Raw genomic sequence first — 57,671 nt, 5'->3', positions numbered from 1 at the left:
TTATTTTTCCGTTTTTCACCAAATCTGCCAGCGTCCTTTGTATGGTTGTATCACTTATGTCTGGATTCATTTCCATTAATTCGGCTTTTGTAATCGTACCTATATGCCCTTTTATCATTTCACAAATACGCTCTGCTTTTGATATACCCGGATCCGTCAATAATCTCACTCTGGACTCAAATTCCTTATAAGCTCTTATAATCACCCCAAGCATATAGTTTACAAAAGACCTGTAATCATTTTTATTCTCATGCCAGTTTGCAGAACTATCCATAAGAGCTTCATAGTATGTTTCCTTCGAGTCCTCTATTATTTTTTCTATGCTAATATATTTTCCCACGATAAAACCTGATTGATACAGCAGAAGCAATGTAAGCAATCGGCTCATTCTCCCATTTCCGTCATTAAATGGATGGATACACAGAAAATCCAAAATAAACATCATGTCTAGCAATAACGGATCCACTTCATCTTTTGCCTTATAAAACGCCTCACAAAGTTGGTCTATCGAAGCAGATGTTTCCCAGGCAGCTACCGGCCTGAACCGAACTCTCTCGTTTCCATCTCTATCCGTTTCCCGAATAATATTATCCGAAGTTTTAAATATACCGCCATTTATATTTCCAAGAAATTTATATAAATCTCTATGCAATTGTAAAATGAAACTTGCATTTATTGGAATATAATCATAATTCTCATGAATCGTATTCAATACATCTCTGTATCCGGCTATCTCCGACTCATCACGATTTCTCGGTGTTGTTTTCGCCTGTACCAGATTCTTCAGCCTGTCATCCGCTGTTGAAATGCCCTCAATCCGGTTTGAAGCCTCTGTACTTTGTATTTTTGCGATTTCCACCAACTGGCTCAGTTCATCTTTGTGGGCTTCAATAAATAGTCTTTGCTCACCCTTATATTCATTGATCAGAGTAAGTTTCTTCACTATTTCCGGAATCAACAGCTCATCCCATTTTTCCAAAAAATCATAAGTTCTCATTCAACACCCTCATCAATCACTTATTTTCTCTATTTGACCTTTATTGTTTAATTAACCATCTTTAGTCTACTATATTTTAATTTCGTCGTCAACCATTTTAATTTAGTCATTTGCTTTTCATTTGACTAAATTGAAATTACAAATGACATAATTGAATTTTCTTCACTTTATTTCACCGGGCGGAAACCTCGTCCATCTTTCCATTCAAGAATGCCTCGGCATTCTTGCTGCGAGGTGCGCGTCATGCAATTGCATGACATACTTCTCCTGCGCACCTCTGCAATCCTGCCGGAGGCTATATCAGCTGGGGGATTGACTCCCACCACTGATACCAGCTTGTTACTCACCACCTATAGAGGTGGGAGGCATCTCCCAGCTGATATAGCAAAAGTGCCATGCAGGTCGCCAACTTACCTGCATGACACTCGTCCTTTTAAAAAATTAAAACTATATTTGAGACTTTTTATTTGAGACAAAACTTATAACTTTTTATTTTTATGATTTTATCCTTTTATGCATAATTAAATCCGGGATATTTATTTCTTAGTGCTGCGGCTCTCGTACCAGGCCAGCCAGCCTCCTACGCCGATTGCCGCCACGATCATGATCCCTACAAAAACATCTACCATGGACGTATTCCTCCGTTTTTACTATGAAATAGGTGATGTACCAGTTGATGGCATGTTTTCGGGGAATCAGCCTTTGCTCCCATCCTGATGCTGTATGTATTGGATGATCACGCTGCGCCTGTCTGTGCAGTAACTGCGTTCCATCCTGCGAGCTTTGGAGCAATAACTAATATACACGGCTGCTAATACTGCCAGAAGCGCCGCTGCTATCAGACGAATGCTGTAACGCACACCCTGACGTACTGCTGACCCTATACGCATCATGTTCATCAAACGTACAGGAGCGCCTTCTTCAGTATAATACTCTTCTGGTGCTGTCTTTACCGGAGAAACAATTGTGCTGGACGGAGGATTGCCAGCCATGGATCGAGGACTCTTCTCATGCAGCCGTCTGATCTGAAAATTCGCATAAGAAAGTGCGGAATCTGTCTCATGTTTCTGAATACACATCCCTGATAATAATACGATCATGATCATGCAGATGCAGATAAAATGTCTTACGATCCTGTTTCTTTCCATAAAAAAACACCTCTGGCATCATAATACCAGAGGTATTCTGTTTTGTAAAGCAAGGAAACTTAGCGTTTGCCTTTAAAACTTATCTATAAAACTTAGCGTCTGCCTGTAAATCTTATCTGTAAATCTTATATAAAACTTAACGTTTACCTTTATCGTAGATCTCTCCAAGTGCCCGCGGAGCCTGATTATGCTTGGAAAACAGCATAAGCAGCAGCAAGGTTGCTACATAAGGAAGGATCATGATCAAATCTGAATAACTGCTGGGCAGTCCCAGGTTCTGCACGATCTGATATCCCCCAGACTTGGCAAAGCCAAACAAAAGGCAGGCTCCCAAAGTGGGAAGGATCTTCCAGTTACCGAAGATCAGCCCTGCAATGGCCAGATATCCATATCCTACATAAATGCTGGAAGAAAATTTAGCAGAAATGGAATAAGCAAAGGAAATACCCGCCAGCCCGGACAATGCCCCGGACATCATAACTGCTTTTACCCGCACTTTTGCCACATCAATACCAGCCGCATCCACAGCATGAGGGTTATCCCCACAGGCACGTACATGCAGGCCAAACCGGGTCTTATACAGCAGGTACCATGCCACAAAGGCAAGCACAAGGATCACAACCTCAAAGGGATAAATATTGGTAAAAACCGCTCCCAGAACCGGAATCTTTGAAAGCCCCGGAACCGTCCATCTGGCAGAAACACCCAGATCGAATTTGTCAGAAGGTGTCCCAAATACAGATCGGTTGATCACCTTTGTAAGGAATGCAGTAAGTGCCATGGCCAGAATATTGATCACAACACCGCTGATCACCTGATTTGCCTTGAAGCGTACACAAAGCAAGGCATGAAGCAAAGAAAAAATCATACCGCCGATCATGGCAAACAAAAGTGCCACATAATAAACAGCAGAAGAATCCACACTGGTAAACTGCATCAGCATATATGCCACCAGCGCGCCTGTAAAAGCCCCAAAGCCCTGCAGTCCCTCCAGTGCCAGGTTGGTCACACCGCTTCGCTCACTGTAAATACCGCCGATTGCCATAATAAACAGCGGAAGTGCAAAAGAAAGACCATCTATAATTACATTATTCATGAGACTCCCTCCTTTCGCTCTTCTTGTCAAGGTTCTCTTTGGCTTTATCCACTCTGTACCGGATATACATATCACAAGCTGCAAAAAGCAGGATCAGTCCGGTGATAACAGATGCGATCTCCGCATCTACCCCAAGAGAGGAACTCATATAGGTACTTCCTTTGCTGATAATATTGATCAGGAAGGAAGAGCCCAGGATCCCAACCGGGTTTGAATGTCCCAGGATCGCCACAGCAATGGCATCAAAGCCTGTGCTTGACAGCACCTTGGGCTGTATGGACGCATAATAGCCAAGGTAATAAGACGCTCCTGCAAGGCCTGCCAAAAGTCCGGAAATCATCATGGCAAGAATCATATTCTTGCCAACCGGAATACCTGCATATCTGGAAGCCTTCTGATTGGATCCAACTGCCTTCAGTTCATAACCAAGAACCGTTCTGTCAAAAATATATTTCACAATGATAACAACGATCACCGCCAGAATAATTCCCAGCGGAATGTCAAATTTCAGATCTCCGATCTTTGTACCGGAAAGTGTAAGCCTGGCTTCACTGCTCACGGTCTGAGACTGACGGGAAATAGGATTTACGTATCTTGTGTTAATAAAGAAACCTACCACATACTCAATAATATAATTCAGCATAATGGAGGAAACAACTTCATTAATGTTAAATCTATATTTGAGAAAGCCAATCAGGCCTCCTACCAACGCCCCCACAACAGCTGCCACCAGGATCACCAGAGGTTTGGCGATGGGTGCACTTAAGGTGCTGTATCCAACCGTGATCGTAGTGATAAAACCTGCTGCCAGCATCTGTCCGGACACACCAATATTAAAAAGCCCGGTTTTCAAGGCAACTGCCACAGACAATGATGCAAAGATCATAGGAGTCCAGCAGTCCATAAAGCTGAAAAAGTCTGTAAGCATACTCTTGCCGCCTGCATATTTGGCCTTCGGCAGGATCCCGGAGCCCTGGAGAAGGTTCACATATGCATCAAGAGGGTTCTTGCCAAGCAAAAGCAGTACCACTGCCCCCACCAGAAGACTGATCAGTATGGCAAATAACGGGATCGTAAGAAACTGATATTTTTCATTTCCCAGAAATCTTACCAATAGATTTCCCTTTTTCTTTTTTTCCTGCATCAGTCCTTCACCTCCCTGCCATCTTTATCATTCTCATTCTTTACACCCATCATAAACTGTCCAACCTCTTTGGTGGTCAGGGTGCTGGCATCTGCGATCTTCTGGATCTGTCCGTTGTAGATAACCCCGATGGTATCTGCCAGATTCATGATCTCGTCCAGTTCCAGGGAGATCAGAAGAATCGCCTTGCCTTTGTCACGCTCTGCCAGGATCTGCTTGTGGATATTCTCAATAGCTCCGATATCCAGTCCTCTGGTGGGCTGCACAAAGATCAGAAGCGGGGTATCCTGCTGGATCTCACGGGCAATAATGGCTTTCTGCTGATTACCACCGCTCATGGAGCGCACCTGTGTACGGTTCCCCTGTCCACTTCGCACATCATATGCCTGTATCAGCTTTTCCCCGTAAGTCTCAAATTCTTTTTTGTTCAGGATGCCTTTTCTGGAAAAAGGCTCTTTGAAATAGTTCTTCAGTGCCAGATTGTCCTCCAGGGTAAAATCCAGGATCAGCCCATAGGTCTGACGGTCTTCCGGGATATAGGCAATCCCTTCAAGAGTACGCTTCCGGATGGAATATTCTGTAATATCCTTCCCATTCAGCAGGATCTGCCCGCTGTGAGCTTTCATCAGCCCTGCAATGGCATCTGCGATCTCTACCTGTCCGTTGCCGGATACTCCTGCAATGGCAAAGATCTCTCCTCCATGAACAGAGAACGACACATTCTTTACTACCTGGAATTTGTCCTCATTTGTAACCGTAAGATTCTTAACATCAAGAACAACATCACGGAACTTTGCAGGAGTTTTGTCCAGGGTAAAGGACACCTCTCGTCCAACCATTTTGCTGGCCATCTCTTTCGTACTGGTAGACTGCACATCCAGAACATCGATCAACTCACCTCTGCGGAGAATGGCACATCTGTCAGCTACTTTCTTAATTTCCTCCAGCTTATGCGTGATCAGGATGATCGTCTTTCCTCCATCACGAAGACCTTTGATGATCTTCAGAAGGAACTCGATCTCCTGTGGGGTAAGCAATGCGGTAGGCTCATCGAAAATCAGGATTTCAGCTTCACGGTACAGCATCTTCAGGATCTCCACCCTTTGCTGAACAGAAACATTAATATCCGAGATCACTTTCTTTGGATCTACTTCAAGTCCGTACTGTCTGGAAAGGCGGGCAATCTTCTCATTTGCCCCTTTAATGTCAACATATGGAAAAATCCCCAATGCTTTTTTTACCGGCTCGATCCCCATGATAATATTCTCTGCAATCGTATAATTGGAAACCAGTTTAAAATGCTGATGTACCATCCCGATATTCAGCTGGGTAGCATATCTTGGGGAACTGATGATCTCTTTCTTTCCCCGGATATAGATCTCCCCTTCGTCTGGTTCATACATGCCGAAAAGCATGCTCATCAACGTAGACTTCCCTGCACCATTCTCACCAAGGATCGCATAGATCTCTCCCTTTTTGATCTGAATGGTCACATCCTTATTGGCAACGATCCCGGGAAAACGCTTGGTAATATGCCGCATTTCCACAATGTAATCTGCCATGCTTCTTCCTCCTTCTGAAAAAGGGGCGTTGTATAATACAACACCCCTCTTATTTCATGGAAACTCAGAAAGACCGGCATGCAGTCTCTCTTTCTTCCTTCAGATCTTATAATCCGGTAAAGTTGTCCGGAGTCATCTCGTTAAAGTTAGCTGCCGGTACGATCTCTCCACTCTTTACTTTTGCAAAAGCTTCATCGATCTTGGAAATTGTATCCTCGGAAAGCTGGCATCTCTCTGGATCGCTTACATATCCTGTAGAATCTGTATCTGCGCCAAGAAGGGCATTCTCACCCTTGAAGCTGCCGTCTTTTACGTTGTTCAGCTGAAGCTCTACGTTCTTGTCCATGATCTTCAGACCGGAAGTAAGGATGATATTGGAATCTCCGTTCACACCATCATTGTACTGGTCAACATCACAGCCGATCACATAAACGCCCTCTGCCTCTTTTGCTGCTGTGAATACACCGTTGCCGGATGCACCAGCTGCAACAAACATAATGTCTACACCCTCATCGATCAGGGCTTTTCCAACAACCTTACCAGTTGCCTCATCAGAGAAGGTACCGATATAGTTACCGCCTACGTTTGCGCCTGTTACATCTGTACCTGCGTAGGAAGGAAGCTCAACGATCTCAGCTTTGGCATCATAATTCTTCACAGCATAGTTCACACCGGACATAAATCCGTACTGATAGTTAACGTTGGAAGGATAAGCGATACCATTTACAACTGCAACCTTACCTGTCTTTGTTTCCAGGGCTGCTGCAATACCTGCACAGAAACCGCTCTCCTGCTCTTTGAACTGCATTGCATATACATTGTCGTAAGCAGTCTCTTCTCCATCCTCATTGGTAGGATAAGAATCAACAAGAACAAAATCCACCTCAGGATTCTCTTCTGCGATGGTGCCGATCCCTGCAAACTGGAATCCGCAGCATACGATCACATCATAATCTGCTACGATATCTGCCACTGCCTGTACAGCTGCTGCAGTATCACCTGTTTCTTCTTTGACAGGTGTTACCGTAGAATCCGGGTTCGCATCAATAAAGTCCAGAATCCCTTCGTAGTTGTTCTGGTTGAAAGATCCATCATCTACACCTGATGGAGAGCTGACAATGGCAATCTTCAGAGCAGCACTGGAATCCTCTGCAAAAACGGAAGTACCAAAACCGGTAAGCATTGTCACAGCTGTTGCCGCACTTAACAGAATACTTAATGCTTTTTTCATGAATATCCTCCTTATGCTTTGCGTATACGCCCTGTCTGGGCATCTGTATATTGATTACTCTATAAGTATAACGCATTTTCAGTTTCCCTGTCCAGTCAAATATATGTCTGGCCAGTCACTTTTACATTACTGTTCACTCCGTTCACAGTAACGTAGCCAAGTTAATTATTCGTGCCATTTTGCTCCGTATTTTTCTTCAATATCAGAGATCATCTGGACACGCACTGCATGGCGTCCTCCCTCAAACTTGGCGCCAAAGAACTCATCAACGATCATTTTAGCCAGCTCCGGTCCTACTACACGTGCACCCATAGCAATAATATTGGCATTATTGTGCTCTACTGTAAGCTTTGCGGAATATGGTTCGCTGCACACAGCTGCACGGATCCCGGGAACCTTGTTGGCAGCCAGGGAAATACCAATACCTGTACCACAGATCAATACACCTTTCTCTACTTCTCCACGCATAATTGCTTCTGCCACTTTCAGACCCGGCTCCGGATAATTCACCTTTACATTTGGATCGTATGCACCGTAATCCACGCATTCATATCCTTTTTCCTCCAAGTGCTCCTTCAGAATGTTTTTCAGTTCGATGGCAACATGGTCGCATCCAAATCCTACCTTCATATTTTCTCCTTTCGTCATCGGGAAGAAATACTTTTTCGCTTTTCCTGCTAAACTTCCCAAAATAATTGATTCAGCCTTATTATACTATACCATTTTCAAAAGTACAGATAATTTTATGATACCAGGTTCAAAACAAAATTCCCCCACCTATGTCTGCACAAGGGTGAGGGAATGATATCCAAATCTCTATTTTGTTTCTGCTTTCACAGTTGCCGCAATAGACAAAGAAGGAGTATGGATAGGAATCAGAGTTGCCTGCAAAGCATGGTAAATATCGGATTTTCCGGGCCATACAGTTTCCAGCAAATGATTTTCCCTGTCAAGCTGATGGAACCAGGAACCATTCACATGATCCAACACTTTCTCATCCAGATATCTCATAAATGCCTGATAGTCTGCAGCATATTTTTCTTTTCCGGTTACATGATAAAGAACCGAGGAAGTATTCAGCGCTTCTGCCAGAGTCCAGTGCATCCTGTCATGTACCACCGGATGTCCTTCCCAGTCTGTAGTATATACGATCCCCGGTGCACTATCGGCTGCCCATCCATCTGTCACTGCCTGATTGTACAGCTTCTCTGCTGCCAGGATATACGGCTCTGCTCCTGTCTTGTCCTCTTTGTATGTAGAAAGTGCCCACTGGGTAATCAGCCTTGCCCATTCGATCCCATGCCCTGGGGTGGCACCATAGGGCTTAAACTGATCATCCGGCCGTTCTTTATTGCATTCCAGATCCGGCTGCCAGTCACTGGTAAAATGCTCCGGGATCCGCCAACTGTTATTTTTTGCCCAGCCAACTACATGGTCGATAATACGGCCTGCCCGTGTACGGTATTTCTCATCTCCGATTGCATCTGCAACTGCCAGAAATGCCTCCACGGTATGCATATTTGCATTTATGCCTCTGTAAGGATCCAACTGTGTAAACTCTGTATTCCAGGTATCGCAGGAAAGACCCTGCTCCTCATTCCAGAAACGGAGGTCATATACAGCCAGTGCGTCTTCCAACAATTCCTGTGCGCCATTTCTTCCCGCCAGGATCCCAGATGTAGCTGCCAGAATCACAAATGCATGAGCATAGCACTGCTTAGACGGAACAATTTCACCGCAGCTTGTAAGTCCTGCATACCAGCCGCCATTTACATCATCATGAAGTTCTCCCTTAAGGCCTTTTAAGGCAGCATCTGCAAGAGCTTCACTTCCTTCATGTCCCAGCATGCTTCCAATGCTGTATACATGAGCCATACGTGCGGTGATCCAGGTTTCACGATTTCTGTCCTTCCAGGGCGTTCCATCATCTCCCAGATAATATGAACTTCCTCCCGGTGAAGGGAACTGATGTCCAAACTGCAACAGCCCTTCCCGCATTTCTTTCAGAAACTGTTTGTTTTCCTCTGTCCCAAGCATATATTTTCTGTTTTCCATATTTAACTCTCTATTCTCCTTATATCAAAATTATCAATTTCAAAGTACTTCGTAAATACGATCTGCTAGATTATGCAGCTGCTCAGTCACCTGTTCCCCTCCGGCTGCTTTCTTATCGCAGGATAAGAATGTGACCAGGGAAGCGGAGGCATAATTCCGGAAAACTCTTCTCTCTGAAGTTCTCCGCCTCTGCCGCCTTTATCCAGGATCAACAGCCGATCTGCCATTGCCAGAGAATCGGACAGATTCAAAGACAAGATCACAACAGAGATCCCTTTGTCCAGGAATTTCTCCAGCATACTCCAGATATACATACGGTGCACCAGATCTGCCCCCATAAAGGGCTGTATGCAAAAAAGAATCTCCGGCTTTTGTAAAAGTATTCTTGTGTATACCAGCTGATACTTCTGTTTTTCGCTTAAATTTTCCACAGGCATGTAAAAAACTTCTTCGCCCAAAACCGATGCATACTCCCTGAAAATGCTGTTTCTTAATCGGTGGTCATGCCAGATTGAGGGCACTTTCTCAGCCAGACAGATGCAAAGATTATTCATATAATCCAACTCCGGGAAGATCATGGTTTTCGTGGCACGCTCCTGTACCACTGCGATTCCCTGATTGCCACAGATCCGGCTTTTTTTCCCACGAAGACGGATCTGTCCTTTTTCCGGAAGCAAATCCCCGGTAAGAATCTGGCGCATCTCTTCCATAGCGCCTGCATCCAGGATCTGCACGGCAATGCATTCTCCTTTATGCACCTGAAAATGAAAGCTGTCTGCATGGCTTTCTCCATACCCATCCCATTGAAAAAGAATTTCTTTTTCCTCATGATCCGCTTCCCTTTTCTTGGCATGAAACCGCACCATATCATTGTATTCGGACATATAAGTCACCGGCGGATCATGCTGCATTTCCTCCAGTCCCATCACCTTCAGGATCCGGCCATTGGAAAACAAGGCACATCTGTCACAGATACTGACGATCTCCTCCAGATGAGAACATACATACAGGAAGGAAAATCCCTTGTCTGCATAATGACGTATAATGGCATGAAGCTTTTCCAGTTCATGGTTACTGACCAGTGCTCCCACCTCATCCAAAACGATCAGCCGATACCCCATAATCACGGCTCGCAGGATTTCCACTACAATCCTCTCAAATGCAGACAGCTCCGCCACTTCTTTATCGGTTGGTATGTCCAGTCCGATGTCTTTAAAAAAAGGCTCCAGCTGCCGGTTCAGGATCCGGGAATGTATCACCCACTGCCGGAACCCAGGTCTTAACACAAAAATATTATCTGCTATGTTCAGATTGTCTGCCAGGGAACTTTTCTCCTGTATAATACTAAGCCGGTTAGCTGTCCTGCGGCTATCTTTCCAGGTATTTACCTTTTCGCCCCCGTAATATACATATCCGTCATACAATGGCAAATTTCTTGCCAGAATCTTAAGGACTGAAGATTTTCCATGGCTAGTCACAGTAAGAAGTCCCATTACCTCTCCCTGATAGATTTGCAGATTGAAATCCTTCAGTTTCACCACTTCATCTTCAATATAAGTGACCCTTTCCATTCTGAGGATTTCATTTCTCATGCAAACACACTCCTGTTTTTGATCTGTCTGTCATCGTTTAAAATAGGAATAGTGATCTCCACATCTGTTCCTTCACCAGCCACAGAATATACATGCATTCCATATTCATCTCCAAAAAGCAGATGAATCCGGTTATTTACATTCACCAAAGCGATCCCCCCCTGCTTCTCTTCCTCATCATGAATGGTTTTTGTAGATTTTCCAAGCTTCTGATTCAGCCGTGCAAGAGTCATTTCATCCATACCGACCCCGTCATCGGAGATACGGATGATCAGACGATCCCCGGTGCACTGAAAACGAATGTACAAATTACCGCCTTCGATTTTCAATTCTATCCCGTGGATGATACTGTTTTCCAGGATAGGCTGCAGGGTAAGCTTTGGAATCCTGCAGTTCATGATCCGCTCATATTCTTCCACGTCATACTGGATATGCAGCTTCAGTCTGTCCCCAAAACGATATTTCTGAATCCCGAAATAAGTTTCGCAGTTATCCAGTTCTTCTTCTACAGATACCAGATTTTCGACCTTCGTGATCGTGTAACGAAAAAATCGTGCAAGAGCCTCCGTCATATCCGCAACTCCGTCAAGACCTGCAATAATGGCTTCCCCGCGAATACTCTCCAATGTATTATACAAAAAGTGGGGATTGATCTGATTCTGAAGAGCCAGGTACTGAGCCTGTCTTTTATTCAAATCCATATACTGCGGAGAACGCAAGATCTGATCTACCATCTGCATCTGCTGTCTGGTGGCAGGTGTCAGGTTCAGAAGCTCCATATCATCTTTTTCAGAAAAGAGATACCCCTCCAAAAAGCGATTCATCATCTGTTCGCACCGAAAATAAGGCCGTACCAGCCAGAACCAGCAGGTTACCGGAAACAGTACTGCCACAGCTGTAAGAAGGCCGGCACACCACCAAGGCACCTGCTCTTTATTTGCCAGTAAAATCAAAATACACGCAAACAATGTCAGCAGGGCAGATATGATGGTCCCGGCTGCCAGTGCCCGATTTGAAAGATATTTCAGTTTGTCCCGAAGCTTCATATTCGCATCCTGCCTTTATCCATAAAGTTTTCTATATGTAGATGGCTTTACCCCTGCCGCTTTTTCAAAGGTATGTGTAAAGTGCTTCAGATCATTATATCCTACCTTACGGCAGATCTCCGTTACCGGAAGATTGGTTTCACGCAGCAAAAGTTTTGCCTGTTCCATCCGGATATTGATCAGATATTTTGCAAAGCCTTCTCCCTCCGTTTTCTTAAACAAAACACTAAAATAAGCCGAACTCAGGCCTACCTGCTCACTTACTTCCTCAAGGGTGATGGGATCACTATAATGATTCTGTATATATTCCTTTGCCTTTCGTACAGGACGTATTGTGTCATTTTCATATCTTTCAGCCTGCTCCTTCAGGTATTTTTCCTGGAAATCCACAAGGCATCCGAAAATCTCTTCTGCTTTTCCACACTGTCCACACTGTTTCCGAAAATCGTCAAGCACTTCTGTCCGACTCTGGATCTGGATGCTGGCAGCAAAAATATCCGCAGCACCATATATAAGCTCCAGGATCTGCCATCCCTGCACACCAGGCTGATGATTCACAGCTTCCTGCAGCTCTCTTACTGCCTCGGTCCCATTGGGAATACTGAAAATCTCCACTGCATGGCTGATCTTCCTGAGATAATCGTTCAGGAGCTGGCTTTCCGGAAGATCTGACGGCTGTCCTAAATGCTCCAAAAGCCTTCCATTGCCTCTTACCAGCCGCTCCTGAATAAGCTTTCTTGTCTCCTGCATAGATTCACCCAGGCGGCAAGCCTCCTTATAAGCCGCTCCTGCCGCAATGGAAAAGCTGACCCTCTGGAACATATTTTTCTGAATATCCAGTTGTGTCAGACTGCTTTTCAGGCTTCTGCGAATCTGTTCCTTTTCTTTTTCAGGATAATTCAGAATCCCATAACAATAGTCTTCCCTGGTAAGAAGCACCAATTCCCGTCCCTGTGCTTTCAGATTCCTTTCCAGTACTTCCTCTACCTTCTCCATCAGCACATCCGTATGAGTTCCACGATTTTCCCGTCCGTAATCTGCTTTCACACAAAAGGCCTGGAAAACTCCGGGGCTGACCTGTAAGTGGTAGATCCCTGTAAGAGCTTCCTCCGACACAGCCTGTTCTGGCTGATCCAAAAGACGGTGGAGCAGGTTAGCTCTTAAGTGGTCATCATCCCTTCTGCTTCTGTTCACCAGTTCCTGATGAGACTGCCGGGATTCCTTACGCTCACGGATTCTCTTCTGAAGCTTCTGTAAAGTCTCTGTAAGTTCACCTTTATTCACAGGCTTTAAAAGATAGTATCCAACTCCATAGCTGATGGCCTGCTGGGCATATTCAAAATGTGCATATCCGCTGATGATCACCACTTCCAGATCCGGATCTGCATCCTTTACCCTCTGTACCAGCTCCAGACCGCTGCATCCAGGCATGCGGATATCTGTGATCAGAATATCCGGCTGACAATTCTGTACTGTCTCACAAGCTTCTTCCCCGTTGTGAGCCACTCCAACAACCTTCATCCCCAGTGAATCCCAATCCACCAGCGCCTGGATCAGCTGACAGATCCTTACCTCATCGTCAGCGATCACAACCTTTAAGATTTCCATAGTCTTCCCGTCCCCTTTAAAACTATATCTTTGATCTTTGTAACAGTACCGTACCTTACAGTTACTATTACTATTATTCTTATAATAATACCTTTTCTTTCAGCAGGCAAGAAGGGGATGTTGCCCTCTGGCAGCACCCCCGGTATTGGTCAGGATCATTTCTGTCCTTATTATTTATCAGAATCCTTTGTAAGTACAGATACGCCTGTGTCTGTAACTTCGCCACCAAGATCCTCGCCGCCGATTGCTCTTACAGCTGCTTTCACGCCTTCGGAACCCATAACATCCGGATTCTGTGCCATTGTGCAAAGAAGGTAGCCATCATCGATCAGATTCAGGATCGCATCAGATTTATCAAAACCAACGCCGATAATATCTGTATTTCCGGAAGCCTTGATTGCATTTCCGGCACCTGTGGTGGAGCCTTCGTTGCATCCGAAGATACCTACAACACCCTGTGTAATATAGTTCTCTGCAATACTCTGGGATTTTGCAGCATCACCTTCGCCATACTGTGTTTCCATGATCTCAAAGTCAGATCCATCAAATGCTTCTCTGAAGCCTTCTTCACGATTTACGCAGGAATCTGTTGCAGCATTTACATTGATCACACCAATCTTTCCGGAAGTTACGCCGGCTGCTTCCAGCGCTTTCTTCATTTCTTCACCGGCTGTTTTTCCTGCAGCCTTATTATCAGTTGAAAATGTTGCTTCCGCATCTACATTTGCAGGCGAATCCACATAAATGATCTTAACGTCCTGATCTTTTGCTTCCTGAAGTGCAGAGGAAATAGCATCTGGTCCGTTTGCTGCTACCATGATGGCATCATAGCCGCCTGCAACTGCATTGTTTACACACTCGATCTGCTGTGCATCATCCTTGGTATTTGGGGACATGAAATCAACCGTTACTCCCAATTCCTTTGCTTCTTCCTGAGCGCCTTCATTTAAGGTGATCCAATGCTGGTCAATTGAATCCATAGTGATCAGCGCGATCTTCTCATCGCCAGTTGCTTTTACATCATCTTCTGCATAAACAACTGCACCCATAGAAGTGATCATAGATACTGCACATACCATTGCCAAAAGTTTTCTTTTCATTGTAAAAACCCTCCTGTAATATTTTTATATAACTATCCGCCTTCTCATCTGCGGTTTAGTTCCTGTTATGAAATTCCTTTTTATTTTATTATTTTTTCTTATGTCTTCCGAACTGTCCGCTTCTTACCACTACATCCAGAAGAACAGCTGCTACAACGATCACACCGATCACTACCCTCTGGATACCTACCTGTGCGCCGATCATATTCAGTCCGTTTTCCAGTGTCTGCCATACCGCAGCTCCTGCAAAGGTTCCAAGAAGGATACCTGTACCTCCAAGTGGTGAAACACCGCCGATCACACCAGCTGCTACGCCGTACATCTCATACATGTTTCCGGCTTCCATATTTCCCATACCTGCCTGTGCACAAAGGATAAGACCTACAACACAGGAACACACAGAGCTTACCAGATATGTTTTCACTGTGGTGGAAACTACATTTACACCGGAAAGCTTTGCTGCATCCACGTTGGATCCGATGGCATAAATATGACGGCCTGTACGTGTTTTGGAAAGAATAAAGAAGAATACTACGAAAATGATCAGTGCGATCCAGAATGTGTTGTAGATTCCCAGGGTCTTTCCATAGTAGAAGCAGTTCTGGAATGTATCTGCTGTATCTTTTCCAACTCCTGTCGCAATGGCATCTGTGTTACGGTTGCCGTTTACCATGTAAGCAATACCTCTTGCCACAAACATGGTGCCAAGTGTTGCGATAAATGGCGGAAGCTTGAATTTTCCTACCAAATATCCGTTTACTACACCAACTGCCAGACATGCAACCAGTGCAATCACAATTGCAAGTATGGGATTCATTCCACCTGTCATCAGTGTTGCTGTGATCATAGCACTCATACCTACCATAGATCCAATGGATAGGTCAATGTTTCCTGTGATCAGTACATAACTCTGTGCAATACCGATCAGCAGGTATTTTGACATGGAGCGCAGCAGATTCAATATGTTCTGTCCGGAAAATACTGCCGGATTAATGATACCAAACGCAATATAGATAATGATCAGTCCCACAAATGCAGTGAGTGCTGCCCCCATTCCCCTGATTCCCACAAATTTCTTGAAGGGACTTTGTTGTTTATTGTTCATCTTTCTTTCCTCCCATCCATCGTCAGTTACTCTGGATTCCCTTATTTTCAAATGCTGTTGCCATTGTCAGGATCTCATCCTGGCTGGCCTCTTTTGCCATAACCTCTCCTGTGATCCTTCCATCGCACATAACAATGATCCTGTCTGCGATCCCCATAACCTCAGGCATTTCCGAGGATACAAACATAACTGCAATTCCCTGTTTTTTCAGGTCATTCATCAGATTATAGATCTCAACCTTTGCTCCTACATCAATTCCACGGGTGGGCTCGTCAAAAATCACAACTCTTGAATCTCTTGCCAGCCATTTTCCAACTACTACTTTCTGCTGGTTTCCTCCAGAAAGATTACCGGAATCAATTTCTACATTTGGTGTTTTGATCTGCAGATCCTTCACTGCTTTCTCACACAAGGCATTTTCCTTTGCAGAATTAACTACTCCCATTTTACTGCAGACCAGATCAAGATTGGGAAGTGCCAGATTCTGTCTGATACTCAGCTTTGTGCACAGGCCATCCTTTTTACGGTCTTCAGGTGCCAGCACCACGCCATTACGGATCGCATCCATAGGGCAACTGATCTGGATCTGTTTGCCGTCCACATAGATTTCTCCGCTATCCTTAGGATCTACCCCGAAGATAGCTCTGGTGGTCTCTGTTCTGCCGGCTCCCATCAGTCCGGCAAATCCTACGATCTCGCCTTCATACAGAGAGAAATTAATGTCTCTCACCATTTTTCCCGCATTCAGATTTTTTACCTCAAAGATCTTTTTCCCTTTCTCACACTCTACCCTTGGGAATTTTTCCTTAATCTCACGACCAACCATATTGCGGATGATCTCGTCCATGGTCATATCTTTGAAATTACCGCTGGTAATGTACTGACCATCTCTCATAATAGTAACTCTGTCCACGATATGGGACAGTTCTTCCAGCCTGTGGGAAATATAAACAATTCCTCTTCCTTCATCCCTCAGCTTCCGGATGATCCTGAAAAGATCATCGATCTCTTTAGCCGTAAGAGAAGACGTAGGCTCATCCATGATCAGAATCCTGGCATTTATGGAAAGAGCTTTTGCAATCTCCACCATCTGCTGTTTGGATACCGGAAGGTCTCCAACCACCTGATCCGGACTGATATCAATATGAAGATCATCCAGAATCTTTTTTGCTTCCTTCTGCATCTTGCTGTTGTTCAGTGAAATACCGCCCTTGATCTCCCTGCCAAGGAACATGTTCTCTGCTACCGTCAGATGACGGCACATATTCAGTTCCTGATGGATGATAGCTACTCCTGCTGCCTGCGCCTGCTTTGGTGTCAGATCCTCGTAGGATTTCCCGAAAATTTCCATTGTGCCCTCATCCCTGGTATATACACCACTGAGAATCTTCATCAGTGTGGATTTACCTGCACCATTTTCTCCCAGCAGTGCCATAACTTCTCCAGAACGCAGCTCAAATTTTACATGATCCAGGGCTTTTACACCTGGAAAACTTTTGCTGATATTGTCCATGGAGACAATGACCTTATTCATTCCATTCCCTCCCTCATCTGTTTTGCTTTCCTTTGTTGATATTATCTTAACCCAACCTGCCGAATCCGAAAAGAGGGGGGGACTTTTGCTTTAGGGGGGATTTTTTATGCAGTTATGTGAGAGTACCATTTCCAGAAGCATTTTCCTAAAAATAAGAAAAACCACCGTATTTTCGGTGGCCGTCTTATTATGCAATACAGGTCAGACAGTTTCGGTAGAATGCCTTCGCTCCAGGGCTACCGGAATCACTGTCATTTTTTCTTTTATCTTTTTGTGGTGGATCAGGTCCAACACAGACTTTCCTGCCGCAAGGGCAATAGATCTGGTGTCCTGGGTGATCGTAGTGATAGACGGATTGCAGAATTCTGTAAGGGAAACATTGTCAAAGCCTACCACCTTTACGTCTTCCGGCACACGGTAACCATGCTGCATCAGTACCTGGATACACGCCAGGGCGATCCGGTCATTGGTAGCAAAAATACCATCAAAATAACAGCCCATCACCTTAAGTACCCGCTCCATCATAATCCTGGCATCCTCGTAATCCGGAAAGATCCCGATCTCCAGCTTGCCATTATAAGGCACTCCTGCCTCTTCCAGTGCCCGCAGATATCCTGCTTTACGCTGCCGGATGGTAGACGCATAGCGCAGATCCCGCATCAGAAGAATATTCCTGCAGCCACTCTCCAGAAGCTCCCGAGTGGCCAGATATCCCCCTTCTTCATTATCCGACTGGATCAGCACCTTTGCATTCTTTGGACAACGGTCAATGTAAACAATAGGGATCGTCTCTACACTGCTGATATTCTTAATCTCGTCCTGCCCGGAAATATATATGATCCCATCCACATTCTTCTGGATCAGATTGTGGATATACATATCCTCCAGCTCATAATCTTCGTTGGAGTCGCAGATCAGCAGGGAGTAGTGATGTTCCAGGAAAAAAATATCCAGTTCGTGGATGATTTTTGCAAAAAATTCATTGGTAATATCCGGCACGATCACTCCGATACAATGGCTGCGGTTGGTACGCAGGCTGACTGCATTCCCGTTGGGTGTGAACCCGCATTCCTTAACTGTACGCAGTACCTTTTCTTCTGTTTTCTTGGAATAACCTCCGTTCCCATTCAGTACCCTGGAAACAGTGGCTGTAGATACTCCTGCCAGCTTTGCCACATCTATGATGGAAAGCTTCTTGTCTGGTGTTTCCTTCATATCTTTTATTGCCTCACATTATCATTCTTATTCCTATGATAAAGGATTTGCCATGTTTTGTCAAAAAGAAGAAATCCCGCAGACCAAACATTTGCCTGATCTGCGGGATCTGTCCATCCTGCATTACCTTTATCTATATTACTGCCGATTTCTGCTGTCATACACTGAATAAGTCTCGTCACAACCTGCATGTCAGGATCTTATTTATTCTGCAGTATCCTCTGCTGCTTCTGTATCAGCTGCTGCATCTGTGTCAGCATCTGCTGCTTCCTCAGTATCGGCTGCATCTGCAGTATCCTCTGCTGCTGCATCCTCTGTGCTGTCATCGAAAGGAATTACAGCGCCATCATATTTCTCATTGATAAAGTCTTTGATCTCATCGGATTTCAGAGCTGCTACCAGAGCTTTGATCTTGTCACTGTTCTCATTTCCTTCTTTTACTGCGATTACGTTAACATATGTTTTTGCTGCTTCGGAATCGGATTTTTCATATGCAAGAGCGTCTTTTGCTACAGAGTATCCGGCCTGAAGGGCATAGTTACCATTTAATACGATATATGCTGTCTCATCTGCCACACGTGCAACCTGCTCTGCTGCCAGCTCAACGATCTCAACATTGTGAGGATTCTCCTCAATATCATTTACAGTAGCTTCCAGTCCAACACCGTCTTTCAGAGTGATGATACCATTATCCTGAAGAAGAAGGAGTGCTCTTGCTTCATTTGTGGTGTCATTCGGTACTGCAATAGTATCTCCGTCTTCCAGATCATCCAGGCTGTCTTTTGTTCCCGGATAAATTCCAAATGGCTCGTAATGGATGCCGCCTGCATTTACCAGATGTGTGCCTTTCTCTTCGTTAAAGCTGTCAAGATATGGGATGTGCTGGAAGTAGTTCGCATCAAAATCACCGCTCTCTACAACTTCGTTTGGCTGTACATAATCATCAAATACAGTAACCTCCAGATCATAGCCTTCTTTTTCAAGGATTGGCTTTGCCTGCTCCAGGATCTCAGAATGAGGTGTCTCGGAAGCTGCCACTGTGATGGTCTTGTCATCATCATCTGCAAATACTACAGTTGTGCCTACGGTACCAAGTACAAGTGCTCCTGTAAGAGCTGCTGCGATTAATTTTTTCATAATATTTTCCTCCGTTAATCTTTTATTATTTATTTGTTATTTCTTTTATTATTTTGTTATTTTCTCTTATCAAGTCTGTTGGCGATCATCATACCAATGGTCTGGAACAGCTGAACCAGAAGCACCAGCAGAACAACGGTAACGATCATGATATCAGCCTGCCATCTGTGATATCCATATCGTATGGCAATGTCTCCAAGTCCGCCGCCGCCTACTGTACCGGCCATTGCGGAATATCCAAGGATCGTACCTGTTGCTATGGTAGCTCCTGAGATCAGTGAAGTACGTGCTTCCACAAGCATAACCTTGATCACGATCTGCCAGTTGCTTGCTCCCATGGATCTTGCTGCCTCGATCACTCCCGGGTCCACTTCATTTAGAGAAGACTCTACCATTCGTCCGATAAAAGGAATGGCTGCAATGGTCAGCGGCACGATGGTAGCCGTTGTACCATAGCTTTTCCCTACCAGGAATCTGGTAAGTGGGATCAGAAGGATCAGAAGGATCAGAAATGGGATACTTCTGAAAATATTGGCGATCACATCCAGAATCTTATATAAAAGTTTGTTTGGCTTCAGTCCTTCTTTGTCAGATACCTTTAAGAGCACACCAAGGGGCAGTCCGAAGGCATAACCCAGAAGGGTAGATACCAGTGTCATATACAGGGTTTCGCCAACTCCTGCTATGATCATATCTGTTACTTCTTTTGTCCACATATCAGTCCGCCTCCCCTATCTCAAGTCCATGCTCTTTCAGATACTCTTTCATTTCTGCAACATTACTGCTGTCTTTCATGAATTGAAGTATCATTTCTCCTTTGGCAACACCACCTACATTCTTGGTATCAGCCTTAAGGATATTTACCGGTTCATGGAATATAAGTACAAGATTGGCGATCACTGGCTCGAAAGCGGAATTTTCTGAAAAAACAATACGGATCTTCTCGCCGCTCTGGATCTCAGGCTTTGTGACTACATGCTCCACATCTGCGCCTGTATCCCGGCTGATCAGTTCCTTTGCCACCTGGGATTTAGGATGATTGAATATCTCAGCCACCAGTCCCTGCTCCTTCACTTCGCCGTCTTTCATGATCGCTACATGAGTACAGATCTCACGTACAACAGCCATCTGATGTGTGATGATAACAATAGTGATCTGGAATTTCTGGTTGATGTCCTTTAAAAGCTCCAGGATAGAGGATGTGGTCTGGGGATCCAGAGCACTTGTAGCCTCATCACAGAGAAGGATCTGCGGATCCGATGCCAGTGCTCTTGCAATAGCAACTCTCTGCTTCTGACCTCCTGAAAGCTGTGCCGGATAAGCATTTGCCTTATCTGCCAGCCCTACGATCTCCAGAAGCTCCAATGCTTTCTTTCTTGCTTCCGGTTTCTTTTTTCCCTGTATGTATAAGGGAAAGCATACATTTTCCAGAACATTTTTCTGCATCAGCAGATTAAAATGCTGGAAAATCATTCCGATTTTTTCACGCTCCTTCCGAAGCTCTTTCTCTGAAAAATCCCCAAGAGATTTCCCATCTATAAGAACCTGGCCTTCACTTGGTACCTCCAGGAAATTCATACAGCGTACCAGGGTGCTTTTCCCTGCGCCGGACATTCCAATGATACCGAAGATATCGCCGGATCCGATTGATAAGTTTACATTTTTCAGTGCCTGAACCTCTCCCTCTTTTGTGGAAAAAGTTTTGCACACATTTTGAATCAGGATATCGGACATGTCACTTGTTACCCTTTCTTTTTCTTTCATCGTCGATAGTGATACTATACCACCTCTCTATGAAAAGTGGTAGTTCTTAATTTTTAGCGCTAGTTATAGCTTGTTCCTATAGCCGTGTGGGACGTACAAAAGTCCGTCACTGGCATTTACCCCATAGCTTTTACTGACTCCTTATGGATAAATGCAGAGTGCACAAACGCAAATAATCTTTACCGCAGGGCCTTATCCTTATATCTGGAAATCTCCTCCAGGTACTTCTGCCCTAACGGACTTATGGTTACTCCACGGCGTACCAGATATCCGATGGTCATCACCTCATCGGACTTCAGTTTTACAGCACAGTAATCAGATCCATTCAATTCCTCACAGATGATGCCGGAACACAGGGTATAGCCATTCAATCCTACCATAAGGTTCAGAAGAGTAGCTCGGTCATCTGCCTTGATCAGCCTTTTGTATTCATAAGTGCTCAGCACTTCTTCTGCAAAATAAAAGGAATTATATCCTCCCTGTTCAAAAGACAGGCAGGGGTATTCCCTTAATTCTTCCAGGGTAATCTCTTCTTTGTCTGCCAGCGGATGTCCTTTCCACATATACACGTAAATACTACATTCCAGGATCTTATGGAATTCCAGGTTGGACTCATGGAACAGCTTGGTAAGCACTTTTCTGTTGAAATCATTCAGATATAAAATGCCGATCTCGCTTTTAAAATTCTTCACATCCTGGATCACGTCATAGGTTCTGGTTTCATGAACTGCAAATTCGTATTCATCCATACCAAACTGCTTGACCATCTGTACAAAAGCACTGACAGCAAAGGTATAATGCTGCATGGATACACTAAATTTTTTTCTTTCTTTTTCTTTGGATACGTACTTGGACTCTATCAATGCATACTGCTCTACCACCTGCCTTGCGTATCCCATAAATTCTTCTCCTTCCGGAGTAACGGATATGCCCCGGTTGGTTCTTCTGAAAAGCTCAACCCCTATCTCTTCTTCCAGCTCCTTGATGGCAGAAGACAGGCTAGGCTGGGAAATATACAGCTTTCTTGCCGCCTCATTCATAGAAGAAGAATTTGCAACCGTGATTGCATACCGCAACTGGGTTAATGTCATAATACTCCCCTCCTTTTCCCTGTTAAAACACAAGCTGTACAAGAAGCATATAAACCACAGTTCCTGTTCCTATGCTCAACAACACATTTTCCTTCCATTTATGCAAAGCAACGATCACCGCAATGGCAATCAGCTCCGGTATACCGTGAGGTGATCTTATCAGTGACACATTTCTCAGGCAATAAACCACAAGAAGTCCCATCATTGCCGGTGGCAGAACCCTTCCAAGATACAGCACGGTCTTCGGCGGTTCCTTGGAATCGGGGAACAACAGAAAAGGAGTAAATCTGGTGATCATCGTCCCCAGCGCCACTGCCACTGTAGCGGCTGACCAGTAAAAGTAATCCAGAAAAGTGATAAAAAAATAAAACAATCCCTTTTCCACATCTTCCGGCGGCTCCACACTGGATACTACGGAAAAAGTCTCATCGCACAATGCAAAAATAAGGAAAAACCTTTTCTTTCCAAGACCTTTATATTTACCCAGCATGGATAATCCGTAAAACAGATGTCTTGCATTGATCATAAAGCTGAGTAAAAACGCCTGGAGGGGATCAAATACAGTGGTCAGAAGCGGCACCATTGCGTACTGTACACTTCCTCCAAATCCGATGGCGCTCATAAGAAATGCCCACAATACTCCATAGCCATTGGATGCCATCAGAAGCCCATAGGCGATCCCAAGCGCCGCAAAGCCTGTGAGTACAGGAATCGTGTAAGGAAATGCGGCTTTAAAGGCCCGCAGGTATCTGCTCTTTGTTCTGTCTGTCTTTATCTGCTGCAATGTCTGTTCCATCCTGTCTTCTCCTGCGTTTATTATTCCTATGATAGTTTTATCCCCTGTATTTGTCAATAAGCAGGTTATGGCTTTCGCCGATAGGTAGCTCATATGGCTTTTCAGACTTTCTCTGATAGGTAACTCATATAGCCTTACAGGCTTTCTCTGATAGGTAACCCCACCTTGACAAAGGATTTCCGGACAAAGTAAAATGATCTTAAAATAGGCTCTGTGATAAAACAACAATATACAGATAAAGCTTTTATACAGATAAAACTATTGATCTTTCAAAAATGATCTTTTCGGAGGTACCATGAAGAAAATCTTACTAATCGCCACAGGCGGCACCATTGCATCCAAATATACCAAGGACGGCCTTTCTCCTCAGATCTCTGCAGAGAAACTTCTCTCCTATATCCCTGCAGCGTCCGCCTTCTGCACCATTGACACACTGCAGCCCTTTTCTCTGGACAGTACCAATATAAGCCCCCAGCACTGGATCCAGCTGGCGGCTCTCATTGAAAAAAAGTATGAATTTTATGATGGCTTCGTGATCTGTCATGGCACAGATACCATGGCTTACACTGCAGCTGCCCTTTCCTATCTGATCCAGAATAACCGGCGTCCTGTAGTGATCACAGGTGCACAAAAGCCTATCGACCTGGCTATTACCGATGCCCGTTCCAACCTGCTGGACAGCCTGCGTTTTGCTTCCCATGACCGTGCCCACGGCGTGTCTATTGTATTTGGCGGTAAAGTCATTGCCGGAACACGGGCAAAGAAAGAATTTTCCAAAAGCTATAATGCTTTTTCCAGTATTAATTATCCGGATATTGCTTCTATCCATGATGAACGGATCATCTTCTATATTGATGATAAAGACCAATCCACCAGACCTCTTCAGTTTTATCATGATATGAACCGAAAGATCTTTTTATTGAAGCTGGTTCCAGGCATTGACGGACGTATCCTGGATATGCTGGCGGATTCCTATGACGGATTGATCATAGAATCCTTTGGGGTAGGAGGGCTTCCGGACTATGGGGACTCCAGCTTCCAGGCCTCACTGGAAACATGGATATCCTCCGGCAAGATCGTCTGTATGGCTACCCAGGTCACACACGAGGGCAGTGACCTGGAAGTATATCAGGTAGGCAAAATGATCAAAGAGCGTTTTCCTATCCTGGAATCCTATGATATGACTCTGGAAGCGTCTGTAACAAAGCTGATGTGGGCACTGGCCCAGACCCAGGACTATGACGCCTGCCGTCAGCTTTTCTACACAACTGTAAATCATGACCTGCTGTTTGTTTAAGAATATCCTATTTCTTCATAAGAAGCATCTGGATCTCACCCTGGTTCTCCTGGGTGACGATCCTGAGTGACACAATAATTCATTTTAATCATCAAATTTCAAGCATAGATATTTGTCCAAACATGGTTCAAAAGGATGTTTATCTTCATATTCATATTCTCATTTTCCTTGTTCAACTCATTTTTTCTATACTATTTTTTATTTCATCAACGATTTCTTCTATATTCTTATTTTCTGTACTAACTCTAATCGCTTCCAAATAATTTTTATTCAAATATTCTACTTGCCATCCAACCTTCTCCATCTGTTGCCTTTGTATTTCTGGATTACGTATATCATCATTTTTTATACGCAACTTAATTGTATCTTTTGAAGCCTCAAGAATTACATGCATCATTGGAATTTGTCTTGCTTCAAAATAATCTAATAGCTCCGCCTTACATAATTTATCAACAAGAGACATTGATACTATTAGCATTTTTTCTAAATGAATTTGAACCTCTAAATCATTTCTAAATTCTTTTAAAAAATATTTATTATGATAAGGAAACATTCCTGCAAGAGTTTTTGCCGGATTTTCCCCCATCCATTTCATCCAATATAAGTCCGATTCTATGTATTCAGCATTCTCATTCTTAAAAACTTTTGCCAGTTCTTCTGCCACACATGATTTTCCGACTCCATTGGAGCCATCTATCCAAATGATCATCTATATAACCTTTCTGGAATAACCCGAACATTTTGCTTCTTTTCTTTTAATAAGAATTCGGAAATATGGAGTTTTTCCATTCACCCGTAGATCCTTATCGTCATCACCCTTTCTAAACTTAATAATCTCAAACTGATCTGGATCGTACTTGTTCAAAAAAGTGATCGGCACTCCCATCGCTCCCATATAATCGGCAGGTATATCTTGTGTTTTATTAACATTTATTCCACAGTAATTATCATAAAATGGATATGCCTCTTCATTACCTTCATATTTCTTTACAAGCTTGATTGGCTGATGTCTTTTTTCATTATCTAATGAAGTTAACCACATACAGTTATTGGGCGAAATAATTCTGTCACCATTTTCATGTACTCTAGCTTCTGTACCATACAATTCGTAACTTTCAGGAACAATAAAACCGGATATTCCTCGTCCAAAGCGAACCCCCAACCATGCTCTATTAGCCTGGATCAATGGAAAAACTTCTTTGTAAGTAATTGCATTAATGTTACTAATGATAAGAAAATCTTTATTATAACTGTCTAATTGCCTTATATATTCTCTAAATAACGAAAATGGGGGATTAGTCACAACTATATCACTCTGCTCTAAAATTTTTACGCATTCATCACTGCGAAAATCTCCATCTCCTTGCAATAAAGTAATCTCTACATTTTTTCCATCATAACTATAAAAGCTAGCTCTCTTTCCGTAATATGTTGCATATAGTCTTTTTAATTTTAACTCCACAAAATGATCGTGAAAGTATTTCCAAAAATTCGACATTTCAGGATTATCACAATTACAATATACTGTTTTATTTTTAAAATGTTTTGTATAATGAATCATTTCTTTTTCAATATCAATTAACTGAGTATAAAACTCATCCTTTTTATTAACTTTCGCTTTATCTAGAAGTGTATGATCAACCACTCTTTTTTTCATAAATCAAACCTTACTTCCTTGTAATCTGAATAAACAAATCCTTTCCAAGCATTTTTAATGACGTTCTTGCAATATCCAACATAACATTGATCATATCTTCATCATTCCAATGTCCTCCTTTTCCTTTTGTATAGATTGAAGCCGCCTGCAGCATAATAGTAACACCATTACACTTAACAAACTTGTTTTCACACAAATTTGTATTGATAGGCATTCCGTAATTTGAAGCAGTTAAACGATCAAGCCTATTCAAATCTCCCGCATTATATGTCAAAATCACTTCTCTTCCATCCGGTCTTGTTACGTTTACATTTTCAGTAAGAAAATTTGAGCCCTCAAGAAAAAGAATGTACGGAAAATAGTTTTCTCCCAACATAAAGTTTGCAATTTCACTAATATTTTTATGTGCTCTTTCAATTGCATTACCTGCAACCATTGTATCCTGATTTCTATTTTTTCCTACCAACACACCCCTTTGTATATTTTCAATATCTTTTCCTTGATGTTTCGCTTCTGAAACGACAACCACTCTCCAGTTTCCATTATCGTCCTTCACTTCAATTAATCCGCCATCCGGGATAATTTTTGCATTTTCAACAAACAATGTTTGTCCCAAATAGTTATCAATTTTCTTAAGAGCCTCATTAATCTCCTTTTTAGAAAGCTCCTTCCTATAACGAAAAGTCAACATAGGGAACTCCTCTGAAAGCCTATTCATTACAATCATTGATGTATTAGACACTTCTTTATCATGCACCTGTGCATCCTCATGAAAAATTGAAATTGGCCCTTGTCCTTCTATTTGCTGCTCTGATAGTCTATCAGACTGTTCTTTTTTCATTCGTTTATACTCCTTTTGTGCTTTATACAAAAAAATCATCAATATTTTCAATTGCTTTATATGATGTGCTTTGGCCTAACTCTTTCATCGCCAAAAGATGTTTATCAAAGTATTCAAGTGATTTTTTATCACTATCACACATTAAACAATGTCTCCCCTCATTTATACATACCCTTCCAACTGTTCCGCTACCAGCAAAAAAATCCAATACAACAGCACCAGGATAAGATAATGATTTTACCAACCGTGCAATGAGCTCAACGGGTTTTTGTGTCGGATGCCCAACGCGCTCTTTACTGTTTCCATTTAATCGTCCAACCTCCCAGACATTGGTAGGATTCTTCCCTTTTCTCGTATTTTCCGGGTTTAGTCTTTTGTCTTTTAATGCATTTTTCAAATCTTTCTCCGAATAAGGAACTCTAACTGAATCCAAGTCAAAATAATAATTTTCTGTTTTAGCTAACCAAATTATCTCTTCATGTCTATTGGCAAAAAAGCGCTGTGCAGATATACCATTTTTATAATGCCATATTATAGTATTTATCAGTTTAAACTTCGTATAGTGTCTTATATACTGTATAATATCAAACAAATCACCCGACTTTGTATCCCTAAATTGTATCCCACCAAAAACAATCATATTTCCATTTTGGGACAAAACTCGATAGGCTTCATCAATCCACTTTGATGCCCATCCAATATAATCCTTATATATATCCCATTCGGCAAGTTTTAGATTATATGGTGGATCAATGCAAATTAACTGGATCGAATTATCCGGCAATTGTTTTAGAAATTCAACACAATCTAATATTTTATGTAGAATTTTAATCTCTTTAGGGAATTCAAAATCTAAAGCTGATTTATGTTTTAAACTATCATTTTTCCGCATTTTATTCAACAATACCTTTGCACGATTATTATGAAATTTGCTATTTTCTTCTGATTACGTAACAAATTTACTAAAACATCCTCTCTCTTACATTTTGCTGCTTCCCTACTTCATAAGAAGCATCTGGATCTCACCCAGGTTCTCCTGGGTGACGATCCTGTAATGCATACGGATGTACTTTCCGTCCTGAAGCTCATACTCCTCCGGAAGTTTTGTCCCTGCCGTGATAGATCTTGCCAATTCCAGCATCCCATCTGCCTGTCCCGCTGCATCATTTAGCACAGTTCCCAGCATTTTCCCATCATTGACTGCGTTCAGTCCCACTGTTGTACCGTCGATCCCAAGTACCATGGGCCAGTCCTGGGAATCCGGATCATAACCTGCAGCTTCCAGCGCATCCACTGCGCCAAGTGCCATATCATCATTATTGGCAAGCACTACCTCAATCCTGTTTCCGAACCGCTCCAGGAACTGCTTCATCTTATTTGCAGCCTGATCCCTGTTCCAGTTAGCGATCTCATCGGAAAGCTTCTCTACCAGATAACCACTTCCAGTGATCTCATTGATAACAGACATGGTGCGTACCATAGAATCGTTATGACCGGCTTCTCCTTCCAGCATAATATACTGAAGTACTCCGTCACCATTCTTATCAATACGGTTAAAATCCTTTTTACATTTTTCTACCAGAATATCACCCTGCAGTTCTCCTGATTCAAAAGCATCTGCGCCTACATAATACAGCTTGTCCCACCGTTCCAGATCTTCCTGTACCAGTTCCCTGTTAAAAAAGATCACCGGCACATCACTAGCCTGGGCCTTTTCAATAATGGTGGACGCATCTGTCCGGTCCACCAGATTAATGCAGACCACGTCCATCCCATCTTTAATAAAATCATCCATCTGATCATTCTGGATCATCTGGCTTTTATTGGCATTTTCCACATCCATAGTGATGGAAATCCCCCAGTCTTTTTCCCTGGTCTTTGCATAGTCCTGAAAATTAGAAACCAACTCTGACACAAACGTATCATATTGATCATACACACTGATCCCGATCTTCAGATTTTTCCCATCCTGCTCCTTCCGGCTCTGACCTGTTCCGCATCCGGAAAACACAATAGCAGCAGTTGTAAAGACTCCTATGGTCCTGTATATTCTTTCTGTTTTTTTCTTCATCTAAGCCTCCGTCAGATGCTTGGGAAAAGCAGACGTTCATTGTCTGACTCATATAAAGTATCCTGTGTAACAAGCTTGTACTTTATATTGACCTGCTCCGTAAAATAACCCTTTTTTTCTTTATCCACCAATGTCTGTATTCCCTCATACCCCATGTTAAACTCATTCTGGTATACAAACCCCTGCAGCAGCCCATTATCCAGATCTGTAACCGTCTGCAGAGTATTCCCGATCCCGTAAATGCGGAAAGTTTTTCCTTCCTGTTCCCTGGAAGAAGCTTCTCCCTGCCATGCAGCTGCAGCTTCTTCTGTAGAAACTTTATCCAGAGCCGCAATATACTGTCCACATTTCTGGAAATTGGTTCCAATATACAATCGTAGGCTGAAATCCCCTTCCTTCCTGGAAAGATCCTGGATCTCCACCGGCGGCTCAGCTTTTTTCAGCTGATCCACAAGACCTTCATATCTCTGGCTTACACTGTCCCGTTCCATATATTCACGGATCACTGTCACTACACGCTGACTACCCTGTTCTTCCATATCCTTCAGGATCTTTTGCCCCAGTGCCTGGCCCATACCATAATCATCCCCGGTAATGCTGAAATAATTACTGCTGCTTATGCCTGAAGCCCCGGTTTCCAGTGCAACCAGGGGTATCTGGATATTATCATCTTTCAGTGCGTCTCCCAAAGCCTTGCTGTCCACCGCTGCAAATAATATCCCTGAAACTCCGGAATCAATCTCCCGGCGTATCAATTCTGCCTGCTCCTGTGCCGTATCTCCTGTGCTCATATTCACATAATTCACTTTCAGCCCGAAATCTTCCTCAGCCTGACGGATCCCCTCCAGAAGGGTAGTCCATTCATTGTCCGTATTCTGATATAAAATAACGGAATACACAGACGGACTGTCCGAAGTGCCGCGAATTGCCCCATAATAATAGGACACAGCAAGAAGCACCACCGCCGCAAAGATCACTGCCCAGATGGCAATATGGTTTCTTTTTTGCGTCATGCTTCCACCTCCCCTGGCGCCTTTACTTCTTCTGTCTTTGGCAGATGGATCCTTACTATGGTTCCCTGATCCGGCTCGCTGATGATCTTCAGTCCGTATGCTTTGCCGAAATAAAGCTGGATCCTCTGATGTACATTCCGAAGACCTATACCTGATCCTTTACTTCGTATTCGGGTATCATCTGTAAGAAGCCTTTCCACCTGCTCCTCTGGCATACCAAGGCCGTTATCTTCCACCTCGATAAACAGATCTGATCTTCTGGTGTAGGCACGAATGGTGATCTCTCCGTCACCATCCATATATTCCATGCCATAATAAATCGCATTTTCAATCAATGGCTGAATGATCAGCTTGATCGTCTTATACTTTTCAATTCCTTCCTCGATCTCAAAGCAGGAAACAAATTTATTCTTATATCGGTATTTCTGAATATCCAGATAGCTTCTGGCGTGCTGCAGTTCATCCCCTACCGTAATGATGTTTTTTCCTTTGGAAAGGCTGATCCTGAAAAGCCGTCCCAGTGCCTGTACCATAGATACTGCATCATCATACTGTTCTGCCTCGATCATCCACATAATGGAATCCAGTGTATTATAAAGAAAATGGGGATTGATCTGTGACTGTAAGGCATCCAGCTCACTTTTCCTTTTCTCTTCCTGCTCTTTTACAATGTCATCCGTCAGCTTGCGAAGCTGCTTCACCATACTTTTGATGGTTTCCCCAAGATGCTGGATCTCCGGCGGCCCGCCAATGTAGATCCCTTCCCCGGCTCCTTCTGCCAGTCGTTCCTGCTCCACACCTATACCGCGCAGAGAATCCTCCAGGCTCTTCAAAGGCATAGACACACGTACTGCCACAAACTGGTTGGCAAAGATCATAACAAGTATAGAAATAATGATTATGATCACCGCCATGATCCTGGTCTGACTGAAATTCTGATAAAAATTGGTCATAGGCGTAACACTAACGATCTTCCATCCGGTATAACCTACGGTTTTTACCATCACCATCCGGTCCTGTCCCTGGAAATTCTCTCTGTGAAGGCCATCACTATAGCTGACTGCCTGCTGGTTATTTTCTTTCAGCATATTGGAAAAAATCAGGTTCTGCCTTGGATGATATATGATCTTGCCATCCCCGTCCACAAGGTAGACATAACTTAATTCCTGGCTGTTGACCTTTGTAAAAAGCTGGCGGATACCACTGAAATCCATATCAACAAGCAGAATACCGCCGGACAGCTTACCATCACTGGTCAATTCCACACCGCGGCTTAAGGAAACTACCCAGTAATACCTGCCGCTGCTGTTTTCAAAAATATTCTGTACGTGCAGTTCGGAAAAATGCAGATTCTCCATTTTGTCCTTTGCGCTGGTAAACCAGGTCTGATCCTGGATATCTGCGTTATCTTTCATAGTACCCACAGGCGATGCCCCGATCAGCTCTCCCTCCTCTGTAAAGCAGGAAATACTCACCAGATTGTCTTTATTTACTTCATACAGAAGATTTAATTCCTGACTAATGTCATCCCTTGCAAAATCCACATTTTTGATCACATTGTAATACATCGCATCAGAAATACGCATCATATTCCGCAGGTAAGTATTTAAATTCATTTCCACCTGTCCCAGAAGCTGCTGGGTATCCTGGATCACTACATCTTCGGAAGCCCGTCCGTAGCTTTGATAAAGAAACACTCCGATAAATGCCATTCCCACAAGAGCAACAAAGGTAAATGAAAGAGAGATCAAAAACTGCATCCCCCGGTTATTTACAGCATTCGTCAGCTTCCTCCATAATTTCCTGATCTGTTTCATCCTGCTCTCCTGTTACTTATTGTTATAGACTTGCCCTGTATTTTGACGGTGAAATCCCGTATTCCTTCTTAAATACATAACTGAAGTAATTTGGTTCCGTGTAGCCTACTTCTTCTGCGATCACATATGTTTTGTCCTCTGTAGTACGAAGCAATTCCACTGCATGCTCCAGTCTTACTTTTGTCAGGTATGCCACAAAGCTTTGTCCCACTTCTTTCTTGAAAATGGTAGAAAAATATGCAGCACTTACATTCAGATAGCGGCACAGGGTATCCGCTGACAGATCGTTCTCCATGTAATGCTCATTAATATACGCCTTTGCCTGCTCCGTCAGCTTCATGGTGGAATCTGTCCTCTCATGACGGAGGGTATGCCGCAGATTGGTGCACACGTCCCGCAGCCAGTTCTCCAGTTCATCTATAGAAACGTGTTTATATAATTCCTGCCAGGGTACATCCATTTCCCCGAAAATCTGCCTTGTCTTAAGCTTGTAGGATCTTCCGATCTTCATAAGTTCCGTAATCAGCTCCATGAATATCAGCTGGTATTGATTTGGGGTAATGGAAAAACTGCGGATGCTGTCCATAAACTGCCGGATCGCCCCATCTGTCTCATCCCGGTTTCCCAGCTTTACTGCCCGCACCAGATTCTGAAAATCATATTCCAGAAATGATACCGCATCCTTGGGGCTTGGCTCTATATCATGAATGTACAGTACCCGGTTGCCTCCCATAATGGTCCTGTATTCCATAGCACTTCTGGCTTCCTGATAAGAAGTGGTCAGATAATCCACATGGTCGCAGATCTGTCCCACTGCTGCAGTTACCGGCACTTTCAGCACACGATCCCCCATCTTACAGATCTGATCCAAATGATACAGTGCTTTCTCCATTTCATTTTTATCTTTCAACATAAAAATAATAATGATTTCGTCCAGATAACTGATACTGTAAAAATGCATCCGCTCATTCAGATAATCCCTGGACATATCCTTCAGGGAAATACTTAGCAGCTGCTGGTTCTGCCCTGCCGTCTCTCCGGAGCCTGTATCTACATATAGCAGGGATACCACATAATAAGGTGCCCTGAAATCCATTTCATAGTTTTCCAGCATATTCTGCGCCCGCTCTCCGGTCACCTTTCCTTCCAGGATACCCATAACCAGCTGTTCCTGCATAGCTGGAAGGCTTTTCTGATAATATTCATATAGCCGGTTCATATTCCGATGTTCATTGATCTCATCATCCAGTTTCTGCCGAATCCTGGTCAGAACCTCTTCCATATCCTTTACACTGATGGGTTTCAGCAGATACTCCTCTGCCTCCAGATGCACAGCCTCTCTGGCAAATTCAAAATCATCAAATCCTGAATAAATGACCACCTTGATATTACGATAATTCTCTTTCAGTTTCCTGCAAAGAGTCAAGCCATCCATGTAAGGCATTTTGATATCTGTCATCACCACATCAATATGCAGCTGCTCTGCCATTTCCAACGCTTCCTGGCCGTTTTCCGCAGTCCCTGCCAGGCAGAATCCCATAGCCTCCCAGTCAATCTTTTTCTTCATGGCACGAAGCACATCCATCTCGTCATCTACCAGTAAAATCTTATATAAATCCATAATTTCTCATCCCATCCGTCTTTTTCGTTTATCTAATACAACACTTTCTATTGTATAAAAAATCCCCACTGAATACAAGGGTATCCAGTGGGGAAACGTAAGCTTCCAACCATTTTTTGGCTCTTACACTTATTATTTTTTAACAATGTATTTTCTGATATCCAGAGCGATTGCAACAACGATAACGATACCCTGTGCAATGTACTGCAGGTTCGGGTTCAGTCCCAGGAACTGCAGAGCAGATTTCAGAAGCTCGAATACTGCAACACCGATGATAACACCGGAGATCTTACCGATACCACCGTTTACAGAGACACCACCGATTGTACAAGCTGCAATAGCCTCCAGCTCATATCCGTTACCCATCTGAGTAGAAGCACCACCGGATTTACCACCAAGAAGGAATCCTGCGATTGCATACATACAAGCTGCTGTTATATAGATGATGATCTTTGTCTTCTTAACATTAACACCGGAAACCTCAGCTGCAACCTCATTACCACCAATTGCATACATGTATTTACCATGACGTGTATAGTTGAATACGAACCAGAAGATTACTGCTGCAATGATCAGGTACAGGAACAGAAGCGGGAATACACCGCCGATCTTTCCCTGTGTAACAGCTGTATAATCTGCACGGTATCCACCGATGGGCACGTTGTTTGTAACAACCTGCGCAATACCATAAACGATCATCTGCATACCCAAAGTACCGATGAATGCAGGTACACTTAAATAAGAAATAACAACACCATTGATCAGACCAAATACTGCACAGAGCGCCATACAGATCAGAAGAACTACCCATACATTCAGCTGTGGGAAATCAGGCCATACTTTACCAGGTGCATCTGCTTTCTGAAGCATGATACCGGAAAGGCAGGCAGAAAGACCAACCATACGTCCTGCAGAAAGGTCTGTTCCTTTCGTGATCAGACATGCGCTGACTCCAAGTGCAATGATAACACGAGGTGCTGCGTTGATAGCAAGGTTCATAATGTTTCTGAAGCTTCTGAAGTTAGGCTCTGTAATACTTACATAAATTACCAGCAGCATCAGAAGTACGATAATACCGTTATCCAACAAAACTTTTTTAAGATCAAACTTTTTTGTCTTATCCATTTTATTATCCTCCTTCGCTTAGAACTGTGTTGCGAAATACATGATGTTTTCCTGAGTTGCCTCATCACCGGAAACCTCTCCGGTAATCTTACCGTTACACATTACCATGATACGGTTGGATACACCGATCAGCTCAGGCATCTCAGAGGAGATCATAATAATTCCTTTTCCCTGCTTTGCAAGACTGATCATAATCTGATAGATCTCATATTTTGCTCCTACATCGATTCCTCGGGTAGGCTCATCCATAATCAGTACATCCGGGTTATTTGCCAGCCATCTGGAAATAATAACCTTCTGCTGATTACCACCTGACAGAGACTGGATCAATGTCTTGCTGCTTGGTGTTTTGATACTTAATTTTCCAATATTATCCTGAACCAGCTTTTCAATCTTTCCGTTGTTCAGCTTCACGCCGCCCTCTACATAATGGTCAAGGGATGCAATCGAAATATTATCTGCAATAGACAGGCATCCAAGAATACCACTTCCACGACGGTCCTCTGTGATCATGCCGATACCATTGCGGATAGCATCTTTCGGGCTCTTGATATTCAGTGGCTTTCCATTCAGCTTTACTTCGCCGCTGGTAGTATGGCGGATACCAAAAATGGCCTCCATCAGCTCTGTACGCTGTGCTCCAACCAGACCGCCGAATCCAAGGATCTCACCTCTTCTCAGCTTAAAGGAACAGTTCTTGAAAGAATTGCTGTGAATGCTGGTAAAATTGTCTACTTCAAGAAGTACATCTCCCGGTGTGTTATCAAGGGGAGGATAAATATTTGTAAGCTCACGGCCTACCATGTTTTTAACAATATCATCATCACTGATGTTTTTCATTTCCCATGTACCAACATAAGTACCGTCTCGCATGATGGTAATATCATCAGAGATCTTACGAAGCTCTGCCATCTTATGGGAAATAAATACAAAGGACACGCCTCTGTCACGTAAATCACGTACAATACGGAAAAGAGCTTCTACCTCATTATCTGTCAGAGATGAGGTGGGCTCATCAAGAATGATCAATTTTGCCTCCTGTGAAACTGCCTTGGCAATCTCAACAGACTGCATCTGTGAAATGGATAAATTCCCAAGTCTTTTCTTTGGGTCAAAAGGCATCTTAACATTATCAAGCCATTTCTTTGCCTCTTCATTCATTGTTTTGTGGTCGATCACCTGAAGTGGTCCCACTTTCTTAGTCGGAAAACGGCCAAGATACATATTCTCAGCGATCGTCCGCTCCGGAACAGGCTGCAGCTCCTGATGAACCATTGCCAGTCCGTTATGTAATGCTTCATCCGGATTGTTAATGTCGACCTTCTTACCGTCTACATAAACTTCTCCTTCATCCATATGGTAGATACCAAACAGGCATTTCATTAGTGTAGACTTACCTGCGCCGTTCTCTCCCATAAGGGCGTGGACGGTTCCCGGCCGAACCTTAAGATTTATCTTGTCCAGCGCTTTGACACCCGGGAAGCTTTTGCTTACACCGCGCATCTCCAATCTATATTCTGCCATCCCACTCTCTCCTTTCCTGGATATTGGCCGAACAGCCATTGTAATCGTAATCCCTGTTGTAACTGTTCAGTATTTCTGGCATATTACCTACTGAATCGTCACATCCTGTTCATAAAATCGGGTGTGTCCTTCAGACACACCCGAAATGTTCAGTCAACTGTCAATGCGAATCTGAATTATTTGATTTTGTCAAGAATTTCCTGTGCGTTGTCAGCTGTAACTTTTACATAGTCAACCATGTTTACAGGATCAACTTCCTCGCCTTTGAGGAATTTAACTGCAAGGTTAGCAGCACCCTGAGCCTGGCTGAAGTAATCGTTGAATACTGTACCTGTGAAGTTACCATCAACGATATTCTGAACAGCATCTGTAAGAGCATCAACACCTACAAGGTAGATATCCTTGCCAACTGTTCTGCCAGCTGCCTGGATAGCCTGAAGAGCACCAAGAGCCATAGCATCGTTGTTGCAGAATACAACTTCTACATCATCGCCGTACTGTGTAAGAGCATCCTGTACGATCTGCTGTCCTTTAGCCTGATCCCAGTCACCTCTCTGAAGAAGAAGCTCATCAACTTCTACACCAGCATCTGTAAGAGCTTTGATGGAGTACTCTGTTCTGTACTGAGCATCGATGTTCTCCGGATCACCCTGAACCATGATATAGGAAACTTTGCCGTCGCCATTGATATCACCTTTGTTCTCTGTCTCAAGGATCTCTTCGCCCTGGAATGTACCGGACTGTCTAGCATCTGCACCGATGTATGTAGCTTTCAGTCCATCAGAAGCCCATCTGTCAGACTCTGTCTCATCTGGCTGACGGTTGATATATACTACAGGAATACCTGCTTCGTTGCACATATCTGTTACCTGAGGAGCGGAAGAAGACTGAACAAGGTTCAGGATCATAACATCAACCTGATCTGTGATGAAGTTGTTGATCTGGTTGGTCTGCTCTGCCTGGTCATTCTTACCATCCTGTACGATTACATTGTCAGGATTAAATCCAAGATCCTCGGTAAGATAACGAACTAACTCTGTACGATACAGTGTCATGAAGTTATCTGTAAACTGATAAATACTGATACCGATCTTTGCGTTCTCTACATCAACGCCTTCCATATCTGGTTTTGCAAGAACATCACTTGCTGCCTCTGCTGTATCATCTGCTGCTTCTTCTGCATCAGCATCCTCAGCCTCTGCATTTTCCTCTGTTGCTGCCTCATCTGTAGTTTCCTCAGCTACGTCCTCTGCAAATACAGCTGTTGATCCGATCATTGTTACTCCCATTGCTACACAAAGTAAGCTGGCAAGTACTTTTCTCTTCATTGAAAACGTCCTCCTTTTATTGCGGTTCGTACCGCTCTTGATGTTTTATATTTTAGCAATCCTTGTTTAGGAAATAAATATAATATTTTTTTGTCTATCTATAAATTTCTTAACGTATTTAATCGTTTTTAACAGTTTTTGGTGTTCATTTTTATGCACTTTTACCATTACCCATTAGGTTTTTCTTATTTATCAAAAGAAATCTATAATTTTTTGTTTTCTTGCCCGTCAAAAGATTTTGCGATATAATGAGCAAACGAGGAGGATCAACCATGAACAAAAAAGAAATTTCCGAGATCAAAAAACAGTTTTCACCAGCCAATTGTTCCATTACAAGGATCTGCGGCTGTTATGTGGATGGTGACAAGAATAAGAAAACAGAATTAAAAGAAGCCTTCCTCTCCCTGTCTGAGGAAGAAATGTTCAAATATTTTGAGATTTTCAAGAAAACCCTGTCCGGTACCCTTGGTAAAAACCTGCTGAACATGGAATTTCCAACGAATCAGGAAGTAGATGGAGGAACCCAGGAATTTCTTATGCGTCTTAGAGCCAGCCGTCTCACCGACGATGAACTGATCCAACAGTTCTATGACCGGATCATTGAGAATTACGATTATCCAGAGAATTATTACATTATCCTTGTCCATGCAGTATATGATATTCCAGGCAAATCTTCTGACGGTCTTGACATGTTTGATGCATCTGACGAGATCTATGAGCATCTTCTTTGCAGCATCTGCCCGGTTAAGCTTTCTAAGGCAGGACTTTGTTATAATGCAGAGACAAATCTGATTGAAGACCGTATCCGCGACTGGATCGTGGAAATGCCGGAGTCCGGTTTTCTTTTCCCCGTATTTAATGACCGGAGCACAGACATCCACGGACTTTTATACTATTCCAAAAATGCAGAAGCACTTCATGATCTGTTTATTGATCAGGTTCTGGGCTGCACAGCTCCCATGTCTGCTGGTGGACAGCGGGATTCCTTTAACATGCTTGTAGAAGAAACCCTTGGAGATGACTGTGACTACAATACAGTGATCAGCATCCATGAGAAGCTGAACGAACTGATCGAAGCACAGAAAGATGAGCCTGAACCGGTAGTGCTCACAAAACCGGAAGTGAAGAGGCTTCTTGAGGACTGTGGCGTGGCAGAAGAAAAGCTGGATACCTTTGACCAGCAGTATGAACTTGTAGCAGGAGATCAGCCTTCCCTGATGGCCTCCAATATTGCCAGCCCCCGTAAATTTGAAGTCAAAACACCGGATGTAGTAGTGAAGATCGATCCTGAGCGTGCAGAATTGATCGAGACCAAAGTAATTGACGGTCGAAAATGTCTGGTGATCCCTATGGAAGGTGAGATCGAAGTTAATGGCATCTGCGTACACATGGGCAATCTTTCTGAAGACACAGAATATCCGGATAATGAGGTAGACGATGAATAGAAAAATCCTGTTTTTTGATATTGACGGCACTCTCGTCACAGCACCACCCTGTACCATTCCCGAAAGCACTGCCCAGGCCATTACCCAAGCCAGAAAGAATGGTCATCTGTGCTTTATCAATACTGGCCGCACCCGTGTGATCATCCCTAAAGATCTGCTGACTCTTGGCTTTGACGGTTATGTATGTGGCTGCGGCACTCAAATCTACATGAATGGCCAGCTGCTTTTCTCTAAATCCATCCCCCATGACCAATGCGTGGATATTGTAAAAAAGCTGCGTCAATTCCATATCCCCACGTATTTTGAGCGGTGTGATGCAATTTTATATGATGGTGAGCCACATCATCATCCTGTTTTCCCTATGATCCAGAAAATGGCACCTACGGAGAACATAGCTGAATACACCGGAGAAAAAGCTGCCACTTATACCTTCGACAAATATCTGGTATCCATTGGGCCAGACTCTGACCGGGCAGGCTTTGAAAAATATGTAAAAGAAAATGACATGATCTGTTTTGATCATGGGCATGATGTATGGGAAGTTACTCTTGCCAAATATACGAAAGCTACCGGCATCCAGTTCCTGCTGGATCATCTTGGCATGTCCCTGGAAGACAGCTTTGCTTTTGGTGACAGCACCAATGACCTGGCTATGTTGAAATATGCAGGCACCAGCATTGCCATGGGCAACTCCATGCCTGAGATCTTTCCTTTTTGTACTTACCGCACCACAGATATTACAGACAATGGGATCTGGAATGCAATGAAGCACTTCCAGCTGATTTGAAAATAAATTGCTCATATTAAAAAATGGGTACGCAGCACTGATCTGTGCCACGTACCCATTTTTTATGGATTGATATGTCTATCATTCTTCTGTATCGTCTGCAGCCTCTTCTGTAGGTGTTACCTCAGTCTCCTCTGCGGCCTCTTCTGTAGGTGTTACCTCGGTCTCCTCTGCGGCTTCTTCTGTAGGTGTTACCTCAGTCTCCTCTGCAGCTTCTTCTGTAGGTGTTACCTCGGTCTCATCTGCTGCCTCTTCTGTAGGTGTTACCTCGGCCTCCTCTGCTGTCTCTTCTGTGCTGTCACCTGCTGCATCTGATGTGGTAGCTTTGATGGTGAAAGTATGATTATCTGAGAATGTAAGAGTCTTAAGAACTTTCTCGTCCTCTGTGACTTTCGCATCATCCAGCCACTTCTCGGTTGTTTCGGAATAATATTTATTCTCTTTTGTAGTGGTTACGGATTTAACCTTGGAAGCAGTAGCATCCTCATCCTTCTCAGAATCCAGTCTGAGGATATAAGCAGCTGTATCTGTCTCTACAAGAGAGTCATAAACTTCACCCTCTTTCAGGGTACGAAGTGCAGTGAGCACTTCATCCGGATATGCAGTAGACTGGAAATCCTCATCATCAGATTCTTTGGTAGTAAATGTGCCATTTAATGCGGTATAGCTGTCATCTACCCCCTTAGCGATCTCTTTCATATCTGCTGTGGGATCCTCTTTCACCTTATCAAGGATCTCCTGAGCCTGCTCTTTCCTCTTGGCAATATCGTCATCTGTCAGATCATCTCCGGACAATGAAATATTAACATAGGTAAAGGCTGACTGCTGTGCATCATCCTCAGAAACCTCAATATTGCCTTCTTTCTTGATAGGATCCTGCATCTTCTTCTGATAAGTCTCAAGCTCAAGCAAAGTCTTCACCTGATCCTCTGTAACAGAAAGCTCCTTGATCGTATCCTCATCATTATCCTTCATAAAGGCTGCTGCTGCGTCTTCAATGCCTTTCTGCTCATCCTCTGTGATCTCCACATTGTAATCTGCAGCCTTCTCTTTCATTACGTACAGAATCTCTACCTGCTTCAGGGCACTCTTTACAGCGCTCTCTCCATAAGTCTCTCCTGTATCCTCATCTGCCACACCACTCCAGATATTGGAAGCACTGCCACCCATAAACTGCTGATACATAGCAATTGTCTGTGCCTGCTGCTCTCTTGCAAAAAGACTTAATACACCCATCGGCACGTCTGTACCATCTACAGTAGCAACTGTCTTTGTTCCATCTACTTTTTTCTCACCGCAGCCTGTAAACATCCCTGCTGCCAGCACTCCGGCCAGGGCTGCGATGGTTGTTCTTTTCAATAAATCCTTCATATCTTCCTCCAATCTGACGCACCTGTATCACAGGTTACACTTTTTATAGTATATCCTGTTTTTCCTCATCAGGCAACTATTTTTGTGTGAATTTTGATGATACCAGGGTTAAAAGGTCCAGGAACCGCCTGTGCTTGGTTGTTCCCCTTATTCCACCAGTTCCAGCAATTCCTCTGCAAACCGGGTAAGTGCAGGAACCACAGGTCCTACAGGTGCAAACAGGAATTTGGGCGTCTGATCGTTTTTAAATTGCAGGGACCGTCTGTATTTTTCCATAAGCGGCGGAATCCCTGCCGGATTGATCTTTGCATTTTCATATAAAGTGATCCTGCACTCCCTGGATGTCTGTTTGATCTCCGTAATATATGCCTGGTGTGCCAGTGCCTTCAGACGGGCAATGGCCAGAAGATTTAGTACTGCTTTTGGCGGTTCCCCAAAACGGTCGATCAGCTCTTCCAGCATTTCATCATAATCCTGCTGAGACTCTATCCCTGCGATCCGTTTATAAATATCCAGCTTCTGAAACTCATTGGATATATAGGTGTCCGGGATAAATGCATCCATTACAAGGTCTATAGTGGTCTCAAAATCGTCCATGGTCTGAATGCCCTTAGCCTCTTTGACTGCTTCACTAAGCATCTTGCAGTACAGATCATAACCTACTGCATTCATATGTCCATGCTGCTGCGCTCCAAGAAGGTTTCCTGCTCCGCGGATCTCCAGATCCCGCATGGCGATCTTGAACCCGCTTCCCAGGTCTGTAAACTCCCGTATAGCAGACAGTCTTTTTTCTGCTGTTTCTTTCAGCATACGGTTCTGCCTGTACATCAAAAATGCATATGCTGTCCGGTTGGAACGGCCAATACGCCCCCGCAACTGATAAAGCTGAGAAAGCCCATACTTATCTGAGTCATGAATGATCATAGTATTCACATTGGAAATATCCAGCCCCGTTTCAATGATCGTAGTGGAAACCAGTACATCGATCTCACCGCTTATAAAACCATACATCACCCGTTCCAATTCCCGCTCGCTCATTTGTCCATGGGCAAAATCTACCCTGGCCTCCGGAACAAGCTTTCCGATCCTGGCAGCTACTTCATCAATATCTGTCACCCGATTATATACATAATAAACCTGTCCGCCACGGCGCAGTTCTCTTTTGATGGCTTCCCGGACAGTCTCTTCATCATACTCCATCACATAGGTCTGGATAGGCATACGATCCATAGGCGGTTCTTCCAGCACACTCATATCCCTGATCCCGATCAAACTCATATGAAGGGTTCTTGGAATAGGTGTGGCGGTAAGTGTCAACACATCCACATCCTTCTTCATCTGCTTGATCCGCTCTTTATGTGCAACCCCGAAGCGCTGCTCCTCGTCAATGATCAGAAGACCAAGGTTTTTAAATTTTACATCCTTGGAAAGGACTCTGTGGGTACCTATCACAATATCCACCTGTCCCTTTTTCAGATCATCCAGTGTTTTCTTCTGCTGAGCAGGCGTGCGGAACCGACACAGCAGATCCACACGTACAGGAAATTCTTTCATCCTTTGTACAAAAGTATTGTAATGCTGCTGAGCCAAGATTGTAGTAGGAACCAGATACACCACCTGACGGCTTTCCTGTACAGCCTTAAAGGCAGCCCGCAGGGCAATTTCCGTTTTTCCATACCCTACATCACCACATACAAGGCGATCCATGATCTTGGTGCTTTCCATATCTTTCTTGGTATCTTCAATGGCCATCAGCTGATCGTCCGTTTCCTCATAGGGAAACATTTCCTCAAATTCTCTTTGCCATACAGTATCCGGGCCGCATACATACCCTTCTTTTTCCTGCCTGGCTGCATACAGCTCCACCAGCTCTTTTGCAATATTCTTTACGGCTCCCCGCACCTTGGTTTTGATACGGTTCCATTCCTGTGTTCCCAGCTTATTCAGCTTAGGCTTCCTGTCTGCATCTGCGCCGGTGTATTTCTGTAGGGCATCCAGCTGAGTAGCCAGAATATACAGGTTGCTTCCATCTCTGTACTCAATCTTTATATAGTCCTTGACGATCTTATCCACTTCTACCTTCTCAATCCCACGGTAGATCCCCAATCCATGCTTTTCATGGACTACATAATCTCCAATGGAAAGCTCGGAAAAATCCTGGATATGATTGCCATTATATTTTTTTCGTTTTTTCTTTTTTTTCTGCTCCTGGCCAAAGATGTCCGTCTCCGTCATCACTGCAAATTTAACCAACGGATATTCAAAGCCTCTGCTTGCATGGCCATACAGCACCATGATCTCTCCCGGCTGGATCACCCGGTCATAATCCTGGCTATAAAAAGCATTCAGGCCTTCAGCCTGCAGATCCTTTGCCAGCCGTTCTGCCCTGGTACGTGAGCCGGATAATAGAGCGATCTGATATCCCTGCTTTTTGTATTTAAAAAGGTCTTTTACAAGGAGCTCAAAGCTGCTGTTGTAGGAATTTACAGATTGGACCGTCAGCCCAAAATTATCCGTAAATCTCCACCCTTCCCGGTTTGGTTCCAAAGCACATAGGGCGATACAGTTTCTTTTGTTCAGGTTTTTCTTAACATCCTCAAACCTGCACAGCCACTGTCCCGGAAGCTTCTGTTCCCCTTTTTCCTCCCTGTGCATCAGGCTCTGCTGATATTCCTCTTCCACAGCCTGGCCATTTTCTGTCAGCCGGTTAGGCTCATCCAGGAAAATCAAAGCTTCCTCCTCCGGAAAGTAATCAAGAAAAGATACCATACCTTTGTCCAGCGTTTTTTCTGCTGCCGGATAAATCATGATTTCTTCCAGATTATCCAAAGAACGCTGGCTTTCTGCATCAAAGCTGCGGATAGAATCCACTTCATCTCCCCATAGCTCTATACGCCATGGATTTTCTTCTGTCAGCGAATAAATATCCACAATGCCTCCACGGACTGAAAACTGTCCCGGCATCTCCACCTGGCCTACACGCTCATATCCCAGTTCTACCAGGGATTTTTTCAGCTGCTCCATATCAATCACACTGTCATTGTAAAAATGAAGCACCCGATTCTGTATTTTATCCAGAGGCATCAGATAATCCATGCAGCCGTCAATGCTGGTAAAAACCGTAACCTCTTCCCTCTCAAGAAGTGCCTGGATCACCTGCATCCGCTGACGGATCAGAAGGTTTCCGTGGATGTCCGCCTGAAAAAAAAGCAGATCCTTGGCTGGATAATACAACACTGTTTTATCATAAAAACGTGTGTCCTCATATAGTTCCTTTGCTCTTTTTTCATCCTCACAGATCACAAGACGACGACGGAACATGTCAGACAATCCGTGGATCATATTCGCTTTTTGAGAAAGGGTGCAGCCGGTCAACAGCAACACCCCTTTGTTATTTTTTATAGATTTCTGTATTTCTTCAAACTCTGCAAGATTGTGTAAAGGTTGAATAAATGTTTTCATATTTTCTTTTTCCGATTATATTCATTCATGGCCGCATCCGGTCCCTGTGCAATAATTTTTTCAACAGCGTCTGCCGCCTCCCGGATCGCTTCATCCACCAGCTTACGTTCACTGTCCGGGAATCTGGACAGCACATGATCCGCCAGATCCCAGCCTTGGGGCTTAGCACCTACGCCGATTTTGATCCTGACAAAATTCTGAGTGCCCAGCTTCTGGATAATGTCTTTTAATCCATTATGACCGCCTGCGCTGCCCTGCTTACGGATTCGCAGCTGCCCCGGCTCCAGATCAATATCATCGCTGATCACAATCAACTCCTTTTCAGGATCGATCTTGAAAAAATTCACCATGTCACGGACAGGACCTCCGCTAAGATTCATAAAGGAAAGAGGCTTCATCAAAATGGCCTTGTCTCCGCCTATGATCCCTTTTCCATACATTGCATTAAATTTTACGCCGCCCTGCGGTACATTATGCTTTTCGATCAGGCAATCAACGGTGTCAAACCCCATATTATGCCTGGTTGCCTCGTACTGTCTTCCTGGATTTCCCAAACCAACTATTAAATACATATTGTCCTCATGCTATCTAATTAAAATATACCATTTCTTCTTCCAGCGGCTCACATGGCGTAACATTCTCTGCATAAAGAACCACGCCATCCCCCTGGTATTCCATCCGTCTTTCAAAAGCCACTTTTGCAGTAACCTCCACCCATTCCTTTTCTTTCAGCTTAGGTGCAAATGCACTTTTGCATACAAATCCAAGGAATGTGGTATCGTCTGCACAACAGGTCATGGCGATCCTTCCAGGTACAAAGAATTTGCTGCCCATTCCGCGGGGTTTCATAACCCGTCCCTTAAACCGGACGGTTTTTCCAACATAAGTATCCGGATGATCCATTGCATCCACAAACCAGATACCGTAATCCTCAGGCGGAATTTCAATCACAGGAGCATTTACGTCAAAGGGCATCTGATCCCCGAAAATATCATCAATCTCCCCTTCTTCATCTTCAAAGATCACCTCTGCACTCTGATTGGAAACCTTAATGCTTCTCCGGTAATTAGCCAGCGGATCTTCTCTCTTGCACCGGTTAAATACTACCATGTCCGTATATTTCACCATATCCATAAAAATGGACTTCATATTTGCCATATATACCTGGAACGTACTTCCGTCCACACAGGTAATCTGCTGTTCCACACCCCAGCCAAAGGGCAGCTTCATGTCATAAAACCTGCTGACCAGCCACATGCCATTGTATTCAATGATCACTCTGTCCGGCTGATGGATAATCTCCATTGCCTCCAAGCGCTCTGTAGTCAGATCCTCTTCTTTTTCGATCACTTCTACCACTGTATTATTTTTCGCAAGGGCTTTTGTATCGTATTCCTCTTCTCCCTCTTCCATCAGTATGAGAAGTGTTTTTCCATCGATCTGGAAATAGTCCTGATCCAAGGTAAATCTGAGAAAAGTGGTTTTACCGCTTTCCAGAAATCCTGTGATCAAATATATGGGAACCCTGATCTCATCCATGGTCTATCCTCCGCCTTATGCATTCAATCCAAAAAGCTGTGCCAGTTTCTCTTCATTCAGCTTGGATCCGATCACGCAGAGACGACCGGTGTATTCAGGTGCACCTTCACGGATCTCTGTTTCTTCCGGAACCATGTCAAAATAAATCCATGTTCCATCTTCTGCAGGCAGCATTCCCTTTGCACGAAGGATGATACCATATTCCTCAGATGCTGACAGTGCTTCCAGCATTTTCTCCAGTGCTTCTCTGGTATATTTCTTAATAGTCTCACGGCCCCAGCTTGTAAATACTTCATCTGCATGATGGTGATGATGATCATGGTGGTGATCATGTCCACAGCCGCAACTGCATTCCTCATCATGATCGTGGTGATGGTGATGCTCATGTTCGTGGTCATGGTCATGTCCGCAGCTACACTCTTCATCGTGGTCATGGTGATGTTCATGCTCGTGGTCATGGTCATGTCCGCAGCCACACTCTTCATCATGGTCGTGGTGATGGTGATGTTCATGCTCGTGGTCGTGGTCATGGTCGTGTCCGCAGCCGCATTCTTCATCATGGTCATGGTGATGATGATGCTCATGCTCCTCTTTCAAAAGCTCTTCTTCCAGAGATACAGGATGCTCCATAACCTCCAGCAGCTTCTTACCTTCCAGCTTCTCGATAGGTGTGGTGATGATGGCAGCATTCTTATTAATCTCCCTTAAAAGCTCCATTGCCTTTGTGGCTTTTTCTTCATCCACAATATCTGTACGGCTCATAATGATAGCCCCGGCATACTCTACCTGGTTGTTGAAAAACTCGCCAAAATTTCTCATATACATCTTGCATTTCTTTGCATCAACAACCGTTGTATAGCTATTCAGTGTTATATCAACTTCTTTTTCCACACCCTGTACAGCCTTGATCACATCAGACAGCTTGCCTACACCGGATGGCTCAATAAGGATACGGTCCGGATGGTACTTCTCTACAACTTCCTTTAAGGATGCTCCAAAATCGCCGACCAGAGAGCAGCAGATACATCCGGAATTCATTTCACGGATCTGAATCCCTGCTTCTTTTAAGAAACCACCGTCAATGCCAATCTCGCCAAATTCATTCTCGATCAAAACAACCTGCTCACCCTGAAATGCATCCTTCAACAGCTTTTTTATAAGAGTTGTTTTTCCAGCTCCAAGAAATCCTGAAACAATATCAATCTTTACCATTTTATTTTCCTTTCTGTTCTGGATTTGATCCATGAACGCAACTTGACCAGGAAACGCTTGCGCCCCCTGGTTCATGCATAAAACGACGGCCGACGTCCCTGATCACAATACTGTAAACGTAACTGCTCCATATCCTCGCAGTCACCGGAAAGTATCTGTATCTCTTAGAAACGTCAGCCTGATATTCTTTTATCTAAGTCGAAGAAAATGTTCTCTTCGCAATAAATAAAACACTACCTTACGGTTCACAGCGGCTCGCTCTAAATCAGCCGTTGATCATGAAGTTCATCAGCTTCTCGATGTCTTCTTTCTCATATGCTACGATCTCAAGCTCCGGAATCTCGCCATTGGAGAAGATGTTTGCCAGAGATACATACTGAGATAATTTGGACTTCAGATTCAGTCTGTCGCCTTCGCCTGTAACAAGCTCTACTTTACCTGCACAGCTGTCAACTACTTCAAAAAATTTATCAACGTCTTTAATATTGGATACTTTCATGCTAATATCTCCTTTCAAACTCTACGCTTTCCTGATTAATATAACTGTTCAGCACTTTCACAGTTATATCTATTTCGCGCTCATTATACCCTAACTTTTTCTAAAAAGCAAGAGCAGGTTCACTTAATACAGAAAAAAAGATCAATAAGGTTACGTTACTATTCAAAGACAATATCCCTCGATGTATTTTGCCATAAGTATGGCAAAGTTCTTTCCGCTTAATACTGGAAAATAGCGATCCCGTATGCAGGCAGCGGATATGCAAACGAATATGGTCTGTTGTCGCACTCCTGCTTCACTGCCCGGAATACCTTCTTCCCGGTTCTTCCATTCTCGTCCATAAGCTGTGTATATTGCTTAAGTCTTGGCACACCAACCCGGTAGTCCGGTCTTGCAACCGGTGTAAAATTACATATAAAAAGAAGATTGTTTCTCTTGGTAGGCGACTTGCGCACAAAGCTGAAAATACTTCTGTAGGCATCGTCTGCATTAATCCATTCAAATCCCTGTGGATCATTATCTGTGGCATGAACGGCGGGATACTTTCTGTAAATATACAACAGATCCTTAACAAAGCTCTGCAGATCCCGATGCTCCTTTTCCTGAAGCAGAAACCAGTCAAGCTCTCGCTCCTCACTCCACTCCCGCAGCTGCCCGAAATCTTGTCCCATAAACAGCAGCTTCTTACCAGGATGCCCCATCATAAATGTATATCCGGCTTTCAGGTTTTTGAATTTGTCCTCCAATTCACCTGGCATCTTATTGAGCATGGAGCATTTCAGATGAACCACCTCATCATGAGAAAGCACCAGCACATATTTCTCACTGTAAGCATATGTAATAGCAAAGGTCATCTTATTGTGATTATCCTTGCGGAAATAAGGATCCAGCTTCATATATTCCAGGAAATCATTCATCCATCCCATGTTCCATTTCAGGGAAAATCCAAGACCGCCATCTTCTGCTTTGCCAGTTACCTTAGGCCATGCCGTAGACTCTTCGGCGATCATCACCGTCCCATGATTTCTTCCAAGGACAACCGTATTCAAATGCTTAAAAAATTCAATAGCCTCCAGATTCTCATTGCCACCGTACTTATTGGCTACCCACTGACCGTCACTTTTGCCATAATCCAGATAAAGCATGGACGCTACTGCATCCACACGCAGGCCATCCACATGGCATTCTTCGATCCAGAAAAGTGCATTGGCAATCAGGAAATTCTTTACCTCCGGACGTCCGTAATTGTAGATCTTAGTGCCCCAGTCCGGATGCTCCCCCTGTCTTGGGTCTTCATGCTCATAAACTGCTGTACCGTCAAAATTGGCCAGTCCATGGGCATCCTTGGGGAAATGAGCCGGAACCCAGTCCAGGATCACACCGATCTTCTGTCTGTGCAGATAATCGATCATATACTTAAAGTCCTGTGGAGTGCCATATCTGGAAGTAGGTGCATAATAGCCGGTAACCTGATACCCCCATGAGCCGTCAAACGGGTGCTCTGCGATCCCCATCAGTTCTACATGGGTATATCCCATTTCTTTTACGTACTTGGCTAACATCTCACCAAATTCCCGGTAATTGAAAAAGCCTTCTCTGTTATCCTCAGTGCTTGGATGCTTCATCCAGGAGCCGGGATGCACTTCATAAATTGCCATTGCATCCTTTTTTTCGTTGAAACGAGGACGGTTCTTCATCCATACACCGTCATTCCATTTATATGAGGAAATATCTGTAATGCGGGAGGCAGTTCCAGGACGCATCTCGGCTGCATTTGCATATGGATCCGCCTTATAAAGCTCTTCGCCATGCATCCCCACAATATAAAACTTATACAGCTGCCCCTCTCTGGCTCCAGGCACAAAAACCTGGAAAACGCCAATAGGCCCGGCCTTTTCCATAGGATTTGCCTGGGTATTCCAATCATTAAACTCGCCGATCACGGATACATATTGTGCATTCGGTGCCCATACAGCAAAATATACACCTTTCTGTCTGCCATAAGAAACCGGATGGGCTCCCAGCTTCTTGTAAATATCATAATGCGTTGCCTGTCCAAACAGATACTGATCCAGCTCTGTGAACTGCATTCTCTCTCCCATACAGAATACCTCCTAGAAAACATTTATTAGCATATCAGCGCATAGCTGCTAAAAAGCTCTCATTAGGTGCAAGCTTCACCTGAAGAGCACCGTTTTCTTCTTTTATTACCGATCCGTCCAGAAGACTGGTATATGTCTTACCCTGCATCGGAACACGGATGCTTAAGTATGCATCTTTATCGTCATTATTCACTGCAACGATCACTCCTTCATCTCCCAGAATCCTTGCAAATGCATACTGTCTGTTCGTAAGAAGCAGCTCCTGATACCGTCCTTCAGACAATGCAGGCTGCTCCTTGTGGATACGTCCCAGTGTTTTTACCCACTGAAGAAGCTTTGGGTCTGGAACATGCTCAAGGACCTCCTTCAGATCTACTGCAGGACGAAGAGGATCATCGTTTGCCCCTTCTTTTCTTCCCTGAATGCCCCACTCTGAACCATAATACAAGGATGGAATACCAGGAAGTGTATATAACAGGGTATGTACCGGATAAATATGTCCTGGTACATTCAGCTTGGAAGCAATCCTGTCCACATCATGGTTGTCTACAAAGGAATACAGCTTCAATCCTTTGTAAATGCCTCCGTTAGCATCAAATTCCCTGCGAATGGTATGCGCTATCTCAAAATAATTGTGATCATTATGACCAGAATAAAGGCCCTTATGAAGTTCATAATTGGTTACGCTGTCCAGCTTATCTACACTAACATAACGGCTGTAATCCCCATGGATCACTTCACCCATCAGCCAGAAATCCGCTTTTTTCTCATTAGTATAACGGCGCATCTCCTCCATAAAGGAGAATTCCAGACAGTCTGCACAGTCCAGACGGATACCATCAATATCAAATTCATCGATCCAGAAGCCGATCACACTAAGGATATACTCCCTGACCTTTGGCTCCCAGTAATTCAGATTGACCAGTTCAAAACAATTCCGCCATGCTTCATAGCCGAATCCGTCATTATACGGGGAATTCCATCCGAAATTGATCCCCTTAAACCAGGAACAGTATGGGGAGTTTTCCCTATTCTGCTGAATATCTTTAAATGCAAAAAATTCTCTGCCTGTGTGGTTGAATACTCCATCCACAACAATCTTGATCCCCAGCTCATGCGCTTTTGCAACAAAAGCTTTAAAATCCTCATTGTCCCCCAATCTACGATCAACCAGCTTATAGTCTCTGGTATCATAGCCATGGGAAGTAGACTCAAATAATGGTCCTATATAAATCGCAGTGCAGCCTAATGACTGAACATACGGAAGCCACTCCATAAGCTCCTGAAAACGGTGTGTTACTTCCTCCTGTGTGTTCTGCCTGGGTGCACCTGTCATACCGATTGGATACATGTGATAAAATACTGCTTCTTCATACCATTTACTCAATGTTTTATGCCTCCTACTCTTAAGTCCGCTCATCCGACATTTTCGCACTCTGTAATATCTGCCGGATCGTAATTTAGGCAATCCCATACCTTTTCTGTCTGTATCTATGCACTTTGTTCAAAAAAGTCATATTATAGAACCGCCTCATAGTCAATATTATACCAATGGGAGGGCAATGCGTCAATGTTAAATGACAACATACCCTCCCACATTCTTGTATTTTATGCATAAATCTATTATTTCTGACTATTCCTGTTGTTCGCCGCTTTCATCCGTATTGCCATCAGTACTTTCGCCAGAAGTATCTCCTCCACCAGAAGAAGCCCCAGCAATGATCCCCTTATCAAAAGAACTTTGCCAGAAATCGGAATAGGACGCCATCTGCAGAGTCACTCCTTTGGCCTGAGCCATCTCGCTTACTGTGACCAGCTTGTAGCCCTGTGCCACCAGCTCCGGAATGATCCTCTTTGCAGCCTCTACTGTAGGCTGATGAATATCATGCATCAAAATGATACTTCCATCAGACAGATCCCCCTCCATAACGGACTTATAATCAAGATCTGCATCCTTATAATCCCAGTCCCTGGAATCCACACTCCAGGTAAAAAACGGCTTTCCAACAGTATCAATGATATCCTGATTCCATTCTCCATAAGGTGCCCTGGCTACCGTTGCCGCCTGACCACAGGCTTTGATCAGAAGATCATCTGTATCTGTAAACTGTTTCTTTACAGAATCCAGATCCAGATTTTTCAGATTCGGATGATCATAAGAATGGCTTCCGATCTCACATCCGGCTTTCAGGATATGCTGTACCTGTTCCGGATAATTGGCCACATTCTGTCCAAGCATAAAAAACGTGGCATGTGCATTGTTCTCTTCCAAACAGTTCAACAGATCATCTGTATACTGTCCCGGCCCATCATCAAAGGTAAGGCAAAGTAATTTACGCTTCTGTGTGGGGTCATAAGATCCATCTTCATTAAAATAGTAATCCTTTATTCCTTTTGATACCCAGCCGGTCTGAACATAACCATTATCATTAAAGCAGTATTTGGTTCCGGAAATATCCTGAAGCCCTCCTGCATAATATGTACCATCAGCATTCTGATACCACTTGCCATTTTCATCTTCATGCCATCCTGGAGCCACATATGCCACCTTAGCCGTATCCTGCTGTCCCTTTAAAGGCTGGCGGATGGCTGCATCCGGATCTATTGATATATTGGCCTGTACCTCTACCGACTTGCTTTCATCCTTTCCACTGATACGGTTGGCAATTGGAATAATGATCCCTCTTACTACAAATACCACTGCCAGAACCATAGCCACCAAATATGTGGCAAGCCTGATGATCTTCCTTCGTCTCATCTGGCGCTTTTTCCTGCGCATCCTCTCGCGTGCTGTTCTTCTGTTCATTTCACCAATAACCCCACTCTTAACTATGATTAACCAATTATATAATTATTCGAATATGGCAGGATTAACATCCCACTTCTATATTCATATTACCTGAATAAGATCCAATTCCGGTGTTACCAGAAGAAGATCTGCTTCCTTTCCAATTGTTACTGATCCGGTTCTGTGATAGATCCCTATACTCTTTGCCGGATTCCTGGTTGCTGCAAAAACAGCGTCCTCCAGCGGAATCCCAAAAGATACTGCCTTCTTCATACAGTCAAAAAGATCTGTCGCAGAGCCGGCAATCGTGCCATCCTGCAAAAGCGCCTTTTTATTCTGTACCTGTACCAACTGGCCACCCAGATGATAAATACCGTCTTCCATTCCGGTTGCCATCATGGAATCGCTGATCAGGATCATCCTCTCAGGTCCAAACATATGAAATGCTGCTCTCACTACTGAGGGATGTACATGTATCCCGTCACAGATAAGCTCTGCCATACATTCAGGGTCGTCAAAGGCTGCGCCGATCAGCCCGGGTGCCCTGTGCCCCAAAGGCTCCATAGCATTAAACAGATGGGTCACATGATGTGCTCCCTGTTGCATGGCTGTCCTGGCTGTATCATAATCTGCTGATGTATGTCCAAGGGAAATACATACCTGATCATGAAATTCCCGGATAAACTCCATTGCCCCTTCTGCATTGGGTGCAAGGGTCATAATACGGATCCGTCCGCCGGAATACCCATTCAGCCTGCCAAACAGTTCTGGATCCGGCTTTAGGATGCAGCTTTCCTTATGTGCCCCCTTCCTGACAGGATCAAGAAAAGGCCCCTCCATATTAATCCCCTGAACGGTTGCCCCTTCCCGATATTCTCCCAGACTGCGGATATTGCTGAAAATGTCCTTCAGACTATTCTCCGGCAATGTCATAGAGGTTGGACAGCAGGATGTGATCCCGTGCTGCCTTTCATATCTCAGGATAGCCTTCAGTCCCTCCATATCTCCGTCACAATAATCATGTCCGCAGGCTCCATGGGTATGGATATCTATCAGTCCCGGCAGAACAAGCAATCCCTCCGCATCAATTACAGTGCAGTCCGTCAGCTGCTCCTGGCCGGATACGATCCTGTGTCCTTCAATATACAGTTCCTGTCTGCGGAAGCTTCCGTCTTCCTTGAACACCATCCCGCCCTGAATGATCATCACTGAGCCTCCGTACTGTCTGCACCTGTTGCATTTGTATCTGCTGTGTCTGTATTTACTGTATCTGCACCTGTTGCTTCTGCATCTGTTGTCTCCGTATTTGCCGTATCTGCACCTGTTGCTTCTGCATCCGTAGTTGCTTCTGTCTGCTCCACATTGGCATTGGCTACCAGGAAATCTTCGATACGCAGCAGTCCAATCGTCTCATCCACTGCTGCCTGTCCGTAAGTATCAATCAATACAGCCATATCTCCTGCACCTGACTGCTGCAGGATCTGATCCTGAATAGCCAGACATTCCTCATCATCCAATGCAATGCCCTCGGCATCCATAATCTTCTGGACGATCAGATTCTGTTTTACCTTCTGCTGTGCATAATACTGACACTGGCTGTCAAAATCTTCGGTAGTCAGTCCCTGAGACTCTACAAACTCTTCCAGCTTCATCCCTGCCTGATCTGCATACTTCTGTACCAGACGTTTGTACTCTGCAGAAGCCTCATCCATATCCGCTTGCGGGTATTCCTTAACCTCAGAATCGGAAAATACCTGTGACCATGCCTGAGTCTTCAAAGCCTGATCCGCATTTGTTACAGCCTCTGCTTCCAGCTGGGTACGCACCCCTGCCTTGTATTCTTCCATATTGGCATAATCGGTATTATCAGTCACCCACTCATCTGTAAACTCAGGTGCTCTCCGAAAGCTCTGCAAAGTGATCTGGAATACAGCATCCTGCCCTGCCAGATCTGTCTGTCTGTAGTTCTCCGGAAATGTAACTTCAACATCCTTGGTGTCACCTTTCTTCATACCGATAATACCTTCTTCAAAGCCTGGGATCATGGTGCCGTCTCCGATGGTCAGATCATAATTGTTCCCTGATCCGCCTTCAAAAGCCACTCCGTCTTTCTTGCCTACAAAATTAATGGTAACTGCATCTCCATCCTGGACAGTCGCTCCCTTCTGGGTAACTTCCTTCATATTGTCCTTCAGATTCTCTGTAACACGGTTGTCCACATCTTCCTCTGTAACCTGCACATTACTTTTCGTCAGGACGATTCCCTTATATTCACCCAGTGTAATATATTTATCTATATCATCTACAGAGACCAGACGGGTGTCTGAGTCCTGGCTGCTCTTGTTCATATCTGTATCCTGTGTTGTATCGGTCTTTGTGTCCTCTGTCTTTGTCCTGTCTGCGTTACCGCTTCCATTGTTTTCGCAGCCAGCCGCCAATATCAGACACATGGCAAGTACTGCCACACATGTTTTTCGTTTCATTTTCTGTCTTCCTTTCTCCTGTTTATGCCATCTTTATAATGATCCCCCGGCATCAGCCCATAGGTGGTACCGGCGTGGGTCTTGAAGGATCAAACACAGCAGATGCATCAAACAGATCTGACAGCATCTCCGGATTGTAGTACATCCTGTACCCATCCACATTCCTGCGGCCCATACGGAAATAACCGTCTCTGATCTGTACAAAATATCTGCTAGAGTCCACATTACAGTAATAGTTATAACCCTGTGACTTCAGATATTCAAACTTCTCATCTCCAGTATAATCGCCGCCATCATTAATATCTGCGCCAAATGCAAAGATAATAATATCTGTACCGCCAATCAGCGGATCCACATTCTCCTTAAAATTCTGCGTATCTGTCACAAGCCGTTCCATGGATACACTGGACATATTCTTATGTCCCCAGGTATGACTGGCAAAAATCCAACCCTCAGCTTTCATAGCATCTGCCACTGCCTTTGCTCCTGCACGCTCTGTATCCAGATTAAAATCCGGATGTGCATCCAACCAGGCTTTCTTATCATCATTCAGATCATCCGGTCTGGTCTGATAACTGATATCTGTACGGTATCCAAGGATCCCGTTATATCCAGTAAGTGCAACAATGCCTTTGGCTCCATGATAGGAAAAATCCGGATGCGCTTCAACAAAACGGTCGATCAGAGGAACCACATCATAATCCCCCACAGAGATACTCCCGTCATCCTCCACGTATTCATTCCGAACCCTGCCATCTCCATCTACTACCAGTTTTGTAGCGATCCCGTCTCCATCCTGCGAATGATAATAACACACATCATCCTGTGAAAGCACAAACGGGATTTTCCCTTCCGGCAAATGCACCTCTTTTCCCTGCATCACACCATTCTCATCCATCTGGGCAAGGTCATAAATGCTCACCATCACATAACCTTTGTCATACATGGTCTGGGTGATCTGGTTAAACTCACTCATAGTAGTCATGACCTGGTCGTAACCGCCCTGTTTGTAATCTCCATCAAATGCCTTTGATGGATCTACGATCAAAGAATGATAAAAGATATGTGTTACCTGCTCAGGGCTCCATGCCACACAGGCATCCTTTATCTGCTGATAACCTGCAGCAGCCTGCTGCATATCAGGGCTGCTTCCGTAAGCAGCATCATTCTGAAGAAGACTGATCGCCTGGTCATAGTCATACTGAACTGCACAGTTCTCTGCCTGAGCCAATACCTGCTGGATTCGCTCTGCCTCTGCAGCTGCCGCCGGATCCGGGATTGGTGTAAGCTCTTCTGTCACCTCTGGTGTAGGCGTAGCTTCCTCTGTCACCTCCGGTGTAGGTGTAGCTCCCTCTGTCACCTCCGGTGTAGGTGTAGCTTCTTCTGTCACCTCCGGTGTAGGTGTAGCTTCTTCTGTCACCTCCGGCGTTGGTGTAGCTTCTTCTGTCACCTCCGGCGTTGGTGTGATTCCTGTCACTGCCGCCACATCAATATCTTTCTTATTATCTGTGCTGTTCTTATTACCAGTCGTCTTAATTCCATTTGTCACAGCCGTCCGGATCCTGCCAAACTGCTTCCCGATATCCTTACGGAATAGAATCCCTCCGCAGGTAAACAGTACCAATATAGCAAGAACCAATCCAAGAATCCTGTTCCGCTTTCTTCTCTTTCTGCGAAGCAGGATCCGCTCATGCCGTTCCTGTCTGCGTGCTTCATAATAAGCCGCTTCAGCCTTCTCATCTGTATCCGTTTCCCCGGAATCAGCCAAACTGTCTCCCCAGAATCCTGGCTTCTCTTCTTCAGGAAGCTGCAGTTCGTCCTTAATCTCCCTGCTGTCCTCCTGTTCCGGCTTCATCTCCCTCATTCAATATACTCCTTTTTCTTCATGGACGATACAAAAGCATCCGTCCAAAAAGTTTTTCTTATCTGTATGATTCCCAATATCGTATTTTTTATTATAACCGTTTATTCTCCTAAATTCTACATTCCTATTCCGTTTTAATTTTATTTTAATAATTGCGTTTTACCTCAAACAATGTTAAAATAAACTCTGCGTGAATATTATTACAAATTACACACAGGAGGATGCGTATATGAGTACAGTAACTATCGTCCTTCTTGTCATTCTGGTTGTTCTGGTAGGCTTGTTGATCGGCTTGTATTTTTTCGGAAAAAAGACCCAGAAGAAGCAAGAGGAGCAGCAGGCACAGATCGAAGCTTCCAAACAGACGGTTTCCATGTTGGTCATCGACAAAAAACGGTTGCCGCTGAAGCAGTCCGGTCTTCCACAGATGGTCATTGACCAGACTCCAAAGCTTCTGCGCCGTTCCAAACTGCCGATCGTAAAAGCAAAAGTCGGCCCGAAGATTTCTATCCTGATCGCAGATGAGAAGGTTTTTGACCTGATCCCAGTAAAGAAAGAGATCAAGGCAGAAGTCAGCGGATTATATATTGTAGGTGTTAAGGGT

At 44.0% G+C, this 57,671-nt stretch carries 48 protein-coding genes (2 of these 48 cut by a window edge); 4 read left to right on the top strand and 44 right to left on the bottom strand.

Translation table 11 applies throughout. The features are described 5' to 3' along the window. From G5B11_RS03085 to G5B11_RS19280, 21 genes are all read right to left on the bottom strand, one after another. A protein-coding gene (locus G5B11_RS03085) for a Fic family protein (RefSeq protein WP_173726841.1) crosses the window boundary here: on the bottom strand, positions 1-997 show its 5' portion. It extends 53 nt beyond the left edge of the window; only the first 997 of its 1,050 coding nucleotides appear in the window; it begins with the start codon at positions 995-997; the stop codon falls past the left edge of the window. A gap of 695 nt (positions 998-1,692) precedes the next feature. Beyond that, positions 1,693-2,145 carry a hypothetical protein gene (locus tag G5B11_RS03080; protein ID WP_173726840.1) on the bottom strand — a complete coding sequence of 151 codons (453 nt, stop codon included), beginning with the start codon at positions 2,143-2,145 and terminating at the stop codon, positions 1,693-1,695. Positions 2,146-2,281: 136 nt separating this feature from the next. Beyond that, positions 2,282-3,241 carry an ABC transporter permease gene (locus G5B11_RS03075; protein ID WP_158420842.1) on the bottom strand — a complete coding sequence of 320 codons (960 nt, stop codon included), beginning with the start codon at positions 3,239-3,241 and terminating at the stop codon, positions 2,282-2,284. After that, positions 3,234-4,385, bottom strand: a complete 1,152-nt coding sequence (locus G5B11_RS03070; protein WP_173726839.1) for an ABC transporter permease — start codon at positions 4,383-4,385, stop codon at positions 3,234-3,236. Before G5B11_RS03070 ends, G5B11_RS03075 begins: the two co-directional genes overlap by 8 nt. Beyond that, the gene (locus G5B11_RS03065) at positions 4,385-5,947 is read right to left on the bottom strand and encodes an ABC transporter ATP-binding protein (RefSeq protein WP_173726838.1); all 1,563 of its coding nucleotides are present in this window, start codon (positions 5,945-5,947) and stop codon (positions 4,385-4,387) included. The genes G5B11_RS03070 and G5B11_RS03065 overlap by 1 nt, the downstream gene beginning before the upstream one ends. 106 nt (positions 5,948-6,053) lie before the next feature. Continuing rightward, the gene (locus G5B11_RS03060) at positions 6,054-7,178 is read right to left on the bottom strand and encodes a BMP family lipoprotein (protein ID WP_173726837.1); all 1,125 of its coding nucleotides are present in this window, start codon (positions 7,176-7,178) and stop codon (positions 6,054-6,056) included. 165 nt (positions 7,179-7,343) lie between these two features. Then, complete coding sequence (gene rpiB, locus G5B11_RS03055; protein ID WP_158420884.1) at positions 7,344-7,808, bottom strand: ribose 5-phosphate isomerase B; 465 nt, start codon at positions 7,806-7,808, stop codon at positions 7,344-7,346. 186 nt (positions 7,809-7,994) lie between these two features. Then, positions 7,995-9,233 (bottom strand): AGE family epimerase/isomerase, encoded by a 1,239-nt coding sequence (locus G5B11_RS03050; RefSeq protein WP_158420846.1) that lies wholly within the window; start codon positions 9,231-9,233, stop codon positions 7,995-7,997. 86 nt (positions 9,234-9,319) lie between these two features. Next, positions 9,320-10,825, bottom strand: a complete 1,506-nt coding sequence (locus G5B11_RS03045) for an ATP-binding cassette domain-containing protein (RefSeq protein ID WP_173726836.1) — start codon at positions 10,823-10,825, stop codon at positions 9,320-9,322. Next, a complete protein-coding gene (locus G5B11_RS03040; protein WP_158420848.1) occupies positions 10,822-11,871 on the bottom strand; it encodes a sensor histidine kinase in 1,050 nt (349 codons plus the stop codon). Before G5B11_RS03040 ends, G5B11_RS03045 begins: the two co-directional genes overlap by 4 nt. 15 nt (positions 11,872-11,886) lie before the next feature. Beyond that, a complete protein-coding gene (locus G5B11_RS03035) occupies positions 11,887-13,479 on the bottom strand; it encodes a response regulator (RefSeq protein WP_158420849.1) in 1,593 nt (530 codons plus the stop codon). Positions 13,480-13,649: 170 nt separating this feature from the next. Beyond that, positions 13,650-14,579 carry an ABC transporter substrate-binding protein gene (locus G5B11_RS03030; RefSeq protein ID WP_158420850.1) on the bottom strand — a complete coding sequence of 310 codons (930 nt, stop codon included), beginning with the start codon at positions 14,577-14,579 and terminating at the stop codon, positions 13,650-13,652. Positions 14,580-14,667: 88 nt separating this feature from the next. Then, on the bottom strand, positions 14,668-15,684 hold the full coding sequence (locus G5B11_RS03025) for an ABC transporter permease (protein WP_158420851.1): 1,017 nt from the start codon (positions 15,682-15,684) through the stop codon (positions 14,668-14,670). 22 nt (positions 15,685-15,706) lie between these two features. Next, entirely contained in the window at positions 15,707-17,218 is a 1,512-nt protein-coding gene (locus G5B11_RS03020; RefSeq protein ID WP_158420852.1) for a sugar ABC transporter ATP-binding protein, read from the bottom strand. Positions 17,219-17,419: 201 nt separating this feature from the next. After that, positions 17,420-18,433, bottom strand: coding sequence for a LacI family DNA-binding transcriptional regulator (locus G5B11_RS03015; protein WP_158420853.1), 1,014 nt, complete (start codon positions 18,431-18,433; stop codon positions 17,420-17,422). 5 nt (positions 18,434-18,438) lie between these two features. Then, positions 18,439-18,594 (bottom strand): hypothetical protein, encoded by a 156-nt coding sequence (locus G5B11_RS03010; RefSeq protein WP_173726835.1) that lies wholly within the window; start codon positions 18,592-18,594, stop codon positions 18,439-18,441. 43 nt (positions 18,595-18,637) lie between these two features. Next, the gene (locus G5B11_RS03005; RefSeq protein ID WP_173726834.1) at positions 18,638-19,570 is read right to left on the bottom strand and encodes a MetQ/NlpA family ABC transporter substrate-binding protein; all 933 of its coding nucleotides are present in this window, start codon (positions 19,568-19,570) and stop codon (positions 18,638-18,640) included. 56 nt (positions 19,571-19,626) lie between these two features. Further along, positions 19,627-20,286: a methionine ABC transporter permease gene (locus G5B11_RS03000; protein WP_173726833.1), complete on the bottom strand. Its 660-nt coding sequence runs from the start codon at positions 20,284-20,286 to the stop codon at positions 19,627-19,629. A 1-nt stretch (position 20,287) separates the two neighbouring features. Then, positions 20,288-21,304, bottom strand: a complete 1,017-nt coding sequence (locus tag G5B11_RS02995) for a methionine ABC transporter ATP-binding protein (protein WP_158420886.1) — start codon at positions 21,302-21,304, stop codon at positions 20,288-20,290. Positions 21,305-21,513: 209 nt separating this feature from the next. After that, positions 21,514-22,425: a LysR family transcriptional regulator gene (locus G5B11_RS02990; protein WP_158420855.1), complete on the bottom strand. Its 912-nt coding sequence runs from the start codon at positions 22,423-22,425 to the stop codon at positions 21,514-21,516. A 22-nt stretch (positions 22,426-22,447) separates the two neighbouring features. Then, on the bottom strand, positions 22,448-23,221 hold the full coding sequence (locus tag G5B11_RS19280) for an AzlC family ABC transporter permease (RefSeq protein WP_173726832.1): 774 nt from the start codon (positions 23,219-23,221) through the stop codon (positions 22,448-22,450). Between the two features lie 295 nt (positions 23,222-23,516). On the opposite strand from G5B11_RS19280, the gene G5B11_RS02980 reads away from it, so the two are divergent. Next, complete coding sequence (locus tag G5B11_RS02980; RefSeq protein ID WP_173726831.1) at positions 23,517-24,518, top strand: asparaginase; 1,002 nt, start codon at positions 23,517-23,519, stop codon at positions 24,516-24,518. A 172-nt stretch (positions 24,519-24,690) separates the two neighbouring features. Here the strand turns inward: G5B11_RS02980 and G5B11_RS02975 are convergent, their stop codons facing one another. From G5B11_RS02975 to G5B11_RS02925, 11 genes are all read right to left on the bottom strand, one after another. Beyond that, entirely contained in the window at positions 24,691-25,182 is a 492-nt protein-coding gene (locus G5B11_RS02975) for a hypothetical protein (protein ID WP_173726830.1), read from the bottom strand. A 45-nt stretch (positions 25,183-25,227) separates the two neighbouring features. Beyond that, entirely contained in the window at positions 25,228-26,175 is a 948-nt protein-coding gene (locus G5B11_RS02970) for an adenine-specific methyltransferase EcoRI family protein (RefSeq protein WP_173726829.1), read from the bottom strand. 10 nt (positions 26,176-26,185) lie between these two features. Then, positions 26,186-27,016, bottom strand: coding sequence for an EcoRI family type II restriction endonuclease (locus tag G5B11_RS02965; RefSeq protein ID WP_173726828.1), 831 nt, complete (start codon positions 27,014-27,016; stop codon positions 26,186-26,188). Positions 27,017-27,038: 22 nt separating this feature from the next. Next, positions 27,039-27,908 (bottom strand): DNA-methyltransferase, encoded by an 870-nt coding sequence (locus G5B11_RS02960; protein WP_173726827.1) that lies wholly within the window; start codon positions 27,906-27,908, stop codon positions 27,039-27,041. A gap of 105 nt (positions 27,909-28,013) precedes the next feature. Then, positions 28,014-29,087 carry a galactose ABC transporter substrate-binding protein gene (locus tag G5B11_RS02955; RefSeq protein ID WP_173726826.1) on the bottom strand — a complete coding sequence of 358 codons (1,074 nt, stop codon included), beginning with the start codon at positions 29,085-29,087 and terminating at the stop codon, positions 28,014-28,016. 11 nt (positions 29,088-29,098) lie between these two features. Further along, positions 29,099-30,100 (bottom strand): sugar ABC transporter substrate-binding protein, encoded by a 1,002-nt coding sequence (locus G5B11_RS02950; RefSeq protein WP_173726825.1) that lies wholly within the window; start codon positions 30,098-30,100, stop codon positions 29,099-29,101. Further along, positions 30,097-31,917, bottom strand: a complete 1,821-nt coding sequence (locus G5B11_RS02945) for a cache domain-containing sensor histidine kinase (protein ID WP_173726824.1) — start codon at positions 31,915-31,917, stop codon at positions 30,097-30,099. Before G5B11_RS02945 ends, G5B11_RS02950 begins: the two co-directional genes overlap by 4 nt. Positions 31,918-31,939: 22 nt before the next feature. Next, positions 31,940-33,538 (bottom strand): response regulator, encoded by a 1,599-nt coding sequence (locus G5B11_RS02940; RefSeq protein ID WP_173726823.1) that lies wholly within the window; start codon positions 33,536-33,538, stop codon positions 31,940-31,942. A gap of 132 nt (positions 33,539-33,670) precedes the next feature. Beyond that, positions 33,671-34,663: a galactose/methyl galactoside ABC transporter permease MglC gene (locus G5B11_RS02935; protein WP_158420863.1), complete on the bottom strand. Its 993-nt coding sequence runs from the start codon at positions 34,661-34,663 to the stop codon at positions 33,671-33,673. Positions 34,664-34,681: 18 nt separating this feature from the next. Further along, positions 34,682-36,187 (bottom strand): sugar ABC transporter ATP-binding protein, encoded by a 1,506-nt coding sequence (locus G5B11_RS02930; RefSeq protein WP_158420864.1) that lies wholly within the window; start codon positions 36,185-36,187, stop codon positions 34,682-34,684. A gap of 176 nt (positions 36,188-36,363) precedes the next feature. Beyond that, on the bottom strand, positions 36,364-37,515 hold the full coding sequence (locus G5B11_RS02925; protein WP_173726822.1) for a substrate-binding domain-containing protein: 1,152 nt from the start codon (positions 37,513-37,515) through the stop codon (positions 36,364-36,366). A 272-nt stretch (positions 37,516-37,787) separates the two neighbouring features. Between G5B11_RS02925 and G5B11_RS02920 the strand changes: the two genes are divergently transcribed. Continuing rightward, the gene (locus G5B11_RS02920; RefSeq protein WP_173726821.1) at positions 37,788-38,960 is read left to right on the top strand and encodes a DUF4317 domain-containing protein; all 1,173 of its coding nucleotides are present in this window, start codon (positions 37,788-37,790) and stop codon (positions 38,958-38,960) included. After that, the gene (locus G5B11_RS02915; RefSeq protein ID WP_173726820.1) at positions 38,953-39,747 is read left to right on the top strand and encodes a Cof-type HAD-IIB family hydrolase; all 795 of its coding nucleotides are present in this window, start codon (positions 38,953-38,955) and stop codon (positions 39,745-39,747) included. The genes G5B11_RS02920 and G5B11_RS02915 overlap by 8 nt, the downstream gene beginning before the upstream one ends. Before the next feature lie 81 nt (positions 39,748-39,828). Here the strand turns inward: G5B11_RS02915 and G5B11_RS02910 are convergent, their stop codons facing one another. The 12 genes from G5B11_RS02910 to G5B11_RS02855 all read right to left on the bottom strand — a co-directional run bounded on the left by G5B11_RS02910 (position 39,829) and on the right by G5B11_RS02855 (position 57,067). Next, positions 39,829-41,118 (bottom strand): FKBP-type peptidylprolyl isomerase, encoded by a 1,290-nt coding sequence (locus G5B11_RS02910; protein WP_173726819.1) that lies wholly within the window; start codon positions 41,116-41,118, stop codon positions 39,829-39,831. A gap of 147 nt (positions 41,119-41,265) precedes the next feature. After that, a complete protein-coding gene (gene mfd / locus G5B11_RS02905; RefSeq protein ID WP_173726818.1) occupies positions 41,266-44,580 on the bottom strand; it encodes a transcription-repair coupling factor in 3,315 nt (1,104 codons plus the stop codon). Further along, positions 44,577-45,152: an aminoacyl-tRNA hydrolase gene (gene pth, locus G5B11_RS02900; RefSeq protein ID WP_158420869.1), complete on the bottom strand. Its 576-nt coding sequence runs from the start codon at positions 45,150-45,152 to the stop codon at positions 44,577-44,579. Before pth ends, mfd begins: the two co-directional genes overlap by 4 nt. 16 nt (positions 45,153-45,168) lie before the next feature. Then, positions 45,169-46,119, bottom strand: a complete 951-nt coding sequence (locus tag G5B11_RS02895; protein ID WP_173726817.1) for a TIGR03943 family putative permease subunit — start codon at positions 46,117-46,119, stop codon at positions 45,169-45,171. 15 nt (positions 46,120-46,134) lie between these two features. Then, positions 46,135-47,331, bottom strand: coding sequence for a CobW family GTP-binding protein (locus tag G5B11_RS02890; RefSeq protein ID WP_158420871.1), 1,197 nt, complete (start codon positions 47,329-47,331; stop codon positions 46,135-46,137). Positions 47,332-47,596: 265 nt separating this feature from the next. Continuing rightward, the gene (locus G5B11_RS02885; protein ID WP_158420872.1) at positions 47,597-47,830 is read right to left on the bottom strand and encodes a polya polymerase; all 234 of its coding nucleotides are present in this window, start codon (positions 47,828-47,830) and stop codon (positions 47,597-47,599) included. A gap of 218 nt (positions 47,831-48,048) precedes the next feature. Then, on the bottom strand, positions 48,049-49,932 hold the full coding sequence (gene glgB / locus G5B11_RS02880; RefSeq protein WP_173726816.1) for a 1,4-alpha-glucan branching protein GlgB: 1,884 nt from the start codon (positions 49,930-49,932) through the stop codon (positions 48,049-48,051). Positions 49,933-49,966: 34 nt separating this feature from the next. After that, positions 49,967-51,319 carry an alpha-amylase family glycosyl hydrolase gene (locus G5B11_RS02875; protein WP_173726815.1) on the bottom strand — a complete coding sequence of 451 codons (1,353 nt, stop codon included), beginning with the start codon at positions 51,317-51,319 and terminating at the stop codon, positions 49,967-49,969. 246 nt (positions 51,320-51,565) lie between these two features. Next, positions 51,566-52,690, bottom strand: a complete 1,125-nt coding sequence (locus tag G5B11_RS02870; protein ID WP_244092895.1) for a polysaccharide deacetylase family protein — start codon at positions 52,688-52,690, stop codon at positions 51,566-51,568. A gap of 132 nt (positions 52,691-52,822) precedes the next feature. Continuing rightward, complete coding sequence (gene nagA, locus G5B11_RS02865; RefSeq protein WP_173726813.1) at positions 52,823-53,926, bottom strand: N-acetylglucosamine-6-phosphate deacetylase; 1,104 nt, start codon at positions 53,924-53,926, stop codon at positions 52,823-52,825. Then, the gene (gene tig / locus G5B11_RS02860) at positions 53,926-55,203 is read right to left on the bottom strand and encodes a trigger factor (protein WP_173726812.1); all 1,278 of its coding nucleotides are present in this window, start codon (positions 55,201-55,203) and stop codon (positions 53,926-53,928) included. The genes nagA and tig overlap by 1 nt, the downstream gene beginning before the upstream one ends. A 52-nt stretch (positions 55,204-55,255) precedes the next feature. Then, the gene (locus tag G5B11_RS02855) at positions 55,256-57,067 is read right to left on the bottom strand and encodes a polysaccharide deacetylase family protein (RefSeq protein ID WP_244092894.1); all 1,812 of its coding nucleotides are present in this window, start codon (positions 57,065-57,067) and stop codon (positions 55,256-55,258) included. A 229-nt stretch (positions 57,068-57,296) separates the two neighbouring features. On the opposite strand from G5B11_RS02855, the gene G5B11_RS02850 reads away from it, so the two are divergent. Continuing rightward, positions 57,297-57,671, top strand: partial view of a hypothetical protein gene (locus tag G5B11_RS02850; RefSeq protein ID WP_158420878.1) — the 5' portion only. Its footprint extends 180 nt past the window's final position; only the first 375 of its 555 coding nucleotides appear in the window; its start codon is at positions 57,297-57,299; its stop codon lies off the right edge, out of view.

Source organism: Blautia glucerasea, from assembly GCF_013304385.1.
GTDB lineage: Bacteria > Bacillota > Clostridia > Lachnospirales > Lachnospiraceae > Blautia_A > Blautia_A ammoniilytica.
The sequence above is the reverse complement of the archived record's forward strand: the minus strand, read 5'-3'. Positions and strand labels throughout refer to the sequence as shown.

Bases quoted from the DNA above. Each gene is read 5' to 3' on its own strand.
- G5B11_RS03080 (WP_173726840.1), bottom strand. From the start codon at position 2,145: ATGGAAAGAAACAGGATCGTAAGACATTTTATCTGCATCTGCATGATC.
- G5B11_RS03075 (WP_158420842.1), bottom strand. From the start codon at position 3,241: ATGAATAATGTAATTATAGATGGTCTTTCTTTTGCACTTCCGCTGTTT.
- G5B11_RS03070 (WP_173726839.1), bottom strand. From the start codon at position 4,385: ATGCAGGAAAAAAAGAAAAAGGGAAATCTATTGGTAAGATTTCTGGGA.
- G5B11_RS03065 (WP_173726838.1), bottom strand. From the start codon at position 5,947: ATGGCAGATTACATTGTGGAAATGCGGCATATTACCAAGCGTTTTCCC.
- G5B11_RS03060 (WP_173726837.1), bottom strand. From the start codon at position 7,178: ATGAAAAAAGCATTAAGTATTCTGTTAAGTGCGGCAACAGCTGTGACA.
- rpiB (WP_158420884.1), bottom strand. From the start codon at position 7,808: ATGAAGGTAGGATTTGGATGCGACCATGTTGCCATCGAACTGAAAAAC.
- G5B11_RS03050 (WP_158420846.1), bottom strand. From the start codon at position 9,233: ATGGAAAACAGAAAATATATGCTTGGGACAGAGGAAAACAAACAGTTT.
- G5B11_RS03045 (WP_173726836.1), bottom strand. From the start codon at position 10,825: ATGAGAAATGAAATCCTCAGAATGGAAAGGGTCACTTATATTGAAGAT.
- G5B11_RS03040 (WP_158420848.1), bottom strand. From the start codon at position 11,871: ATGAAGCTTCGGGACAAACTGAAATATCTTTCAAATCGGGCACTGGCA.
- G5B11_RS03035 (WP_158420849.1), bottom strand. From the start codon at position 13,479: ATGGAAATCTTAAAGGTTGTGATCGCTGACGATGAGGTAAGGATCTGT.
- G5B11_RS03030 (WP_158420850.1), bottom strand. From the start codon at position 14,579: ATGAAAAGAAAACTTTTGGCAATGGTATGTGCAGTATCTATGATCACT.
- G5B11_RS03025 (WP_158420851.1), bottom strand. From the start codon at position 15,684: ATGAACAATAAACAACAAAGTCCCTTCAAGAAATTTGTGGGAATCAGG.
- G5B11_RS03020 (WP_158420852.1), bottom strand. From the start codon at position 17,218: ATGAATAAGGTCATTGTCTCCATGGACAATATCAGCAAAAGTTTTCCA.
- G5B11_RS03015 (WP_158420853.1), bottom strand. From the start codon at position 18,433: ATGAAGGAAACACCAGACAAGAAGCTTTCCATCATAGATGTGGCAAAG.
- G5B11_RS03010 (WP_173726835.1), bottom strand. From the start codon at position 18,594: ATGACAGCAGAAATCGGCAGTAATATAGATAAAGGTAATGCAGGATGG.
- G5B11_RS03005 (WP_173726834.1), bottom strand. From the start codon at position 19,570: ATGAAAAAATTAATCGCAGCAGCTCTTACAGGAGCACTTGTACTTGGT.
- G5B11_RS03000 (WP_173726833.1), bottom strand. From the start codon at position 20,286: ATGTGGACAAAAGAAGTAACAGATATGATCATAGCAGGAGTTGGCGAA.
- G5B11_RS02995 (WP_158420886.1), bottom strand. From the start codon at position 21,304: ATGTCCGATATCCTGATTCAAAATGTGTGCAAAACTTTTTCCACAAAA.
- G5B11_RS02990 (WP_158420855.1), bottom strand. From the start codon at position 22,425: ATGACATTAACCCAGTTGCGGTATGCAATCACGGTTGCAAATTCTTCT.
- G5B11_RS19280 (WP_173726832.1), bottom strand. From the start codon at position 23,221: ATGGAACAGACATTGCAGCAGATAAAGACAGACAGAACAAAGAGCAGA.
- G5B11_RS02980 (WP_173726831.1), top strand. From the start codon at position 23,517: ATGAAGAAAATCTTACTAATCGCCACAGGCGGCACCATTGCATCCAAA.
- G5B11_RS02970 (WP_173726829.1), bottom strand. From the start codon at position 26,175: ATGAAAAAAAGAGTGGTTGATCATACACTTCTAGATAAAGCGAAAGTT.
- G5B11_RS02965 (WP_173726828.1), bottom strand. From the start codon at position 27,016: ATGAAAAAAGAACAGTCTGATAGACTATCAGAGCAGCAAATAGAAGGA.
- G5B11_RS02960 (WP_173726827.1), bottom strand. From the start codon at position 27,908: ATGCGGAAAAATGATAGTTTAAAACATAAATCAGCTTTAGATTTTGAA.
- G5B11_RS02955 (WP_173726826.1), bottom strand. From the start codon at position 29,087: ATGAAGAAAAAAACAGAAAGAATATACAGGACCATAGGAGTCTTTACA.
- G5B11_RS02950 (WP_173726825.1), bottom strand. From the start codon at position 30,100: ATGACGCAAAAAAGAAACCATATTGCCATCTGGGCAGTGATCTTTGCG.
- G5B11_RS02945 (WP_173726824.1), bottom strand. From the start codon at position 31,917: ATGAAACAGATCAGGAAATTATGGAGGAAGCTGACGAATGCTGTAAAT.
- G5B11_RS02940 (WP_173726823.1), bottom strand. From the start codon at position 33,538: ATGGATTTATATAAGATTTTACTGGTAGATGACGAGATGGATGTGCTT.
- G5B11_RS02935 (WP_158420863.1), bottom strand. From the start codon at position 34,663: ATGGATAAGACAAAAAAGTTTGATCTTAAAAAAGTTTTGTTGGATAAC.
- G5B11_RS02930 (WP_158420864.1), bottom strand. From the start codon at position 36,187: ATGGCAGAATATAGATTGGAGATGCGCGGTGTAAGCAAAAGCTTCCCG.
- G5B11_RS02925 (WP_173726822.1), bottom strand. From the start codon at position 37,515: ATGAAGAGAAAAGTACTTGCCAGCTTACTTTGTGTAGCAATGGGAGTA.
- G5B11_RS02920 (WP_173726821.1), top strand. From the start codon at position 37,788: ATGAACAAAAAAGAAATTTCCGAGATCAAAAAACAGTTTTCACCAGCC.
- G5B11_RS02915 (WP_173726820.1), top strand. From the start codon at position 38,953: ATGAATAGAAAAATCCTGTTTTTTGATATTGACGGCACTCTCGTCACA.
- G5B11_RS02910 (WP_173726819.1), bottom strand. From the start codon at position 41,118: ATGAAGGATTTATTGAAAAGAACAACCATCGCAGCCCTGGCCGGAGTG.
- mfd (WP_173726818.1), bottom strand. From the start codon at position 44,580: ATGAAAACATTTATTCAACCTTTACACAATCTTGCAGAGTTTGAAGAA.
- pth (WP_158420869.1), bottom strand. From the start codon at position 45,152: ATGTATTTAATAGTTGGTTTGGGAAATCCAGGAAGACAGTACGAGGCA.
- G5B11_RS02895 (WP_173726817.1), bottom strand. From the start codon at position 46,119: ATGGATGAGATCAGGGTTCCCATATATTTGATCACAGGATTTCTGGAA.
- G5B11_RS02890 (WP_158420871.1), bottom strand. From the start codon at position 47,331: ATGGTAAAGATTGATATTGTTTCAGGATTTCTTGGAGCTGGAAAAACA.
- G5B11_RS02885 (WP_158420872.1), bottom strand. From the start codon at position 47,830: ATGAAAGTATCCAATATTAAAGACGTTGATAAATTTTTTGAAGTAGTT.
- glgB (WP_173726816.1), bottom strand. From the start codon at position 49,932: ATGGGAGAGAGAATGCAGTTCACAGAGCTGGATCAGTATCTGTTTGGA.
- G5B11_RS02870 (WP_244092895.1), bottom strand. From the start codon at position 52,690: ATGAGACGAAGGAAGATCATCAGGCTTGCCACATATTTGGTGGCTATG.
- nagA (WP_173726813.1), bottom strand. From the start codon at position 53,926: ATGATCATTCAGGGCGGGATGGTGTTCAAGGAAGACGGAAGCTTCCGC.
- tig (WP_173726812.1), bottom strand. From the start codon at position 55,203: ATGAAACGAAAAACATGTGTGGCAGTACTTGCCATGTGTCTGATATTG.
- G5B11_RS02855 (WP_244092894.1), bottom strand. From the start codon at position 57,067: ATGAGGGAGATGAAGCCGGAACAGGAGGACAGCAGGGAGATTAAGGAC.